This window comes from Seonamhaeicola marinus (genome assembly GCF_008085455.1).
The window spans coordinates 230,893-288,429 of sequence record NZ_VSDQ01000409.1 but is presented as its reverse complement, the minus strand read 5'-3'; the positions used below and the strand labels follow the sequence as shown (position 1 = coordinate 288,429).

Genomic DNA, 57,537 nt, shown 5'->3' with positions numbered 1-57,537 from the left:
ATCAATCATCAATCATCAATCATCAATCATCAATCATCAATTGTCACTACCTAGGAATTTCTACCGTTTCAATAATTTGTTTTATAATTTGCTTACTTGTAATACCTTCCATTTCGCGTTCTGGTGTTACAATTACTCTATGGTGTAAAACAGGAACAGCGGCACGTTTAATATCTTCGGGCGTTACAAAATCTCTACCAGACATAGCAGCAAAAGCTTTACTTGCTTTTAATATTGAAATAGACGCTCTTGGCGAAGCGCCTAAGTATAAAAAGCGATTGCTTCTTGTTGAAACAATAATTTCGGCTATGTATTTCAGTAAGTGTTTTTCAACAATTATCTGATTTACTAAATTTTGATATTTAGCTATTTGAGATGCTGTTAAAAACGATGTAATTTGATCAACTTTTTTGGCATCTTTAAGATTATGTTCACGCTCTAAGATTTCAATTTCTTCTTCAAGATTAGGATAATCTACATCTATTTTAAATAAGAAACGGTCTAATTGCGCTTCTGGTAAGCGGTAGGTGCCTTCTTGTTCTACAGGGTTTTGGGTAGCTAATACCATAAATGGTATGTCTAGTTTAAACTTATTGCCATCAATAGTAATTTGTTTTTCTTCCATTACTTCAAACAAGGCTGCTTGCGTTTTTGCAGGAGACCTGTTAATCTCATCAATAAGAATCATATTAGAGAAAATAGGCCCTTTTTTAAATTCAAACTCAGAATTTTTTAGGTTAAAAACTGAGGTCCCCAAAATATCACTTGGCATTAAATCTGGCGTAAACTGAATTCGGCTAAACCCAACACTTAACGATTTGGATAATAATTTGGCGGTTACCGTTTTGGCAACTCCAGGAACACCTTCTATTAAAGAATGTCCTTGCGCTAATAAAGATGCAATTAGCATATCTACCATGTCCTTTTGCCCAACAATTACCTTACCAATTTCTTGCTTTATTTTGTTAACACTGTCCTGAAGTTCAGATAAGTCTAAACGGTTTTCAAATTGTAGATCTTTATCTTCTTTTAAAGCACTATCATCTATGGTTTCAACAACACTTGGCTTAGGTGTTAAATCCTCTTGTTCTGGAGTTTCTGCGTTATCCTTCATAATTTATTTAGGCGTAAAAGTTTTCAATATATTTATTTAGCTTCACTAAATTGTCTTCGTAATACTCTCGTTTAGATTGTATGAGTTTAATGTAATTTATTAGCGTTTTAACATCTTCCTTTTTCTTACCAGCCTTAGCTGCAAGTTTGGTAATGAATTCTTCGTTAAGTTCTTCGGTATCTAAATTATAGTCACTTCTTACTTTTTCGAAGAAATATGTTATTTTTTTGTCTATTAGGTTTTTATAGTCTTTGGTTTCAAAATACAAATTAGAGATGGTCTTAACAAAAGCAACACTTGTATTTTGTAAAGGTGTAATTATTTTAATAATGCGTTGCCTTCTTTTAGCATTAAAAATCATAAAAAGAATTCCGAAAATAACGGCAGTATACCAAGCCCACCTAAAGGCTAATTGATCTAGAAACCAACTTAAGTCCGATTCTTGCTCTACATCTCCATCGTAACTATTTTGGTATTTGCTATATGAATCAAAATAAATGTTGTCATCTGGTAAATACGATATTAAACTTTCTACATATTTATACCTATCTCCCTTTAATAAATTATAATTGGTAAATACTTTTGGTTGAAGGTGAAGGTAAATTGAACCATTTTTAAACGGAACATGAATAAAATTCACCCGCTTTTCATCGGTTTTAGAATGTCCTAGAATGCTGTGGTTTATAGAGTCGAACTTACTAAAATAATTATCGCCTGAATTTTTATCTATTTTAGTGTAGTTGAGTGATTTGTTAGTGAATGATAACTCTGAAATACTGTCTTTTTTAGGGTTGTATTCAAACTTTATCTCAATACCAAGGGTGTCTTCTAGCTTTTCATGAAAATAATAGTCTGAGATAAACAGCGTATTTCCGTTACTAACAAAATTCAAAACTTCATCAACGGAGTATTCGGTAAGGTAATCGGAATTTCCAACCTTAATATAACTTCCTTGGGCAACATGATCTCCCCAACCATCTTCAGAATTAGCAGCCAAATAGCTTGACGGTTGGTGGTAAACGGTTCTTATCTTTTTATCCCTAAATAATTTAGGAAGTTCTTTATAAAATATATTAATGCCATAAGGTTTGGAGCTTTTTTCATTAAAAGATTCCTCCCAATCAATGGTTCTAGTTCTTTTGATTTTAATTGTAAAAGCACCAACAATTACCAAGGCTACAATAACTAATATAACAGGAAGCGACTTTTTCATTATTCTACCTGTTTTAAAAGGGTTGCAAAATTATTTTTAGCTTTTTGGTACTGATTATTGCTGATCATAAATTTTCCGTACCATATATAGCTGTAAAGGTAAGATACGTACTGAAACGCCTTACTAAACGGTTGGCCTTCAAGTTCGTTTAAGTATTCGGCATTGGTTTTATCGTCTTCAAACTTAATATGATTTTTTAAGGTAAGTGTTTTTAAAACAAGTAAGTAATAATATCTAATAGCTAGTCTAAAGTTGCCTTCTTCTTCGGCAGCTTTTATTAAAGTTTTAATGTCGGCATTTTCGATATTTTCAGACGTTATATCTTCAATAGAATCTAACTTTTTATTTCGATTAGATTGAAACAAACCAGTACTACCTTCATTAAGCAGAACGTAAACGAGGTAAACTACCGCAAGCGCTAATGCTACATAAAATATCCAGTTAATTCCGCCGCCAATAGAGAAAAAATCATCATTGTGTTCTTCTTCTATTTCTGGTGTTTTAGAATGTTTCTCTTCATAATCTTTATATTCTCCTGACCCACCAGATGATGCACGGGTTACTTTATTGCCGCCTTCGTAATCATATCTAGATGAGTTGTAACGCTCTTTAAAATCCTCATCAAAATGTCTAAATTCTTGAGGTGTTTGAAAAGGTATACTTGCCCATAGGTTTTGGCTAAAACTTATCAGGAAAAATAAAGATAAAACTATATATGGTTTTTTAAGAATCAAGAATATACGGTACTTAAGAGAGATGGTTGTGTTATTTTTTTCTGAATTCTGTAAGGATAAATTAAGTAGTAATAGCTTATTAAACCTAAAGTTGATAAAATGATACCAACAGAAAGCCAATTGGGCATAATGTTGGAATACCTAGTAACAAAACCCTCTAAAAACCCAGCTGAAAACGTGAAAGGAAAAGTGCTTATTAAAATCTTAACGCCCGTTTTAGCACCTAGTTTAAATGAGGTATACCTAGAATGGGTGCCTGGGAATAATATGCTTGCTCCTAAAATTAAGCCAGCTGCTGCTTCAATTACTATGGCAAATATTTCCATAGAACCATGAATCCATATACCACGAACACTTTCCCAAAATACTTTCATATCATAAAAGAAATATTGAAAAGAGCCCAACATTATACAGTTTTTAAAAAGTATCCATAAGGTACCAATACCTAAAAAAACACCAAGAACAAAAGCAATAATACCAACTCTTAAATTGTTTATGGTTATACCAATAAAACTCCCCCAGTTACTGCCACTTTTATATACCGCAACAGGATCTCCTTTTTCAATATTTTCTAAAGACATGTCTACATAAGCATCACCTAAGACTGATCTAACAAATTCTCCGTCATTAGCTGCAGAAATAACCCCAATTGATGTAAACGCAAAGAATATAATAAAGGCTACGTAAATGAATTTTCTATACTGATAGCAAATTAGTGGTACTTCAGTTTTCCAGAAACTAATAATTCTATTAGTGTCATGACGTTTAGTTTTATAAATTTTTTGAAAAGCCTTTGCTGCAAGCTGGTTTAAATACGTTATAACATGGCTTTTGGGATAGTAGGTTTGTGCATAAGATAAGTCGTTAATAAGGTGAATGTATTGCGATGCTAATTCATCTGCATCCTTAAAATCATCATTGAAAACAGCTTTTTCAAAACTTAACCATTTTTCCTTATTTTGCTTAATGAAGGCTACTTCTCTCATGTAGAATCAAAGCTACATAAATTTTTATTAAAAGTACTTCTTGTCTTACAAGAATTTACAATAGATTTGTGAAAAGAAATGAACCAGAATAATGTCTGAATTACAAATTAATACCACCCAGAATGTTAAGATAAATTTTACCGCTGCGGGAATAGGTGAACGCGTTTTAGCGTTTATACTGGATTGGGCTATTAAAATTGGATATATGTTAGTGCTAAGTTGGACTGTTGGGGCTTATGACAATATGGATGATTGGTCTCAAATAGCCATAAATACAGTGTTAAGCTTTCCCGTAATGTTTTATACACTTGCACTAGAATCTTTTTTAAACGGACAAACCATTGGTAAAAAAGCACTAAAAATTCGCGTTGTAAAAATTGATGGTTTTCAAGCTTCCTTATCTGATTATGTGGTACGATGGTTTTTTAGAATTGCGGATATTTACCTGTTCTTTTTAGGCTTTTTTGTAATTATATTCAGTAAAAAGTCCCAAAGAATTGGAGATATGGCTGCCGGAACAGGTGTTATTAACTTAAAAGATAGTATTACAATTAAACATACCATTCTTGAGAATTTAGTTGAAGACTACAAACCTAGTTATCCCAACGTTATTAAGTTGTCTGATAATGATGCTCGAATTATTAAGGATACCTTTATATCTGCAAAAGCTGCTAAGGATTATCCAACACTCATAAAATTAAGGAATAAATTGGTTGAAGTAGTTGGAATAAAGGATATTAAGCAAAAGACCGATATTGAGTTTATTGATGTTATATTAAAAGATTATAATTACTACACACAAAATATGTAAGTAGAGAACCTCTTTTTTATTAAAAAAGAAGTGTGTGAATCACTTATCTCGAACTTGTTTCGAGACTTTTTATTGTGTTTAATCTAAGCTGTACTTACTCTGGTCGGAGTCGAAGAGGCTCTTGTATAAAAGTTCAACATCTAAAGCTATAATTGATGTTTATCTTTGTATTCGGAAATACATAACCACAGAAAAAACAAATATTTTGTAAAAGATGTTCTATACCATTGACATATTAGGAACCATTGCATTTGCCATTTCAGGTGTGCTTGTGGCGTTTGACAAAAGAATGGATTTGTTTGGTGTGTTAATTATAGCATTTGTAACAGCGGTAGGAGGAGGAACTTTACGAGATCTACTTATTGGTAATACACCTGTTAGCTGGATGAAAGACATAACATACACCTATGTTATAATTGCTTCTGCATTTTTTGCAATATTCTTTAGAAGTAAGATTAATTATTTAAGAACTTCATTGTTTTTGTTTGACACCATTGGTATAGGTTTGTATACTGTTATAGGCGTACAAAAGGGCTTGCAAGCAGAATTACATCCTATAATTTGTGTAGCCTTAGGAACAATGACAGCTAGTTTTGGTGGTGTTATTAGAGATATTTTATGTAATGAAATACCAGTAATTTTTAGAAAGGAGATTTATGCAACAGCTTGTATTCTTGGAGGACTTTCCTATTTCTTGTTGGTTAGATTACCTATTGAAAATGACGTAGCGCTTCTAATTTCGGGAGTTATTGTTATCGTAGTAAGACTATTAGCTGTAAAGTTCAAAATTGCTTTACCCAATATTTATCGAGAAAAAATTAGAAATTAGCAGTTTGTATTCAATTAATCAATAATCTCCACTTTTCTAATATAAATATTCTTCATAGGCCATTCACCATCATCGGCGTCTTGATTCGCAATTTTATCAACTACATTCATACCTTTAATAACTCTTCCGAATACTGTGTAAGCTCCGTCTAAATGGTGAGCGCCACCTTTTTGCTGAACAATAAAAAACTCATAAGGTGAGGCTAATTTATAAGGGTTTGTAATTTCACTACTAGGCATAGAAATGACACCTCTATCATGTTTAAACCCTTTTTTAGTATCTGGCGGTAAGAGGTATCTGCCAATATAACCGCGTTTTTTTGAGGTTTGTTTATCATCGCCATTACCACCTTGAATTATAAAATTAGGTACAATGCGATAAAATTGAGTGCCATCAAAGTATTTTTGTTTAGTAAGCCATATAAAATTAGAGCGGTGGAATTTAGTCTCATTAAACAGTAAAATATCAATATTTCCAAAGTCTGTAAAGATGCGGACTTTATTTTCTTTATGCGCCTTATCATATTCAAGGAAAAACTCCATAGCACTTTTGGAATTTAACTTTGGAAATTCCCGTCCATCCTCAACAATTGAGGCTTTTGCAACTTCTTTTTTTGCTACCGATGGTGCAGTAACGGTATTGGACGCTTTTTTCGTTTTACTTTGTTTATCTTCACAATTGAAAAAAAGCAAAACAAGACTAAAAAACAATATATAGCGCATAGGTGTATGAATTACGACGATTTCTTAAAATCAATTTCAAAAATAGAAAATATACCACTTCCAGCCGAAGCTTCTCAATTTAAAATGGTACCACCTTTTCGTAGGGAACTAATTAAAAAGCAGCAAGACGCTATGAAAAATGCTAAAGAAGCTGGTGTTTTAGCGCTATTTTATCCAGATATTCATAACCAAACAAAATTTGTTTTAATACTAAGAAAAACATACAAAGGTGTGCATTCTGCACAGGTAGGTTTTCCTGGAGGAAAATTAGAAGAAAGTGATAATAGTTCTTTAAAAAATGCCGCTATTCGTGAAACTTTTGAAGAAGTTGGCGTGCCAACTCAAAGTATTGAAGTCATAAAAGATCTTACACAAGTGTACATACCTCCAAGTAATTTTAAGGTGCAACCCTACATAGCTATAACAAGAGAAACACCAACTTTTGTTAAAGAAGAGAAAGAGGTAGAGCATATCATTGAGGTAGATTTACCGCATTTGTTAGATGACGAAATAGTAATAACTAAAACTGTTAAAACTTCTTATGGTGTTGAAGTTGAGGTGCCTGCGTTTAAATTAAATGGTTATGTTGTTTGGGGAGCAACAGCAATGATGCTTAGCGAAATTAAAGATATTTTAAAGGCACTAACGTAATTGCTTAGTTTTATTACTTTTGCAAAAGCTAACCAACCAGAAATTTGATTACATGGGATTATTTAAAAGAAATCCTTTCGGACATATACTTTTTTTAAAAAAATGGCTCATAAGAATTATGGGAGCCATGTCTCATAGGCGATTTAGAGGGTTCAATGAACTACAGATAGAAGGTTCAGAAATCATAAAAAACCTTCCCGAAAATAATGTGCTTTTCATTTCAAATCATCAAACATACTTTGCAGATGTTGTGGCTATGTTTCATGTGTTTAACGCTAGTTTAAGTGGAAGGGGAGACTCCATAAAGAATGTGGGATACTTATGGAATCCTAAACTTAATATTTACTATGTGGCGGCAAAAGAAACCATGAAATCTGGTTTGTTACCTAAAATATTGGCTTATGCTGGGTCTGTAAGTATTGAACGTACTTGGAGGGCTGCAGGTCAGGATGTAAACAGACAAGTGCGTATGAGTGATATCACCAATATTGGCACTGCACTTAATGATGGTTGGGTGATTACATTTCCTCAAGGTACAACAACACCCTTTAAACCAATTAGAAAAGGTACAGCGCATATTATAAAACGATACAAGCCTATTGTGGTACCTATTGTTATTGATGGTTTTAGACGTTCTTTTGATAAAAAGGGACTGCGTATAAAGAAGAAAAATATACTCCAATCAATGGAAATTAAGGAACCTTTAGTTATTGATTATGATAATGAATCCACTGAAGACATCGTTAAAAAAATTGAATTCGCTATAGAGCAGCACCCATCCTTCCTAAAAGTGCTTACTCCTCAACAAATAAAGGAACAAGAAGAGCTGAATAAGCTTAGAGAGTGGTAATTCGTAAAAAGTAATAATTAGTTTACTTTATTATCCAAAATAGAATACCTTTAGGTTTTAATAAAATAACCAAAACTATTTACCATGAAAAAATTAATCTCAACTTTAGCACTACTTTTAGTTGTGTCATTCTCAACATTCGCGCAATCTGATGAGGCTTATAAAAAAGTTTTAACCGAAATGTTTGAATTATCAGGAACAGAAGAAACTTATCAGGTAGCTATTAAACAGATGTTTGGTATGTACAAACAACAGTACTCCTCGGTAAGTAATGATATGTGGGATGAATTAGAGGCAGAATTTAATAAAGCTTCTATGCAAGATTTGGTTGATTTGTTGGTTCCCGTTTACAAAAAGCATTTATCTATTGATGACATAAAGGCTATTATAGAATTTTATAAATCAGATGCAGGGAAACGTTTTGCCACTAAAACGCCATTAATTATGCAAGAATCCATGCAGGTTGGTCAACAATGGGGAATGAAGATAGGGCAGGATTTTGCTAAAAAAATGCAAGAGAAAGGTTATTAAGAAATGCGCCAACTAAAACTCATTTGGGATTTTAAAGGTCCAGATGCTTTTAAAATTGCAGAACATCATGTTATTCACCTAAAAGAATACATTAATTTAGAAGGGTTAGAACTGAATATAACTGGAGTGGAACGCATTAGCGATTTTCACACCATTGCGTTTTTGGTGGTGCCCGAAAATGAAATGCCTAAAGTTAGAGATGCACTTAAACCTCATAGAGGGCAAGTTTATACCCAGGGCTAAGATTAACCAGTTAATAACTCCTAATAATTCAGCTTTAAAAAAGAATACAATTTTCATATTTTGCACTTCCCATTAAATTCAATGTAAGTGAAAGTTTGTATTGCTGAAAAGCCAAGTGTAGCTAGAGAAATTGCCGCAGTGTTAGGTGCTAAAACCAAACATGATGGTTATTTTGAAGGGAATGGTTATGCCGTAACATATACTTTTGGTCACTTATGTACACTTAAAGAACCCGTTGATTATAAACCATATTGGAAAAGTTGGGACTTGAATAATCTCCCCATGCTTCCAGAAAAGTTTGAAGTTAAGGTTGTTTCTAACTCGGGTATTCAAAAGCAGTTTAATATTGTAAAGCGATTGTTTGAGAAAGCAGATGTGGTTATAAACTGTGGGGATGCTGGCCAAGAAGGAGAACTTATTCAGCGTTGGGTAATGAACGAAGCCAATTATAAAGGACAAGTGCAACGCCTTTGGATTTCTTCTCTTACCACTGAAGCTATAAAGGAAGGTTTTGAAAATCTAAAACCTGCAACAGATTATGATAACTTATACTATGCAGGATTTTCAAGAGCCATTGGAGACTGGTTGTTAGGTATCAATGCAACAAGGCTTTATACCGTGAAACATGGTGGGTATAAACAAGTACTTTCTGTTGGGAGGGTGCAAACACCAACTTTAGCTATGGTAGTTAATAGGTTTAGAGAAATAGAAAACTTTAAACCTGTCCCTTACTGGGAACTTCAAACTAAGTATAGGGAAACACTTTTTAGTTATGAGGATGGTCGGTTTTTTAAAAAAGAAGACGGACAAGTTCTTGCTGATAAGGTAAAAGAAAGCGATTTTGAAATAGTTTCTATTACAAAAAAGAAAGGGAAAGAATATGCCCCTAAGTTATTTGATTTAACAGGCTTACAGGTATATTGTAATACCAAATTTGGTTTTTCTGCAGACGAAACACTTAAAATAGTTCAAAATTTATATGAACAGAAAGTAGTTACCTATCCAAGGGTAGATACTACGTTTTTACCCAATGATATTTATCCGAAAGTAGAAGGTATTTTAAAACGATTAACTCAATATGCTAATTTGGTTCAACCGCTTTTGGGTAAAAAGATAAAAAAGTCTACTAAAGTTTTTAATGATAAAAAGGTAACAGATCACCATGCTATTATTCCAACAGGTGTTCAAAATCAGTTGTCTGTTTCGCATCAACAAGTTTATGATATTATTGTAAGACGCTTTATTGCTGTGTTTTATGATGATTGCCAGGTGTCTAATACCAATGTCATTGGGAAAGCTGCTGAGGTGTCTTTTAAAACCACTGGAAAAGAAATATTAGATAAAGGTTGGCGCGTTGTTTTTGAAAATTCAAACGCAAAAGAAAAAGAAACTGGTGTTTTACCAACATTTGAAAAAGGTGAGAAAGGGCCTCATGAGCCAACGTTTTTGGAAAAGGAAACAAAACCTCCTAATCAATATACAGAAGCTTCCTTACTTAGAGCTATGGAAACAGCTGGTAAACAAGTAGATGATGAGGAAATGAGAGACCTAATGAAGGAAAACGGTATTGGGCGTCCTTCAACACGAGCCAATATTATTGAAACCCTTTTTAAACGGAAATACATAAAACGAAATAAAAAACAAGTTTTACCAACCGAAACAGGAATTCAGCTAATTGATACCATTCAAAATAGTTTATTAAAGTCTGCTGAATTAACCGGGCGCTGGGAAAAGCAGTTGAAAGATATTGAAAAGGGAGATTTTAGTGCTGGTGCCTTTATTAAGAACATGAAACGTATGGTTGATGCTCTTGTATATGAGGTTAGAAGTGAAACCAAACGGGCTAATATCTCTTATGAAGCCAATGCTAAAAAAGCAAAAGCTAGTAAGGCGTCCACAAAAAAAGGAGGAATTACATCCGAGAGTTGCCCTAAATGCAAGCAAGGAACTGTTTTAAAAGGTAAATCAGCTTACGGATGTAGTAATTATAAGTCTGGTTGTGATTTCAAACTACCTTTTAAAGTCTATGATAAAAAGATATCCGAAAAACAATTCATAAGGTTACTTCAAAAGGGAAGTACAGTAAATTTAAAAGGGTTTAAAACCGAATCAGGTACTATTGAAGGCTTGATACGATTTGATGATAATTTTCACTTAAAACTTGAACCTAAAAAGACTTCAGTAAGTACAGAGGCAGATGAAAATAGATGTCCTAAATGTAAAAAGGGTACAATAATTAAAGGTAAAACGGCTTATGGTTGTAGTAATTATAAGTCTGGTTGTGATTTCAAGGTTTCTTTTAATTTGGTAAAAGAAAAGATTGATGGAAAAGTAGTAACCAAAGAACTAGTTTATAATATTTTAGTCGATAATTTTTGATATTGGAGCCTTGAACTTAATAACTTGGTTTTTTCAACCCCTAAAAAAATGTTATGGCTGGTGATTTTATTTTAAATTTTACCCCGACTGGTATGATACCTACTAAGGAGATGACTTCACATGTTCCAATTAGTGTTTCAGAAATTGTCGAAGATGTTCATAAAGCAACGGAAATAGGCATCACAATGGTGCATCTACATGCTAGAGAAGAAGATACAGGAGAACCAACATACAAGAACGCGATTTATGGAAAAATAGTAGAGGGCATCAGAAAGTATGCGCCAGAATTAGTGTTGTGCTTATCCTTAAGTGGGAGAAATTTTGGGGAGCTAGAAAAGCGAAGCGAACCTTTGATGTTAGAAGGTATTTTAAAACCAGATATGGGCAGTTTAACACTGAGTTCCTTAAACTTTAATAAAACCGCAAGTATAAATGCTCCAGATATGGTTCAAAGTTTAGCTAGGATAATGAAAGAAAAAGGTATTGTTCCAGAGTTAGAAGCATTTGATATTGGTATGATAAATTATGCTAAATACTTGCATAAGAAGGGGTTGTTAGATCCACCATACTACTTTAATTTATTGTTTGGTAATATAGCTTGCTCGCAAGCAAATTTATTGCATTCTGGAGTTATGATTAATGATTTACCTGACAATTCGCTTTGGAGTTTAGCTGGTATTGGTAATGTGCAGTTACAGATGAATTCCTTAGCACTAGCATGTGGAGGAGGTGTAAGAGTAGGGTTAGAAGATAATATTTGGTTTGATTCAGAAAGAACTAAATTAGCCACTAATTCCGAATTGTTAGAACGGACGCATATTATTGCGAATGCTAATGAGAGAAATGTAATGAGTTCAAAAGACTTTAGAAAATTAATGCACTTGAAACCAGGCAATGGTGAATACGGAAGAATTTCAAAATAATAGATATTTGAGAAATGGAGGATAATAAAGCACTACATGTTTTAGGTTGTGTGCCTATGGGATTAAATATTTTGTTTGAAATTGCAGAGGCGGCTAAAGGTATTAATTCGTTTAAGGTTTATAAAAACATGCCAACTTCAGATATTTATGAAGCTTTTAAGCCGCAAGAAAATTGGAAAGTAGAAATTTATGACCAAGGAATTGAAGATTTAGTGTTTACAAAACAAGCATTTTTGGCATTTTCTGTAGTAGGTGTTAAGTCTAAAGAAAAGGTCTATAAATGGTTTAAGAAGCAAACCAATATTGAAAAAAGCCAATTTGTTAATTTAATTCACCCTATGTCATATGTGTCAAAATCAGTCCAATTAAACGATGGCTTACAAATTGAACCTCAATGTACTATAGCAGCTTGTGCTAAAATCGGTTTTGGTGTAAATATTAAACGTAATTCTAGTATTGGACATCATTGCCAAATAGATGATTTTGTTACTATAAATCCTGGAGTTACAATTAGTAGTTATGTGAAAATAGGAAGTAATACCATGATTGGCTCTGGTGTAACAATAAAAAATAATACCACTATTGGAAACAACTGTATTATAGGTGTTGGTAGTGTAGTTGTAAAAGATATACCAAGTAATAGCATTGCTTATGGTAATCCTTGTAAGGTGCACAAACAGAATGCTTAATTCTTAATGATAAAAACTGTGAATAACTATGTGATCTACAAACCCTACGGTTACTTAAGTCAGTTTAAGAGTAACGATTCCAAACAACAAAAAAAGAAGTTTTTAGGCGAATTATATGATTTTCCGGAGGGCATCATGGCTATTGGTAGATTAGATGAAAAGTCTGAAGGTTTGTTGTTACTTACCACAGATGGAAAGATGAGTGACTATATTAATAGCCAGAAAGTAGATAAAGAGTATTACGCTTTAGTTGATGGAGATATTACTCCCAACGCTCTAGAAAAACTAAAATCTGGTGTTCAAATTGGTTTTGAGGGTAAAAAGTATACAACAAAACCATGTAAAGTTTCTAAACTTAGTGAAATTCCTAGTTTACCCGAACGCTCAAAAAAAATTAGAGATGATAGACATGGTCCAACTAGTTGGATAACCATAACTCTAAATGAGGGAAAGTTTAGGCAGGTTAGAAAGATGACTTCCGCAGTTGGATTTCCAACCTTACGATTAGTGCGTGTAAGAGTTGGTAGTATTCAACTTAATGCTATGCACGTTGGGGATGTAATTGAGGTTAATGAATTTTTTTAAGCTTCTAATTTCTTTAATTCCCTGTAGTTTTTATTTAGACGTTTAATTAGTAACCCATAAATAAGTTTGTAAAAGAGCCATATTAAAATAATAATAACTCCTACAACGACTAAGCTAAATAGAATAAAAACAAACCAACCTTTATCTTGTACTGCTAAAGATACATTGGGGTCATTATTTATAGAATAAAATATTCCTATTAAACTGGAAACCCCAACCATAACTAAGTTATATAAAACATAGTACTTAATGATTTTTCTTGTGTTAATAATACTCTTCATTAGAGTTTTTAAATTATCAGTAACTGAAATAGATTTGTAAGACCTATACAAAAGAAAAATAAAAGCGAATATCACTATATAACTTAAAAAACTAAGTCCAATTATTACCATATTAGAACCTATAGTGTCTATACGTTCTTTATATGCCTCTGAAAAAAAGTAAGGTAAGAAGTTTACAAGCGTCCAAAAAATAAGCTCTCCAACACTTATATAAAACAGTGTTTTAACTATTGAGGATGACTTTTTATGTAACATTGGCAAAATATCTTTGGCGGATAACTTGCTTTGTGTCTTTTGTGTATTCCAGTCCTTTTTTAATAAATCTAATCCATCCATAGGTTACGGATTTAAAATGGTTCTTAGTTTGTTCTTAATTCTGTTCATTTTCACGCGGGCATTTACTTCACTAATCCCCATAGTTTCGCTAATTTCTCTATAATCTTTGTCTTCTAAATACAAGAAAACAAGCGCTTTTTCAATGTCGTTTAATTGATGTACAGCTTTATAAAGCACTTTTAACTGTTCTTCTTCTGTATCATCATAATCTTCAGATTTCATCTTAAAAGCTACACCGTCATAATCTTGGGTGTTAATAGTTCTTTTAGACTTTCGGTATAGTGTAATGGCTGTGTTTAAGCCAACCCTATACATCCAAGTACTAAATTTAGAATCGCCACGAAACTTCGGATAGGCTTTCCAAAGTTGAATGGTGATTTCTTGGAACAAATCATTATGAGCATCATAGTTGTTTGTATACAACCTACATACTTTATGTATGATGTTTTGATGCTGTTCAAGCAGTTCCACAAAATTTTGTTCTAATTCGTTTTTCAATTTGATGGTTAGGTTATACCTATTGGTAGCTTAAATCTAATTAATGTTACAAAAAAGATGAAAATACTATTAAAATTTCAATTCATCCTTAAGTTTTTACAGTTCGGTTATTTAAAGTTTAAAAACGTTTTGTTCTGATTCAAATTTGCACTGTCAATCAATACAAACGAACAGTACAACTAATAATCATGAAACAATTAATCGTAATTTTAATCGCATTACTAAGTTTTCAAATTCAAGGGCAAACCACTATTAATGGTAAAGTCGTTAATTCTAAAAACCAACCTATTGTAGGTGCTAATATTTATTTAGAAGGCACATATGATGGAAGCACATCAAATGCAAATGGTGAATTTTCATTTACTTCTTCCGAAACAGGAACGCAAACGTTGATAGTCTCCTATTTAGCTTACGAAACCTTTACAATGGTTGGAGACTTGTCTTACTTTAAAGACTTAACAATAAAGCTAAAAGAAGATGTTAGTACATTAGATGCCGTTGTATTATCGGCAGGAACTTTTTCCGCTGGGGATAATAGTAAAGTGAGTGTTTTAAAGCCACTAGATGTCGTAACTACAGCTAGCGCCTTAGGCGATTTTGTAGGAGCATTGCAAACACTTCCAGGTACATCAACAGTATCTGAAGACGGACGTTTATTTGTTCGCGGTGGAGATGCAAACGAAACTCAAATTTTTATTGATGGTATTAGAGTGTTCACGCCCTACACACCAACAACTAACAATACACCAACAAGGGGCCGTTATTCTCCATTTTTATTTGATGGTATTACATTTTCAACTGGAGGTTATTCAGCAGAGTACGGTCAAGCTTTATCTAGTGTTTTATTATTAAACACTATAGATGAACCAGATCAAGAAAAAACAGATATTGGGATTATGAGTGTAGGTGCCAGTCTTGGAAACACACAAAAATGGGGAGATAATTCTTTAAGCGTAAATGCGTCATACGTAAATTTAGCACCTTACATTGCTTTATTACCAGATAGGAATGATTGGGAAAAACCATTTGAAACGTTTGCGGGAGAAGCAGTTTACAGACATAAAACAGATTCAGGTTTATTTAAGTTCTACGGTGCTTTTGATACTAGTAATTTTGAACTAACTCAAGAACATATTGATTTTTCTGAGGGAGCAAATTTTAAACTGAATAATAAAAATTTATACATGAATGGATCATATAGCGGTATTTTAACAGATACTTGGTCTATGTTTGGAGGATTAAGTTTTACTAGAGCAAATAATAAATTGGGAATTCTTACGAGTGATGTAAACAACACAGAAAACTCCTTTCATGCAAAATTGAAGTTTAAAAATCGTTTCAGTAATAGATTCAAATTGTATTATGGAGCGGAATATTTTGCTACAAATTATGATGAGACTTTTGAAGATGAAACTAGTGATGAAGTGGATTATGGATACAATAATAATATTGCTGCAGCATTTGCCGAAGCAGATATATTTATTTCTAAAAAATTAGCATTTAAAACTGGAATTAGAGCTGAATATAGCCAACTATTTAAAGATTTTAATGTGGCTCCTAGATTGTCTTTAGCCTATAAGACGTCAAATAAAAGTCAGTTGTCATTAGCTTATGGTAATTTTTATCAAAACCCAGCTAGCGATATTTTAAAATTTGAACAAGATTTGAAGGCTGAAAATACTACGCACTATATAATGAACTATCAGTATAATGCAGACGGACGCATTTTTAGAGCAGAAACGTATTATAAGAAATATAGTAACCTTGTGAAATTTGATACTGATTTTACAAGATTCGATAGCAATTTTAGCAGCAATGGAAGTGGTTATGCAAAAGGACTAGATTTATTTTGGAGAGATAGTAAGGCTATTAAAAACTTTGATTATTGGTTAAGCTATTCCTATTTAGATACCAAAAGAGATTATAGAAATTACCCTATGGAAGCACAACCAAATTTTGCCAACAAACACAATGTATCGGTAGTTGGTAAATATTTCGTTACAAAGTGGCGTAGTCAGGTTGGATTTAGCTATGGTTTAGCATCAGGAAGAACCTATACCAATCCTAATGAACCAGGATTTTTAAATGAAAAAACAAAAACATTTAACAATCTAAGTTTAAACTGGGCGTATTTAATTTCTCCGCAAAAGATATTATACGCTTCGGTTAACAATGTTTTAGGTTATAAAAACATAAATGGTTATCAATATTCAAGTACGCCAGATTTGAATGGACAATTTAATAGGCGTGCTTTAAGGCCTGCTGCAGATCAGTTCTTTTTTGTGGGATTCTTTTGGACAATTAGTGAGGATAAAAAGAGCAACCAGTTGGATAATTTATAGAATGTAACTCTAATTCTTCCTTGTATTCCACTTTTTTAAGATGTCTTTTTCTCGTCTCATAAAAGAACGTTCGGCAGTTAGGATATTATCTCGTCTAGCTTGAGAAACGGCATTAGAGTACCACCAAGTTTTTGTGGCCTTAACTGTATCTGATAAGGTTCGGTATGTTAATCCAGAAGCAATGGCTTTGGTGGTATCCGTTTTAGACATTCCTGCGTATTCTGGTAACTGAATTACCCAAGGTTGAATTCCGATGATCCGATTTTCTTTTAAGAAATCAAGGTCATCAATTTGAATAAAGTTTATTGAAGAGTTGTAGTGTTTGCAGATTTCCTTAACAAAAACATTAGTTGTCATTTCAAAACCAGGCCCAGAGCCGTTATAGGTCCCAGTAGATTTGTTTTCAACTAGCCTAATCATCCATTCTGCTAAATCTCTAACATCAATATACTGCACTACTTCATTTTTACCACCTGGAATTATTAAATCGCCGCCTTTTTCAATTCGAGCCAACCAATAAGGAAAACGATCTGTCGGATCTCCAGGTCCAACAATGAGGTGTGGTCTTATTATAAAAGCTCTATCTAATCCGAAAGCGTCTATTGCAGCTAATTCGGAATTAGCTTTCATTATACCATAATCGTACGTTGGCTTTTGATCTTCTGTGGCATCATTTGGCATGACGGTAACTACTTTTCTACTTTCGGAAAAGTCATTTCCAAAATAAGGATAATAGACACTAACCGATGACGTATACATATAATATCCAACATTATCCTTTAAAAGGTTGGCTGTGTTTTTTGTCCATTCAACTTTTCTTCCAGAATTGTCTATTACCACATCCCAGGTTCTGTTTTTTAGTGCTTCTAAATTGTTTTCACGATCTCCGATTAAATGTTCAACTTTCGAGAAAAGTTCCGTATGAATTTTAGGTTTAGTTTTCCCTCTTGTGAATATGGAAACCTCGTGTCCGCGTTCTAAGGCGTAAGCAATTTGATGAGGTCCTAAAAAACTAGTGCCCCCGAGTATTAGTATTTTTAATTTCTTGTTAGTTTTTTCTATTGGGATTAGTTTTAGTGGACTTGCTTGTATAACTGAAGAAATGCCAAGCATCATACTTATTCCTAAAAATTCACGTCTACTTTTTTTCATTTGTGCGAGATTGAAGTGTTTCCTAAGTTACTTAAAACGCAGCACAAAATCAATTTGTTAACAGTACTTTATAAATTGTCTTAAAATTGGTTAACCAATTTTAAGGAATTGATTATCTTGCAGAAAATTAGGTTTTACTTTAAAATATTATGGGACAAATTATAACTTTTGGTGAGGTTTTAATGCGTATTTCGCCTTGGGGCAATAAAAAATTCATTCAGTCTAACGTAGCTGAATTTTTCTTTGGAGGTACAGAGCTTAATGTTGGTATTTCTATTGCCAGATTTGGTAGTAAAGTAAAACATATTAGTGCAGTTTCGGATGATTTTATTGGAGAAACAGCTATTTCTTATATTAATAAGTTTGGTGTAGATACGTCTTCAATTGTTAGGACTAAGCGTCCTCTTGGCGTTTATTTTTTAGAAGTAGGCGCTGTAATGAGACCAAGTACCATTTCTTATAATAGGTCTCATTCGTCATTTTCAGAAATAAAACCTAGAATGGTAGATTGGGAAAAAGCTTTAAAAGAAGGGGAGTGGTTGCATTGGACAGGTATTACACCTGCTTTATCTCCAGATGCATTTCATATATTAAAAGAAGGTTTAACGCTGGCTAGAGAAAAAGGAATGGCGGTTTCTGCAGATCCAACCTATAGGCGTGGTTTATGGAAATACGGTAAAGAGCCTAAAGAAGCTCTTACAGAACTATTAGAACTTTCTACAATATTTATTGGAGGTATAAATGAAATTAATGAGGTTTTAGGAACGAATTATTCTTATTCAAATGAAGATTTTATTGAAGCGTCTAAGGCTTTAATTGAAGCTTTTCCTTCAATTGAAAAGGTATTTGATAAAATACGCACCTCTTTAAATTCTTCATGGCACAAAATAAGAGCTAGAATGTGGAATGGTAAGGAATTCAAAGAAACTGAAGACCTTGATATTACCCATATTGTGGACCGCATTGGTACCGGAGATGCGTTTGCAGCAGGATTGGTTCATGGATTGCAACGTTATGATGACTGTAAGGCCATGAAATTTGCAAGTGCAGCTTGTGCTTTAAAACACACATACGAAGGTGATGTAAACCTAGCCACTGTTGATGAGGTTACAGCTATTTTAGAAGGTAACACTTCTGGTAGGCTAAATAGGTAGTTAGGTTTTTCTGTAAATAGCTCTTGGGTAATCCGATATTCTAACACCTTCTTTTTGAAGCTCTTTTAGAGCGTCTTTCGCTATCCATTGGGCAGAAGAACTTTCGTAGGTCAAAATCTCTTTGGAAATTTTAATGGCAGTTTTATTTAAATCTTTGTTCCGCTTTCCAATACTTCTAAGTGCCCAATTTACAGCCTTTTTTACATAAAGTCTCTCGTCATTGGCTTCACTCTTTATTATTGGAAAGAACTGTTCAAAAAGATCATTACTAGATGTTTTATCTGCCATACAATAAGAAGCCATAATTGCAAAACCAGCCCTTTTCTCAAATTCAGCAGTTCTTTTGGTCCAATCCAATATTTTAGCTAATGCAAGTTCACTTTTAGAAAAAACACCCATGGAAAAACTGTCACATATTTCCCAGTTTTCAAAGGTTTTTACCCATTTTTCCATGAGATCTTCAGTAACATTTTTCGGCCTAAATATTTTGCTACATAAAAGTCTAGCTTCATAAATACCTGTATCAAAAAGCTCAATAGCAAGTTTATTGTTAAACCCTATATCTTTGGCAATAATCTTTAAATCCTTGTGATAAATACCCAATGAATTTGTAGCTATGATGCCATATTTTTTTTCTTTAAATATAATCTTCTCATCATCTGCCAGATAATGAAGTTTTTCTAATACAGCATCACAAGTCATATTTTATTAGTGTTTACACTACCGGAATATAAAAGTCTACAATAGCTTTCTTTTCTGGGTGTTCGTTAAAATTGTTATGATAAACTTCAAAAGGCTCTCTATCTGCTTTTTTGTATCCATTCTCATTCATCCAAACAAATAGACCTGTCCAAGATTTTTCAAATTCATGAACGCCAATTTCAAAACTTCCAATAATACATTTTCCACCTTCAATGGTTGTGAAACCTATTTCGCCTTCACCCTCTACTGTATCATTTAACAAAATGCAGGCATGCATTCTAACCTTATGTGGAGGTGTTACTTTAAAACTATCGTAATAAATAGTTGCCATTTTAGTCTCATCGTGCATCAAACCTTTAGGAATAGCCCATTGCATAAGATTTTGAAAAGCCTGTCCTAAGTTTTGAGACCCTATGCATGAGATATAAGCTACTTCAATTTTATCTATGTCCTTAACTTCAATATTTGCATTCATTTGTATCCAGTTTTTTAGATTATTAATGTTGCAAATGTATTTTTCAATATCCAAAGGCTGTTGTTTATTCTTGCTCTCAAGTTGTCTAATCTTGCTAAATCTATTGGGGTTTTGAGTTTTAAAATGAGTTGGACTAACATCATAAAATCGTTTAAAGGCTTTTGAAAACGAAGCTGTATCACTAAAACCATATTTTAGGGCTATATCCTTAGTCGATTGCGTTTTTAATAGAAGGTCTAAAGCTGCTTTTTCAAGCCTTTGTCTTGTAATGTATTCGTTTAACGTTTCATTTGTAATAAGCTTAAAAACTCTATGAAAATGAAAAGGGGAGAAGTGGGCTATTTGAGCAACGGTTTCTAAAGATAGTTTTGCATCCAAATTGCTATGAATGTAATTAAAGACTTTATTTAGCCTGCTTTTGTAATCTATTATAATTTCTGAATCCATTTGTTGTAGCTATTAATCTACTAGCTGTAAAAGTCCAAACATGGTTGGTTGATGTACATCTTTTGTTGCAATATTCTCCACAGGGAAAATTGTTGTAGTAGAACGTTTTTCACCATCAATTGTGTTTCTGTCTTGTCTAATAGCCAAAAACATATATTGGGCACCACTTTTTACGGGATAAGCCCTATCTAAGCCCCAAAGTACATTAAAAGGTATTTTAAATTCCATTGTCCAGCCGTTGTCTTTATCAGAATTGTCGTTTACTGTGCCATCAATTGTAACACCAACGTCATAATTAGGATTATACCATTTAGCAACAATATTTTTGTCTTTTTCAAAATCGTTTATAAACAGCACATCATTTTTAGCTTTATTTAAATTTACTTCAAGTGCAATATGTGTATTTAAAGCCTTTGGCGCCGGAATTAAAAATAGTTCTGCACAATCATCAAAAAATGGTTTTCCGTCCCTTTGAGTTTCTCTTGCGGTTATAAATTCATCCTCACATTCAAAAAATAAATAGAGATGCTCATCATCCCATTGCATTCTATATATTGTTTTTTGGTGTGTGTTATTGGTTTCACCTTTATAAAAATAATCTAAAGAACGTGCTTCGGTATGCTGCCAACTAACTTCTTCCATTTTTCCGTCTACCACAATGGAATCTTTTGTTTTAATAACCTTATATACTGGTCTTTCGTTCGTAGTTGGTTTTTGCTGTTCCTTTTGGCTGTGTTTATCACAATTAAATAGAAGACTTATTGTTACAAATAATAAAAGTAGTTGAATGCCTTTCATTGGTTTAAATTTTAGTTGAACTAATGTACAGTTTTTAGTTTATATGTTGGTGTTCTATATATGATTTTGGTCATAGTTTTTTGTGGTGTTAAGTCATACATTTAATGTATAAAATCTTAGAGTCATGAAACCAAAAAAGAATCCAAAATTAGAAATTGGGCGCAATAGCAGCTTATATTTTGCTATTGGTCTTAATTTGATGTTACTTCTTTCGTGGCGAATGTTAGAATTCAAAACCTACGAAAGAGACGTAGTGTCTATTGACGTATTAGACGTTGAAAGTGAAGTGGAAGAGGAAATTCCTATTGTAGATCAAATAGCGCCTCCGCCTCCACCGCCACCTCCTGTAGCTATTCAAGAAAATGTTCAGATTGTTGAAGATACAGATGAGGTTGAAGAAACCATTATTGAAAGTACTGAAGCAACGCAAGATGATGCAATTGCCGAAGTTGTTGAAGTAGATGATATTGAAGTTGAAGAGGTAGAAGAAGATGTAGAAGTTGCTTTTGCAGTTATTGAAGATGTGCCAATTTTTCCTGGTTGTGAAGGTATGTCCAAAGCTAAAACAAAAGCTTGTTTTCAAAAGAAAATGCAAGAACATGTTGTAAAACATTTTACATATCCTCAGGCTGCTTTAGATCTTGGTATTCAAGGAAGAGTATCTGTTATTTTTACTATAGATTCTAAAGGATATGTTTCTGGTATACGTTCCAGAGGTCCTGATAAAATATTAGAAAAAGAAGCTGAACGTATAATTGGTTTAGTGCCAAAAATGAAACCAGGGAAACAAAGAGGTAAACCTGTTAAAGTATCTTACGCAGTGCCTATTTTCTTTAAATATCAAGAAGGTTAAGGTCTGTAAAAAGTTCTTTATATCAATGTGGGGAAACCAAGAGTTAATTGTTTAGCTCTTGGTTTTTTCATGTATTAAAACCTCTTATTCTATTTGTTTTTTTGTTGGAAAAGCTATGTTATTATCTCTTTTTTGGACTTACGTTTTCCCACTTCTCTGGTTATTCTACAGTTCATCATATAAAAATTACAATTCGGTAAGTCACTTTTTAAAAACACTCATTCCTGTTTGATATTTGTACCATAATTATTCTGAAAATCAATTCAGCGCAAGAAAACGAACAGTTATGAACTACTTTATTACAATTATTTTCTCAGTTATTCTAAGCACAACCTCAAGTGCGTTTGCTCAAAGTTCAACAGGTAATGATTTAACCATTAAAGTGTCCGGAATCGATAGTAATGATGGCAAAATATTTATTGGTTTATACAACTCCGAAGACAGTTTTTTGAACAAAACATTTAAAAGGGCTGTATCAAAAATTGAAAATAATCAGTGTGCAGTTGTCTTGAAAGATATTCCAGAAGGTGTTTATGCCATTTCTGTTTTTCATGATGAAAATGATAATAATAAAATGGATAAGGGCATGTTTGGAATTCCAAAAGAAGATTATGGTTGTTCCAATGATGCAACTGGATTTATGGGGCCTCCAAAATGGGAAGATGCCAAATTTGAAATAAAAGGAAAATCAATTAGTCAACATATTAAACTTTAAAATCAATTAAAAAATGAAAAATGTAATCATCATCGTAGCCCTATTAATTTCTGGATTAGCAAGCTCACAAACAAATTATGAAAAAGGTATGCAAAAGGCCTTTGATCTTTGGTCAGCAGGAGAACATGTAGAAGCGGCAAATTTATTTGAACGCATTGCAAACGCAGAACAAGATAATTGGTTGCCACCATATTATGCAGCTCAAATAAATGTGCTCTATAGTTTTGGAATTAAAGACAAAGAAAAACTAACTGCCCAACTAAAAAAAGCACAAGACTTAATTAATGATGCAACAGCAATATCTAAAGACAACGCAGAAATTTTAGTATTACAGGCGTTATTACACACGGCTTGGGTAGCTTATGATGGTGCAACCTATGGAATGACATTATCTCCAAAAGTTGTAGAATTATATACTAAAGCAGAAGCATTAGATCCGGAAAATCCAAGAGTAGTATATTGTCATGCGGAATGGAATATTGGTGGCGCCAAATTTTTTGGTCAAGACACCACACCGTTTTGTAAAGATTTAGAAAGAGCCTTAGAACTTTTTGCTAAATTTAAACCTGAAACACCTTTTTATCCTAATTGGGGGCAAGATAGAGTAGAAATGTTATTGAAATCTTGCGAAAAATAAGGGTAGCTAACACTATATAATACAAGAAATACAATGAAAAATCTTCCAAAAAATATAATCACCTTGTTCGTAATAGGCGTGTTTGTCTTCTTAATAGGGAGTTATATGTCTAACGGATTTAACTTTAAATCCACGGAAGATTTTCTTGTAATCTTTGTGATATATCAACTTTACGGTTTTCTAATTGGGTTTTCTAATATGTTCTTTTTCGATTATATGGAAAAGCGAACATGGAAACGTAAAGATAGAATTAAGCGCTTTATTCTTGGTATTTTAGGTGCAACGGTTATCACACTCATTTGCTTATTTCTTTTAAATATGCTTGTTGCCGTTACCCTTAATGGAAAAACGCTAGATGAGTTTTTAGCTAGCCAAACATTCGGCCATTATAGCTTTGGATTATGGGTTACTTTAACAATAGTAACAGTTTTTCATATCATTTATTTCTATAATAAGTACCAACAAAATAAGATTAAAGAGCAAAAAGTTATTGCAGGTACGGCAAGTGCTAAGTTCGATGCTTTAAAAAATCAACTAGATCCTCATTTTTTATTCAATAGTTTAAACGTACTAACTAGTTTAATTGATGAGAATCCAGATAAAGCACAAGATTTTACAACCTCATTATCTAAAGTGTACCGCTATGTTTTAGAGCAAAAAAATAAGGAGTTAGTATCTGTAGACGAGGAGTTAAAATTCGCAAAAACGTACATGTCTTTAATAAAAATGAGATTTGAAGACAGTATTGTGTTTACCATGCCAGATAAAGCATCTAACCCAGAAAGTAAAGTAGTGCCACTGTCATTACAATTGTTACTAGAAAATGCTGTAAAGCATAATATGGTAACTACAAACAAACCTTTACATATTAGGATTTATGAAGACAGTGGGTACTTGGTAGTTGAGAATAATCTTCAGCCAAAGCAAATAGTAAAAAAGAGTAGTGGTGTAGGGCTAAGTAATATACAACAACGTTATAACCTGCTAACTACCAAAAAAGTAGACATTAATAAAACATCAACTAAGTTTTGGGTAGCCATCCCAACACTTACAAAACAAATATCAGTCATGAGACCAAAATCATCAAACGAAATAGACGACAGTTATTTACGTGCTAGAAATCACGTAGAAGAGCTTAAAGGCTTTTACTATAGCCTAGTATCATACATTTTTGTAATTCCTTTTTTAGCCTTTGTAAACTATAAAACCTCTTGGAACTTTCAGTGGTTCTGGTTTCCAATGTTTGGTTGGGGATTAGGATTAGTAATTCAAGGTTTTAGAGTATTTGTAAGCGATAAAGCTTTTGGACGCGGTTGGGAAAAGCGCAAAATTCAGGAGTTTATGAAACAAGAAGAGGAGGACGCCAGATGGAACTAATCACAGGAGCTATGAGAGACTATAGTAAAGAAGAAAATTACATTAAAGCTAAAAAGCGTGTTGACGATATCAAAGGGTTTTTTATCCACCTGTTAGTATATGTTATTGTTAATATAGGTATATCAACAGCTAAAGTGGTTTATAATCTAAAAAGAGGAGAAACTTTTAATGAAGCGTTTTTTGATTTTTCAACCTTTGCCCTTTGGATGGCTTGGGGTATAGGTATTGCTTTTCATGGATTTGCCGTAATCACAGAAAGCACAATATCTTTTAAAAAATGGAAAAGCAAAAAACTACAACAATATGTTGAAGAAGAAGTAGAGGAGTTTAAAAGAAGCAATAATCAGATAAAGTTAGAGACCATAGAAGATTTTACTAAAAAGGAGGCCTACTTTAGAGCTAAAAAACGATTAGATAATCTTTCTGGGTTTTACTGGCATGCCGTAGTGTATTTAGTTGTAAATGTATTTATATTTTCTATACTATTTTTTGTTGCAGATATCTCATTCAGAGCTTGGTATACTTATGCTACAGCTATTTTTTGGGGCATAGGTTTAGCAATACATGCTATTAGTCTATTTACCAAAAATATAATATTTAGTAAAAATTGGGAGCAACGAAAAATTGAAGAATATATGCGTAATGACCAACAAGAACGTTGGGATTAAAACTATTGTTATGAGAAGACTAGAAGAATCATCGGGTTATAGTAAGTTTGAAAAAGAGGATGCTTATTTTAGAGCAAAACAAAGAGTTAAAGAACTAAAAGGATTTTATGGTCATGCATTTTGGTATGTCTTAGTAAACATCTTTATTATCGTAATGATAGGAGTAAATTCTAATTGGAACATTTGGCATTTTGGCACCTTGGCAACACCCTTGTTTTGGGGTATAGGATTAGCATTTCATGCTATTGGGGTGTTTGGTAAGCACCTGTTTTTTAGTAAGTCTTGGGAAGAACGCAAGATTAGACAGTTTATGGATCAAGAAGAGGATTAAACTAATAATAATGGAGTCTGATAAGAATTATAGTAAAAAGTACTTAAAAGCTAAGGAAAAAGTTAGGCGCGTTAAATGGTTTTACTTTCATTTGGTAGGTTATATTATTGTTGTGGTGCTTCTTCTATATAACATTTACATTTTAGGAGAAAATAACCCTTATGCCAATTTCTTTTTATGGTTTAATTCTTTGATGATTTTGTTTTGGACTATTTTTATCATTTTACATGGACGATGGGCGCTTAGAAATAAAACCTTTTTTAGTAAAAAATGGGAGTCTAAGAAAGCAGAGGAATTTTTAGAAAAAGAAAACAATACAGAAACCACAATGTGGGAATAAAAATAAAATAAATAGATGAAACCGACATGTTAAAAATAATTATTAACCCCAGAACAATGATTATTTTTAGCATTAAAGGTCACATCTGACCTCTAAAAAAAAATACACAGATGAAAGTAATAATTATAGAAGACGAAAAACCTTCAGCAAGAAGATTACAGCGTATGTTGGCTAATTTAGGTATTGAAGCCGATACCATGCTACATTCTGTTGAAGAGTCTATTGAATGGTTTCAAAATAATGCACATCCAGATTTAATATTCTTGGATATTCAACTAAGTGATGGGTTGTCTTTTGAAATTTTTGAAACAATTAAGATAAAATCGGCTATAATTTTTACAACGGCTTATGATGAGTATGCACTTCAGGCATTTAAATTAAATAGTATAGATTATCTATTAAAGCCTATAGATTCAGACGAACTAGAAACAGCAGTTAATAAATACAAAGCTAATGCACCAGAAAAGCAAGTCGTAACTCTTGATTTTTCGGATATTAAAAAGCTTTTAGTAAATCCTTTAGATAGAGAATATAAAAAACGTTTTTCTGTAAAAGTAGGGCAACATTTAAAATTAATTAATGTAGATGACATTGAATGCTTTTATTCCGAAAATAAGGGAACATACCTGCATACCAACGAAGGAAGAAATTATCTTTTAGATAAAACTTTAGATCAATTAGAAGATGAACTAGAGCCACATACCTTTTTTAGGATAAATAGAAAGTTCTTTGTGAATATTAATGCTATAAAGGATATGGTGAGTTACACCAATTCCCGCTTACAGATAAAATTAAACTCATATAATGAACAAGATGTTATCGTGGCCAGAGAACGTGTTAAAGATTTTAAGGGTTGGCTAGAGTAACCGCTAGTTTAATTTTTTTATACGATAAGCTTTATTGGCGCTGTCTATATAAACAATACAGTCTTTAAAAAAGTTATTGCCAATTCTTAGTTGACTAGACGTGTTAATAGTTAATTTAGAATCTTTAAAGGCTATTTGTCCAATGGATACTTCAGGAACAATGCCAATCTTTTCGGTAATCTGTTGTAAACCTCCAACAGTATACCGATCTCTTTTATTGGTTTTTAAGTCTATTGTTTTTTCAAAAACTTTAGCCAATTCATGATTTTTAGGTACGTTTAGTGTAGAAGAAGAACCAAGATCTATAATGGTTTTGTATTGCTTGCCGTTAATGGTTAAAAAGGTATATGGAGCCCCTGTTTTGGTAAACTCCATTGGTAACTTATAAAAGGACTTATCTACTAAGTTTTTATTAGAAATTTCAAGAAGCTTTTCGGGGTAATTTATGAGCCAATTGGCTTTGTCTATAATTGGTCTGCCAATAACACCGCCAAAGTTTGGTATTTGTTCTTTAAGACCAACCAAGTTCGAATTATTCGCAAAGGTATTTGTGAAATTTACCGTCCCTATTTTAAAGTCCTTAATAGTCTCGCTACCACTTTCGGTAGTTCTGTTGGTAGCGCCTCTAACTACAAACCGCTTACCAAAAATAGAGTCTCTTTGAATTACAGTTAATTGCGCACCAGTATCAAAGAGGAAGTTTTTGGTGCTACCATTCATATTGCAGGGCAACACAATAACTGTTTTAAGCGTAGTAAAAGTTGTTTTAAAATGAAAGTCTTTTGGTATTACTTTACCCTGTGTTGCATAATTGGTAGAAGCACAATTAAGTAGAATTATAGATAGTAAAAGAAATACAAGTTTTTTCATTAGTTTTTATTTTGAAGATAATAAAAAAACAGGATTGTACAGACGAGGTTTGAAAGATTTTAATGCTAGTGTAATGATACCTCTTTAGAGTTCTCTTTGTGTTTGTTTCTATACATTGTCATTGCTGCAAACAATGAGGTAGCACCAAAAGCTAACATCAAAAAGGCTTCGCCAAAATTAGAAGTCGTTGTTGTTACAAAGTAAATTCCCATTAAAATGACAATAATAGCGCCTATGGATAAGGTTATAGATAAGACCTTAGATAAGGTTTTATTTCTCCAATAGAGTTGGCCGACTAAGCAAATTAATAAAGGTGAAATTAGCAATATCAATGCTAGGTCCCAACCATCAATAGCCCTTTGAGTTAAATTAAATTTTGTTACTTTAAATAATAAAGAACCAATTGAAATGATGAATAAAATCTCTTGCCAAGGAGGCGCCCATATCTTAAAATATTTCGATGTCATTTAAATTATTTTAAATCACTTTTTAATTTTTCAAACGCCTGCCAACCCTTTCCATATGTTCTAAAGCTAATGTCAATTCTTTTAAAATCATAATCTGTTTCTTCACTCCAATCTAATTTTACTCCATATTCATTATCTGCGTGGGTCACCATTTCATAATTAAGGCTATTTTCCAAAACTTTATGGATATACTGAATAACAAGTTGAACTTTTTCATCACTAATTTCAAAGGCTTTTTTTGAGACTATTTTGTCACGGTTTTTATATCCGTTTTGGCCACAGGTAGTTTCAAAAATGGTTAATACTCCTATTAGCTGTCTATCATTTCGTTTAATTTCAATTTTTTCTTCATGTCCACCAAATTCTCCACAGTCCGTTAAATATGCGCTTAGGGTTAAAACATATTTGTTCTCTACACCTCCCAAAGCATGTTTTTGTAAATAATCAAAATAAATTTCGTTTTTCTGGCTAAATAGAAGGCATGGTATTCCTAATAACAAAATGAAAATTATATTCTGTCTCATGTGTAACCTAATTAAATGCATTTATTGAAATAACTTTAAATTTTATACCTATAATGCCCAATAATTTTAAAGTCGAATAAGCAATCTTCTAAAACTTGTCCGCTTCCAATATTATGGACAATTAAATTGCGTTTTCCGTCTTTTGATTTTTTATTAACCACAATACCAATATGGGTTATTGCCCCTCCAAGATTCCAGCAAACAACGTCACCGGGTTTATAATCTAAGGCTATTTTTGTTATAGGTTGTTCAGCTCCTTTACGTTTAAAAAACGTCATTAAATTTGGAACCCTTCTATGATCTATGTTTTTGTCTGTAGATTTAAGTCCCCAAATATTGGGATAAAGCTTAAAATTAGCTTTCATGTCTTCATGAACCTCTTTTTGTAAATCGATACCAATTGTTCTATATGCCCTAATTACAACATCTGTACAAACGCCTTTGTCACTTGGCACATCGCCATTAGGGTAGGCTATAGAAAAATAGCTTGGATCGTAGGTAACTTTTTGTTTTGTTAATTCAAGAGCACTTTGAGACAAATTAATTTCCGTATCTATTGTTTGCGGAAAGCAAAATTTAAAGCCTAGATAGAATATTACAAAAAGTACTTTTTTCATAGTATTAAGGTTTTATTGTAAATGAAGCCGTTAAACCCACACTAAAATTTCTTGGGAGTTTTTCAACTCCAAAAATAGCTCTAGAATGTTTCCCTTTGTCCCCAAGTACATTTACAAATAACTCTGAGGCGCCATTCACTACAATAGGAGAATCATCCCAATGGTCTCCCGATTGAAAATAGGCGTCTATGTGATTTAATCCTATAATGTTTTTAAACTCTATTTTATTGTCTACTTGGGCCAAAACATTTAATGCGCAAAGCTCCATGGCTTTAAATCCCTCTTCGGTAGAAATTTCATTCCCCAAGCGCCCCTGGTATTTAAATTCTTCATTCAAAATAGGAAATTGAATAGCAATGTAGGCAATGTCTTTTCTGATATTTACAGATTCATAACTACCACCAGGTGTTGAGGTGTTTGGGAGTTGCAGTCCAAGTTGCTCTAAATTCTCTTTTGGGGTCATTTATTTGTAAATTAGATCTAAAGTGGTTTTAATAAATTCGGTTTTTCCTAAAACATAAGCACCTCTATCATTCCTGAATTTTTTCGCCAATTCAATTTTTAAATCTTCGTATGCTTTTGCCCTTGTAGGATTAGCATTTAAAAAATCACGAAAGTCGATTTGTTTCCACATTACGTTATCTTTTGGACACATATGAATATGAAAAATTTGTTCGGTTTTACCATCAAGATTGTAGCCCTTACCAAATGTTGAATACGCTTCAATATCCTCTCGAGCAGGTACTTTAAAGTGTGAGTACCCCAGTTCGGTAAATTGATCAATTAAGTCTTGATCAAATAATAATTCTTTTGGAATTTCAATCATCAAATCTATATAAGGTTTAGATTTAATAGTAGGAATTGAAGAACTGCCAAAGTGCTCAATTCGCAATAGTTTATCCGTGCCAACCTTTTTCAAGATACGCTCCTTTTCGTGTTTGTAAATGGTTTTCCATTCGGGGTTGTGATTTACCAGAGTAATAGGGAACAACGTATTCCAGTCCTCTTTAGTTAGGTCGTATAAGGTTTTTTTCATTTTCTTTAATAAGAAGTGTTAATCTTTAAAGAGGTTTATAAGGTGTTCAGATAATGAGGCACACTCGGGAACATATATTTTTGATACAAACGCTTCATTTTCATTTTTATATGTTTTGTACATTTTGGAACCCTTATTTTTTGAATGTGTAACATTAGCAATTCTATCACAAAACTTTATAAACGATGCGTTTTTAGTTTCTCTAATGCCTCTGTAGTATTTGTCATTTGCTCGTTCTGCTCGGGTACGTCCTTTTTCATTTGTTAAGGCATATGCAAGTTCAGCAATCGTTGTGTTCGTTACGTTTTTAACATCATTATAGGTTTCACGCGCATCTTCAATAACATCATGAACCCAACAAGCTGCTAAGACATTTTCTCGTTCTTCAGGAGCTATTATATGTATAAATTTCTGGGCGGTCTCATACACCATATTTAAATGGAAGTCATAATCATAATCACCATATTTTTGGTTTACATCCTTGTGTTTTTTTATGGCGTAGTCTTTTGTTTTTTCTAAGATTGTCATCGTGTTAAGCGCTTATATTGGGATTTAGAGCCGGGGGTGTTTAGTTGATTTTTTTCGATTGATTTTAAAACAGGATAAATCTAATAAAATTCTTGTGACTAAAATAAGACGATGCATTTAAAAACTATTGAAAACAAGAGTTATTACATAGCTTTTTTTATCAATGTTTCTTTGTAAGCAATAATGTCTTTGTCCAACACATTAATTTTAGATAAAAAATCATTTGCCCATAATTTAGAAACAGGATATGATGTTGCTAGTATTCTTAGTGCTAGGGCTAACTCAATTTTACTATTTTCACTTTTATGCCTACCCGCCACAAATTTCTCAACCGTTCCTCTACATAGCCCCTCTTCAAATCTATGGTAATCGCTTTCACTAAGCTTTGATTTAGCAAGGTTTAAGCAGGTTTCATTATATCTCTTTTTTTCTAAATTACTTGAAATTATACTTATAGCCCTATAAAACCAATCATTAGAGAAATTGTACCATTGTTCATCTAATGGCGAATAGTGCTTGTTATAGTGTTCCACTTTAGAGAATAGCGAATCCCAAATGTCTGTACTATGATGATTTTCTTTAAAAGTCTTGCATAACAAAGCTATGTCTTGGTTAAGTTTGTTCTTATCTGCAAAAACGGAGTCGATTTTTGTTAAATCACGTATTAACACGTTTTTTATTTCAAGGTTAGAAAGGTTGGTATGAGATTCGCCATACACCGTTCTTGGTGACTTCAATGCAAATGACATGAGTCCATTAATAAATTTATCTATCCTTTCATTACCATATATTTCTGAATACGTTTTTCTATTGACAATAACAAACTGAGGCAGAGTAGCAAAGATAGAATGCGAGTGTATCTCAATTAAGTGAAAGTATTGTGGCGTATACCATTTACTTTTTGGAATATCCTGAAAATAATCCAATAAGAAGGCGTCTTTTTCTAACGGACTTAGATATGCAACAAAGGAACTAAATTCAATGATACTTTCTATGCCTGCGTTATAGTCGGATAAGGCGGTGGGAATGGTATTGTTTGATGAGTTTGCGTTAGTATGGCCTAATTCCAAGAACGCCTGAGGTCCTTTGTAACCAATATGCTTAAGTTTTATATCTGGTTCGGGAGATAAAAATAATAAGGTTGGGAAAACACTAACCTTATATTTGTTTGCCATAGTGATACCTTCTCCTTTTTCAGCATCGTATTTAAGACATATAAAGTTTTTGTTATAGAAGTCACCAATTACAGAGTCTGTAAAAACAAAGCTATCCATTTGCCTACATGGTCCGCACCAAGATGTTGAAAAATCTATAAAAATGCTCTTGTTTTGTGCTTTGGCTGCTTTAATAGCTTTTTCAAAAGACCCTGAAAAAAATTCAATTCCAGAGTCAACTTGCGCATAAAGATGTAGTGCAACAATGCAACATAGAATGGTTAATAGGGAGCTTTTCATGGCATATCGGTAATGTTTTTTAGGACATTAAATTAGAAATTATGTAAGTATTTACAAAGTACATGTTGCTAGACGCTATTCATAGTCGTTTTTGTGAAACGTTTTTTTTGATTCCAAGTACATGAACCTTTGAGATGCCATTTTTGTGTATATAATTGCAGAATCACCTATAAAGCTTACAGTCTTTTTATTTTCTATTGATTTTCCGATAGGGTCAAACGAAAAGAAATGTCTTTTCCTAAGTTTATTTTCTTGATTCAATACATCAACAATTACAGAATCTTTTCTAATTCGTTTAATGTTCCATGTATATTCAGAGCTTACGCTACTATGTGTTTGTCTTATTTTATGAATTATAGCAGTATTGAATATTTCTTTAGCTTTTTTGATAGAAAGCGTGTCAAGGTTATGTTTAAATTCTCTAACCACAACATAACTGGAATCGCAATTCCAATTAGCATTCCATTTAACTAGAGCGTGGATAGATTGGCAATCGTTTAAAGTAACTTCATAATCTATTATGGTGTCATGCTTCTGTATTTTAAATAGATACTCTTGAAACGCTTGCAAATCCTTTAAGTTATTTTCTGTGTAGTTCAATTCCATGTTAAAAAAGGCGTCTTCTAGTTTTTCTACTCTCCCACTAAATCCGAAGCTAAATTTAGACCCTGGTTCGTCATTTGGAACATAACATCCAATCATAAAAATTAGTAATATGTAACATGTTATTTGTTTCATTGAGAATTTGCGCAAAACGGTTTAAAGTATGACTTGAAACACCAAAAAGGGACGTTGTTACCGAAAGATAGTGAATTAGAATGTAATTGAATTTGGAATTCATTCAAAATGGGTAACACAAGTTCTTATCTATTATATTTATTGGATTTCCAATAATTTACTTCTTCAAAACTGTATTTCCCTATTCGTACTAAAATTAAAACAAGAGCCATACCAGATGAAAACCAGGCTGTATTGTAAACACCATAATAAAAGCCTTTAATCGGAATTATTTCAGAAAACTGGGCTCCAAGGATAATACAAACCAAAAATATTTGAATCAGTGTTTTAATCAAACTTGGGCTAGTTGTCATTTCATAAAATCCAATAACGAGAACAAATAGAAATAAGAAGTCGTAAGTAACATGTAAGTCTATTAATTCATAAAGTTCGGGGTTTTCAGTTTTTAATTTTTCCATAGCTTGCATATGGTTAAAATGAGCCAATATAGATAGGCATAACTGAATAAGAATAACAACTATTGAAAAAAGAGGTTTGTAGAATTTCATTGATGTTTTTATTCCATTACTTCTTTTACTTGTTTTTCCAAATCGTCTATCCCATTAAACTTTTTAAAGTTTAAATCTTTTTCCATTGATTTTAATTCAGACGTCAATTCTAAAATCAAATCCAATGGCTCAACTTCGTGTCCAAAGAGGTTTTGGTCAAATTGAGTCCCAATTAAAAGTCCGTCATTTTCCATTCCAACACACCAGTTTTCCATAAAATCAGATAGAGGTATTTCCTCTACTTTATATTTTTTCCATCCGTCATTTATACACGACTTAGCTCGAGCTTTTTCCGCCCAAAAACAAATCATTCCAACAGGGTCACCATTTTCGTCTTCATAGTGAACTGAACTTGAAGTTACATATCCTTTTTTGTTTTTCAGTCCGTAAACTACTTCAGTTTCGCATACTGTTTTTATGAACTTCTTGTGTCGGTTTTTAACTGTTATATGATTTTGAAACATAGTTTTTTTGCTTGGGCGATCTTGGCTTTGAGCGTTTGTGTTAGAGGTACTTTACTTTACAAGTACACATTAAATTTAAAACCTGTGAGGGCTTTCAGAATTAGGCGAGAACAAGCAATTGCTTATAGCCATTGTTGGCAACTGGCTTTATTTCCAGAATTCCCACCATTTTAATTTTGTTTCTTTATTGTTCTGCTCAATTATCGGTTTATTATTCATTGAATTTTCATTAGAGTCGGGTTCTGAAATATGTCCATCTTGTTCACTTACCCTAACTAATTTATCTCCTTTTTTGAACAGAATTTGAAGTCCATGTTCTTGTTCCCACTCACATTCACATGCTAAATTGATATAAATGATTTCATGTAGGTCATGACTCCTTGTTACAAGTAAACTTCGAGGTTCAACAAAATTCCAAATTTCTTTTTTGTCATTAATATCCCTGAGTGATTGGTCGGCTTCATCAAATTGAACGGCATTTAAAAATTCCATACAATTTTTATAAACAAGACCTGATGCTAAAAATCTGTCATCTTCTGTCTTTTTTAGGAAGGTTTTTAAAGCCTCATCTGCTTCTTTTATAAATTCAGTGTCAATTTCTGGTTCACAATTCATAAAAGTTATTTTCATTTTCTCTCCGCTAAAAAAAGGAATTTGAATCGGTTCACTTTCCCACCAATCTTCAAAATGTTCGTCTTGTTTTAAATCTCCAATTATTTCGCTTTTTATTGTTTTCATTTTTCGGTTTGTTGCCAACGGTCGCGGCTATGAGTAGTTGCGTGGGTTAGTACTTAATTTAGCAAGTGTACACCAAACTGAAAATCCGCTAGGATTTTCTGAAGTAGACGAGAACAAGTAATTGCTTATAGCCATTGTTCGTTATAGTATTTTTAATTTCCGAAAGGAATTTCATCGTTCTTAAAGGGGCTTTCAAAAGTTGTCCAGTCAGTAGTTTTTAATGATTTTCCGTCAGTATTCATTGGTGTGAACCTAACTTTATATTTTCCTTCATTTTTATAGGTAAACGCTCCTGCACACATACCATGTCCAACATTCAGCTTACCATTCCATTCTTTAATATAAAATACTTTTTTATTGTTAGTGGTTAAGTCTATAACCTCAGTCTTATACCAGATTTCTGATTTCGATCTATTTTTAATATTGAAAATTGCATTTACAGATGGTCCACAACCATAATGTATAACTTCAGTTTTTTCAAATTCAATATTCAGATTAGAATTCAGAGTTTCAAGCTCTTTTTTATTTGTTGTTTTCCAATAAACTTTTTCTCTCACTTTTTTTCCTCTGTTGTATTGTTTCATTTCTCTTTCTTCATTTTCAGTTTGGTCAGAGTATTTAAGGAAGTATTTTGTGTTAGGTTTCAATTCTGATGTCGGACAGAAAATAGCTTGAGTTAATTGCATCTGTCCTATATAGAATTCTTCAAGATTCAGCTCAATCAATTCTCCACTTCCACTTTCCAGATAAACTTCCCTGTTTTTGAAACTATTTATTGTCTTTTGGCTATAGGCGTATCCTTGAATGATGAATTTGGAATTCAAACTAATTTCTTTTGTTGCTGGAAAGAAATGCATTGCACTCATTCCACAATCAGCAAATGCTGTTTTAGTAACGAGTGTTAGTAATAAAAAAAGTGTGATTTTTTTCATAATGTAAGTTTCTTAAATGACCTCAAATTTCATTCCGTTCATATTATGGCTAACGGCCTCAATCGTCAGTTATGGGTTAAATAAGCGATTATTTTCGGATTAAACACTAACCTAAGCAATTCCGAGTGGATTCGGACGCAGTCGAATCCGCCGTAATTGCGGTTATATATTGTTGGCATTAGTTTTTTCTTTAGCATTTTTCATGTCCTTTTCAATTTTTTCTTTGAAAACGTCTATAAAATCGCTCCAAAAAATAATCACAGACATAAGAAAGTTTGAGAAGTCAGATAGAGTTTTTACGCTAATCGGTTTGTCTATTAAATTCAAATTCTCAAAATATATTTCAAAGTTTTCGTCATAATGTGCTCCAGCTTTGTTTCTAAATGTTGCTATTATTTTGTCGTACTTATGCTCTTTTTTTAAATTCTTTAAATTTTGTGTGATTACTTTATATTTTTCTTCCAATTCTGGAAAATCAGACATAATTAAATTCCGTATTTCTTTTTGATGTTTTCCGAACGTTTTTGCAGATTCGTAGATGACTACAAATCCGTTTTTCAAATAGAATTTTCTTTCCCAATTAGTTTCGCAGTCAACAAGTCCTCTTAATGAAGAAGCAATATCAAGAAAACAGGAAGTAAAAAAACAAACGAATTTAATATGTTTTATAATTTGTTCGATGCTCGATTCAGCAACTTGAGTATTTCCTTTTATTATTCCGCTTTCTAAAACTCCAAGTAGTTGATAAGATTCGTTCAGTTCTTTTTCATAATGTTTGATGTGAAAAAGAATGTCTTCGTTGGTATACAATTTGAGTTCGGTGTTTTTTCAAAATTAATGGCAACGGTCTTGTGTATGAAACGTAGCGTGCAAAAAGACACTAACTTTTCGGATTAACACAGAGCCGAATTTTTATATTTTGTTTTTAATTTATCACTTTTTAAAAGCCAAATTAAAAATTTGGCGGACTTTATAAATATACACAAACCTTGCGATTAAGTACTTGTTAGCTATGTTTTATACACCGTGTTGTGCGTAGCTCTTTTTGGTTATAAACTCGCATTCGGTTGACTCCAGCCATAATATTTCAGTTCTTCAATTTGTTTATCATTAATCATGTCTATTATATATTGTGGATCAGAATTTGATTTTTGAGAAATCTTTAATGCATCGTAAAACTTGTCTGAATTCATCAGTTTAATAGGAAGAGTTTTGAGTTTAAATTGCTCCGCTGCCTTAATTGCACCAGGTTGATAATCAGATGTCGTTACAAAGATTCCATTGTTATAACCATTTAATAATAGTGCTCCTGCAAATGCTCTAATTTGTTCGACTTTTATTTTATTCTTATACCTCTTAACCTGTACACCAACAAAATTTTGTGAAGAATTTCCAAGGACTACATCAATTCCTCCGTCATTACTATATCCTGTAACATGAACATTATAGCCTATATCTTTAAATACATTTCCAACAACATCCTCAAATAACTTTGGATTAATGGAGAATCTATCGTCATATCTTGCTATTAAATATTTAGTAGCTTCTTCAATTGGAATGTTTATGTCAGTTATATCAAGATTTTTTAATGTTCCGCTACATCCAAAAAACATTGTCCAAAGTTGATGTATTTCTGCACTCACTAAAAATTGTCTAATAACTCTCCACCATCCACAAGTATTACAATATTCTAACCAAGTTTCAAATTCTTTCGAGTTTAAATCTAAATTGTAATGTTCTTCTTCGATACCTGTTTCATTGATAAATTCCCATTTTTTAGAATTATGTGAAGTTTCAATTATTTCATCAGTAATATCCCAAGGGTCTTCCTTTAATTCCAATATCTGTAATTTCTCATTACAGTAGATACATTGCCCTTGATTTGGGTCATCAAATACGTCATTAGGGTGGCAATTGTCTTTATGTTCAAAAATCATATAACGATAAATGATTACTATTGAAAGTGATACGGTTAAAGTTACGCACAACGGTCTCGGCTATGATTTCGTTGTGGAATCATCCGCAGGATTATTCCGCCGAAATCCAACCGTTTGATTAATACTTTTATTTTGGTGTGGCACAAAACCACAATGAATTATAGCCATTGTTAGCTGCTGGCTTTTTTTAGTTTTCTTATTTCCGCAATCAATTTTGGAATATCTTGTTTTGCATGCGCAATGAAATCTTGATTACTGTCAAAAAGTGGATTCAGAATGTAAATATCTTCTCCACCAGTCATTATGAAGCTATCTCCGCTTGTATGGTCTCTTCCTTCTATCATAGACTTCCAAGGTCCTTTGGTCGCATTATTACATCTGTCTTCTATTTCTTGTAATTCCTTTTCAGTCATTTATTTCAGCGTTATTTCTATTGTTTTTTCCTCAATGTCAATTTCAATCCAATCCATATCAGAATCCAATTCCGGGATACATTCGGTCAATTCTTTTCCTTTTGAGTAATTACTCAATGATTTTTTACCAAAATGGATTGTCGCTTGATAAACGTCTTGTCCGCTTTTTCCAATCCAAGCTTTTGTTATGATTTTCCGTATGTCGTTCACATGCTTTTTAGTCAACTGATTGTCCGTTGGAAACCACGAAACTCCGTCACACCAAAACCCTTTTAATTTAGCATCATCGGATTCGGAAAACTCCCGACAAAGTCTGAATTCTAATCGAGTACAAAATTCTTCGTTAAATGGTGTTTCTATATTTCCTATGGTTTTTGTCATTTCAGCTTGCAGCCAACTTGTTTATATGCGCAGCTTTCTTCCGAATATCTTCCAAACAAGTAAGGATACACAGAACTTTTGCAAAAAAACTAATGCGCATATTAATCTAAGTAAATGTAAAGAATATTTCTTACAAATAGAAGGAAGGTGTCTAAAATTGGCTGCTATAAATGTCCAAAATAATTTCAGAAGCATGTTTTGCTGATGCTCCAGTAATAAGTGGAGGTCTATTGGTGTTAATAGCTTCTACAAAATCGTTAATAATAAACTCATGATTAGTAGTGTCTTCAACCAAAGCATTGGCTGCTCCTGTATGTGTGTTAAGGTTGCTGTTTTGGGTGGTAGGGTTCTCTAAGCCCTCAATGTCCCAATGGGTAATGACGTCGTTTTCTAAAATTACGTAGCCTTTACTGGTATAAATTTCTAGCTTAGCTGGAAACCCTGGTTTGGTAGCAGTAGAAGCGGTTATGGTGCCAATCATTCCAGAGTCGTGAAAGCAGATGGCAACGCCATGATCTTCAACTTCAATATCATGAATAAAGGTATTCAGCTTACTTGAAATTTTAGAAGGCTTACCAAAATACCAATAGTACAAGTCTATATAATGAGACGCCTGTTGTACAAATGGACCACCACCATCAATAGCTTTGGTACCACGGTAAGGAGCTGAGTTATAATAACTATCATCCCTGTAATTTTTAACCGATAAATCTACAGAGAAAATTGTGCCTAACATGTCGTTATCTATAAGTTGTTTTACTACAGGATTGTCCGAGCTATAACGGCGCTGATAGGCTACGGCTAAATGAACCTTATGTGCCTTACAAGTCGCAATCATGTTATTCATAGCTTCTAAAGTAACATCTAAGGGCTTTTCGCAAAGCACATGTTTACCTAAACTGGCAGCTTCAATAGCACTGGTATGGTGTAACCCAGGAGGCGTACAAATAATAACAGCATCAAAATCTAAGTTTACGGCTTTTAAAGAAGCGAAAGCGGGTAAATCTTTTTGTTTGCTCGGAGATGCTAAACGTTTTGAAACCACAGCTACAATTTCAGCATGTGGCATGTTTTCAATTGCAGATATATAGGTGTTGGCAATATTGCCAGCTCCAATAATTACAAATTTTATAGGATTGTTTTTCACAGTATAAATATATGTAATTACGGGTATTAAAAGTGTAATTTTAAGTATTTACCGAATTGTTTAATTCATCAATATAGTGAAGAACATCATCCTTACCAATACTTTTTGATGAAGAGGTAATGAAGTAATTGGGCATATCCTCCCAAGTCTCTAAAAGAATGGTTTTGTAATCTTCAACATGTTTTTCAATAGCCATTGGTTTTAGCTTATCTGCCTTGGTAAAAATAATACAGAAAGGTATACCGTTTTCGCCTAACCATTGCATAAAATCTAGATCAATGTTTTGAGGTTTATGTCTAATATCTACCAAAACAAAAGCACAAACCATTTGCAGGCGTTTGCTGAAATATTCGGTTATAAATTTTTGAAAGGTCTTTTTAGCAGTCTTAGAAACACGCGCATAACCGTAACCAGGTAAATCAACAAGATGCCAGTTTTTATTGATTAAAAAGTGGTTAATAAGCTGTGTTTTTCCTGGTTTTCCTGAGGTTTTTGCTAAACTCTTTCTGCCTGTTAGCATGTTTATAAGAGACGACTTGCCAACATTACTTCTACCAATAAAGGCATATTCTGGTAGCCCGCTTTTGGGACATTTTGCAACATCAGAATTGCTTACAACAAATTCGGCAGAGGTAATTTTCATTGTATTATTATCTTCTTTTTGAGACTCAGCAGCGTGTAAGAGCTCTTAAAAGTTTCTTTCGGTTAACCATTGGTCCATGATGCGGTTAAATTCATCAGGATGTTCCATCATGGCAGCATGTCCGCACTTGTCAATCCAATATAAATCAGAATCTGGTAAAAGCTCATGAAATTCTTCAGCTACTTCAGGCGGTGTTACGTTATCGTTTTTACCCCAAATAATGCAGGTAGGCGTATTCATGTTTGGTAAATCTTTAGCCATATTATGTCGTATAGCACTTTTTGCAATAGCCAAAGTTTTAACCAATTTATTTCTGTCGTTTACCGTGGCATAAACTTCGTCTACAATTTCTTTAGTAGCAACTGCAGGATCGTAAAATACATCTTGAGATTTCTTTTTAATAACCTCATAATCGCTACGCTTGGTATAACCACCACCCATGGCGCTTTCATATAATCCGGAGCTGCCAGTGATAATTAAAGCTTTAACTTTTTCAGCAAACAACTTGGTATGGTAAAGTCCAATATGACCTCCTAATGAATTACCTAATAAGATTACTTTATCAAACCCTTTAAATTCAATAAAATCATATAAGTACTTGGCAAAACTTTTAACATTAGTCTTTAAAAGAGACATGGTGTAAATAGGTAGTTCTGGTAATATAACCTTATAGCCCTTATCGCTAAAAAATTGCGTAACAGAATCAAAATTACTCAACCCTCCCATCAGTCCGTGAAGCACTATAATTGGCGTGCCTTCGCCAACTTCCATATAGCTGTAATTACCTTCTTTCTTTAAACTATGTGTCATTAATTAGTTAGTCTATTGTCAAAAACAAATATAGTTATTTCATTCATATTACAAGTATCATAATGCGTTCTGGTAAAGAATTCAGTTAAAACATAATGTTGATAATATTTTGGGACGCAATTATCAAATTATAACCGTTTGATTACTAGTTGTTATGCGGAATTTAAGAGGTGTTTTTGTCTGTGAGTGTCATTTGGTGGTAAAATTTATTAACAAAGTGGTATAAAGTGGTAAAATGTGGTAAATTTTTCGATATATTTGAATTTTGAAAGGAGTAACTAATAAAATCTGTATTGAGCTTTTTAACAGGAACATACGAATGCAAAGTAGATGCAAAGGGAAGATTAATGATGCCCGCGCCTCTAAAAAAGCAGATGTCAGCTGTGTTAGCAGAAGGCTTTGTGTTACGTAGATCTGTGTTTCAAAAATGTTTGGAGTTGTATCCAATGGCAGAGTGGCAGGTGTTAATGCAGAAAATGAATAAGCTTAACAGGTTCAAAAAAAAGAACAATGATTTTATTAGAAGGTTTACTGCAGGCGTTAAAATGGTAGAGGTAGATGTGAATGGGCGTTTGTTAATTCCAAAAGACCTTACAGTGTTTGCTAATATTTCAAAAAATATTGTAGTGGCTTCAGCTATCAATATCATTGAAATATGGGATAAAGATCTTTACGAGCAAGCAATTGATGATGCTGCGCTTGATTTTGCAGATTTAGCTGAAGAAGTAATGGGACAAGACGATGACGACAATGGAATATCATAATCCAGTTTTATTAAATGAAACCGTTGATGGTTTAAACATAAATCCTAATGGTGTTTATGTGGATGTTACGTTTGGTGGCGGCGGACATAGTAAAGAGATATTAAGCAGGTTGGGTGAAAACGGAAAGCTGTTTGCTTTCGATCAAGATGAGGATGCTCTTGCTAATGCTATAGATGATTCTCGGTTTACACTTATAAACGAAAACTTTAGATATGTAAAACGGTTTTTAAGGCTGCATGGGATAAGACAGGTTGATGGGGTGTTGGCTGATTTTGGTGTATCCTCTCATCAGTTTGATGTGCCAGAACGTGGTTTTTCCACACGTTTTGAAGCGAATTTAGATATGCGTATGAATCAGCAAAGTGATTTATCTGCCTATCATGTGGTTAATGAGTATGAGGAGGAGCAATTAAGACAGGTGTTTGCGCAATACGGTGAGTTACGTCCTGCACCAGCAATGGCAAGGTTAATTGTAGCGCATAGAGAAAATGAACCTATTGTAACGAGTGAACAATTAAAAGCGGTACTAAGAAAGTTTTTGCCGCCACGTCATGAAAATAAAGTATTAGCTCAGATATATCAGGCTATACGAATAGAGGTGAATCAGGAGATTGAAGTGTTAAAAGAGTTTTTGTTACAAATGCCGGAGATTTTGGTTCAGGGTGGGCGGTTGAGCTTTATCTCATACCATTCTTTAGAAGATAGATTGGTTAAGCGTTTTATTAGAAATGGCATGTTTGAAGGAGAGCCAGAACGCGATGTATTTGGGAATTTTGAAGTGCCTCTTAAAAAAGTTAATGGGCTTATAGTGCCAACACAAGAAGAAATAAAAAGTAATAATAGAGCTAGAAGTGCAAAACTTCGAATAGCAGAAAAATTATAAAAGATGTAATTCTTCCCCAAAGGGAAGATGTCTCGCAGAGATAGATAGGAATGAAAAATAAGATCTATAACATATTAAAAGGAACCTTTTTGATTAGTGACGATTCTTTTAAGAATTGGAAGTATATCATGTTCTTTTCTGCGTTGGCCATTTTTATGATAGCAAGCTCTCATAGTGCCGATAAAAAGGTGTATGAGATTGCACGATTAAAAAACGAAGTAAAAGAAATTAGAGCAACATTTTTAGAAGGACGTACAAAATTAATGCGTTTAAAAATGGAGTCTAATGTTATAAGTAAAATGAAAGAAAAAGGAATTGCGCCATCTGTAATTCCACCAAAGAAAATAAAAGTAAAATCAACAAATAAATAACCATTGGCAGTTAACGAAAAAAACATATTAAACCGTTTGTACTTTATTGCAGGCTGTATGTTTGTCTTCGGACTTGCAGTGGTTTTTAAGCTATTTAGTATTCAGTTTTTGCAAGGCGATAAATATAAAGCCTTGGCAGAAAAACGTGTTGTTAAAGATGTTGTTATTCCTGCTAATAGGGGTAATGTATATTCGGCTAATGGCAATTTGTTGGCAACCTCAATAACAAAATATGATATAAGATTAGATGCTGTAACATCATCATCGAAGAATTTCGAAAAATATTTGAAACCTCTCTCCGATTCTCTCTCAAAATTCAATGGAAAGTCGTCGAGCTATTATCAACGTGAATTGACCAAAGCTAGAGTAAATAAGAACCGGTATTTTTTGCTGGCTAAAAGCATTGGGTACTCTGATTATATAAGAATCAGAAACTTTCCATTGTTGAAATTGGGTGCTTTTAAGGGTGGTTTGATTGTGGAACAATCAACCAAACGTGAGCATCCAATGGGGGGAATTGCGCAACGTACCATTGGGTATGAGCGTATAGATGAGAAGGGGAATGTAACGCGCCCTGGAATTGATGGCGCTTTTGGGATTAAGTATTTACGAGGTGTTGACGGGCAACGTAAAAAACAACGTATTGGAAAAGGGCAATGGAAGCCTTTAAACGATGCGAACGAAATAGAACCTAAGGATGGGTATGATGTTTATACAACTATAGATGTAAATATCCAAGATATAGCCCATCATGCGCTTTTAAATCAACTGGAAAAATATAAAGCGGATCATGGCTGCGTGGTGGTAATGGAGACCAAAACAGGCGAAGTGCGTGCTATCTCTAATTTAGGAAGAAGCAAAACGGGGTATTACTACGAAAAAAGAAATTACGCCGTTTGGGAGTCTCACGAACCTGGGTCTACATTTAAGTTAATGGCTGTTGCGGCGGCGCTTGAAGATAAAGTGATTGATACCAGTGATGTAGTAGATACTGAAAAAGGAATTTTAACCTATTATGGAAAGAAGGTTAGAGATTCTAAATGGGGTGGTTATGGTAAGATTTCAGTGTCTGAGGCTTTCGAGGTGTCGTCTAACACAGGAATCGTAAAGGCAATCTACAATGCTTATAAAGACAAACCTTCAAAGTTTGTTGATAGATTGTATGACATGAATCTTAATGATACACTAGCAATTCCAATTATTGGAGAAGGGAAACCGATAATTCCAGATCCTAGAATAAAAAACGGACGATGGAGTGGTATAGCCCTGCAGTGGATGGCTTATGGTTATGGTGTGTCTTTTACCCCTTTACAAACCCTAACCTTTTACAATGCTATTGCTAATAATGGTGAAATGGTAAAACCTCGTTTTTTACGAGAGGTCAAGGAATGGGATAATGTTATTGTGCCTTTTGAAAAGGAAATCATTAATAAAAAAGTGTGTTCTCAACAAACCGTTGATAAAGTGCAGCAGTTACTCAAGAATGTAGTCGAAAAAAAGCATGGTACAGGAAATGGTTTGTATTCAAAAAACTTTTCAATGGCTGGTAAAACAGGGACCTGTCAAAAAGATTATAGGGACAAAGAAAAACTGAATTATATCTCCTCTTTTGCAGGGTATTTTCCTGCGGAAAATCCTAAATATTCGTGTATAGTTGTAATACATGAGCCAGATAAAAGTGTTGGGTATTATGGCGCAGATGTGTCGGGGCCAGTATTCAAAAGAATTGCGCAAAAAATTTATACAGATACACCTTTGGTAGATGAAGTTGGAACCTTAAATGTTAAGAAAGCTTCAGTAGAAAAAGAGTTTGAGAACTATTACGACTTGGCGCAAACTTATAAAACCATAATGCCAAATGTAGTTGGGCTTCCTGCAATGGATGCGTTAGCGCTTTTAGAAAACATGGATGTAAAACTAAAAGTAAGGCTTAAGGGGAGTGGAACGGTAAAAAAACAATCGGTTAATAAAAATATCAAGCTTAAAAATAATCAAACTATCATTTTAACAGCATCTTGAACATCTTAAAAGACATATTATACAAAGTGGCAATTAATGCAGTTGTAGGAGATACAAGTGTGTCAGTTAATGCGATTCATTTTGATTCAAGGCAAGTTGAAAAAGATGATGTGTTTGTTGCTGTTACAGGTACATTGGTAGATGGGCACGATTATATTGAGAAGGCTACCGAGAAAGGTGCTACTGTTGTTGTTTGTGAAGTGATGCCTGAAATTTTAATTGAAGGGATTACCTATGTTGAAGTTGATAGTTCTAATAAGGCCTTAGCTATTTTGGCTTCTAACTATTATGGAGCACCTTCAGAGAATTTAAGATTGGTTGGGGTAACGGGTACCAATGGTAAAACAACAGTTGCTAGTTTATTATATCAGCTATTTAAAAATGCAGGTTATAAAGTGGGCTTGTTGTCTACAGTTAAAATACTAGTTGATAATAAGGAATATAAAGCCACACATACAACACCAGATTCTTTAACGATAAATAAATATCTAAAAGAGATGAATGATGCCGGTGTTGAGTTTTGTTTTATGGAGGTGAGTTCTCATGGTATTCATCAGTCTAGAACAGAAGGACTGACTTTTGAAGGTGGCATATTTACCAACTTGTCTCATGATCATCTGGATTATCATAATTCGTTTGCTGAATACAGAGATGTGAAAAAGCAATTTTTTGACGGGCTTTCAAAAAAGGCTTTTGCTTTAGTGAATGCAGATGATAAAAATGGTATGGTAATGCTTCAAAATACTAAGGCAAGAAAGCATACCTACGCTTTAAAAAGTTATGCAGATTATAAAGCACAAATTTTAGAAAATCAGTTAAGCGGTTTGCTGCTAAAGCTCAATGATAATGATGTTTGGACCAAGCTAATCGGGAATTTTAATGCTTATAATATACTCGCTATCTATGCTACCGCGGAATTGTTAGGACTTGAGAAGTTTGAGATTTTAAGATTGATTTCAGAGCTGGAGAGTGTTAGCGGGCGTTTTCAATATTTAATTTCGGATGAAAAGATAACGGCAATTGTGGATTATGCGCATACCCCTGATGCCTTAAAAAACGTATTGGAAACCATTAATAGTATTAGAACTAAAAATGAAGAGCTAATTACGGTTGTTGGTTGTGGAGGTGATAGAGATAAAACTAAGCGTCCAAAAATGGGGCATATTGCTACCGAGTTAAGTACTAAAGTGATTTTTACAAGTGATAATCCGAGAAGTGAGGACCCTGAAGATATTTTAAGGGATATAGAAGCTGGTGTTGCGCCACAAAATTTCAAGAAATCATTAACCATTTCAGATAGAGCACAGGCTATTAAAACAGCATGCCAATTAGCGCAACCAAATGATATCATTTTAATTGCTGGTAAAGGTCATGAGACCTATCAGGAAATTAAAGGAGAGCGTTTTGATTTTGATGATTATAAAACGGTTCAAGAATATTTAAAACAATTGCAAAAATAAAACTGTCATTCAGACGCTGAGCGAAGTCGAAGTGGAAGAATCTCAAGAAAGATAAAATGTTATACTACCTATTCGAATATTTAGAAAAACAATTTCAGCTTACAGGAGCTACGCTTTTTGGGTTTTTAACCTTTAGGGCGGCTTTGGCAATGATTCTCTCTTTGTTGATTTCTACAATTTATGGTAAGAGGATTATACGCTTTCTGCAAAAGAAACAGATGGGTGAAACCATTAGAGACTTAGGTTTGGCAGGGCAAGCGGAAAAAGCTGGTACACCAACCATGGGTGGGATTATTATAATCCTTGCAACGCTTATTCCTGTGTTTCTGCTTGCAAAACTAGAAAACGTCTATATAATTCTATTAATTATAACCACCTTGTGGATGGGCGTCATTGGTTTTATAGATGACTACATCAAAAAATTTAAGAATAACAAAGAAGGTTTAAAAGGGCGTTTTAAGGTAATTGGTCAAGTTGGTTTAGGATTAATTGTTGGGTTAACCATGTATTTTCATCAAGATGTGGTGATTAAAGAGAAATTACCATTGGAACAGCAACAAGAAATAAGAGCAGAAAATCCAAATGCTACAGAATCGGCATTTTTCAAAGCCGAAGCTAAATCTACCAAAACTACCATTCCATTTGTAAAGAAAAATGAATTTGATTATTCAGATTTAATCACTTGGATTCATCCGGATTTAGCAAACTATACGTGGGTGATTTTCATAATCGCAGCCATTTTTATAATCACAGCAGTGTCAAACGGTGCTAATTTAACCGATGGTATTGATGGTTTGGCCGCAGGTACTTCCGCAATTATAGTACTTACACTAGGCATTTTTGCTTGGGTATCTGGTAATATTATTTTCTCAGATTATCTCAACATTATGTACATACCTAAGGTTGAAGAAATAACAATTTACATAGCGGCTTTTGTAGGGGCGCTTATTGGGTTCTTATGGTATAATACCTATCCTGCACAAGTGTTTATGGGAGATACGGGAAGTTTAACTATTGGTGGAATTATAGCGGTTATTGCAATTGCAGTGCGTAAGGAATGGTTAATTCCGGTGCTATGCGGCATCTTTTTAGCTGAAAATTTATCTGTAGTAATGCAGGTAAGTTGGTTTAAGTATACCAAGAAAAAATATGGTGAGGGCAGACGAATTTTTAAAATGTCGCCCTTGCATCATCACTATCAAAAATTAGGATATCACGAAAGTAAAATATCAACACGCTTTTGGATTGTCGGAATACTGTTGGCAATATTATCTATTGTGACGCTTAAGATTAGATAGCAATTTGTCATTTCCACTAAGATGGAGATTAGTAAAGAAGCCTGATTAACAATTTTAGAGATACGATTGATGAAAGGATGTAAAACATATAAAAGCAGAGTGGTAAGTCCTTACCCTTTGGGGAAGGATTTAGGATGGGGTTTTTAGTAGTGCTAGGAGGAGGAGAAAGTGGTGTAGGTACAGCACTTTTAGCTAAGGCAAAAGGATTTAAAGTTTTTGTTTCCGATAAGGGAATAATTAAAAATAAGTACAAAGAGGTTCTTATACATAATGAGATTGAATGGGAAGATGGAATGCATTCAGAAGATAAAATTCTAAATGCTGATGTTGTGATGAAAAGCCCTGGGATTCCTGATAAAGTAGCGTTGATAAAGGAAATTAGAATAAAAGGGATTCCTGTAGTTTCAGAAATAGAATTCGCAGCACAGTTTACAGATGCTACCATAGTAGGAATTACAGGTAGTAATGGAAAAACAACTACAGCGAGTTTAACACATCACATCTTAAAGCAAGAATTAAATGTGGGACTTGCAGGTAATATTGGAGACAGTTTTGCAAAGCAACTATTGGAAGAAGATTATCAGAATTACGTGCTAGAGATTAGTAGTTTTCAATTAGATGATATAGCCAGTTTTAAACCGCATATAGCTGTTATTACTAACATTACCCCAGATCATTTAGATAGATATGATTATCAATTTGAAAATTATATCAAATCAAAATTCAGAATTGCAGAAAACCAAACGGAAGCCGATTATTTGATTTATGATGCTGATGATGAAGTTATTGTTAATCACCTTAAAAACAACCCGGTTCAATCTACATTATTGCCATTTTCATTAGAAAAGGTAATTGAAAATGGAGCCTATTTAGAAGAAGATAATATAAAACTAACTATTGATAATAAAGAATTGATTATGCCGACAACAAGTTTAACATTAGAGGGAAAACACAATGTAAAGAATGCAATGGCAGCTACAACAGTAGCACATTTGCTTAAAATACGAAAACAAACTATTAGAGAGAGTTTAGAAAACTTTCAAGGTGTAGAACACCGTTTAGAAAATGTGCTGAAAATAAACAAGGTGCAGTATATAAACGATTCTAAGGCTACCAATGTAAATGCAACATATTATGCCTTAGAAAGTATGGATGCGCCAACAGTTTGGATTGTTGGTGGCGTAGATAAAGGAAATAATTACGAAGAGTTGTTTCCGTTTATTAATGAAAAAGTAAAGGCTATTATCTGTTTAGGTGTTAATAATGAGAAGTTAGTGAATACGTTTGGAGGTATGGTAGATGTTATCGTAGAAACACAGTTCATGACAGAGGCTGTGAAAATAGCTTATAAAGTAGCAGATTCTGGCGATAACGTATTGTTGTCTCCTGCCTGTGCAAGTTTCGATTTGTTCGAAAATTATGAAGATAGAGGACGTCAATTTAAAAACGCAGTACGTAATTTATAATAATTTGTCATCAGAAGGAGGGACGACTGAAGAATCTCTAGTCAATAAAGTATAAAGATTCTTCCACTTCGACTTCGCTCAGCGTCTGAATGACATAGAAAAAGAGAAGGTTTATTTTAAGTGCAAACACTATTTAAAAACATAAAAGGAGATCGTTTAATTTGGGCAATAGTGGCGTTGTTGGCTATACTTTCATTTTTGCCTGTATATAGTGCTGCCAGTAATTTGGCCTACAAAGGCGGAGGGAGTAATACCTTTGGCTATTTTGTGAAGCATTTTATGCATTTGTTTTTAGGGTTTGCTATTATGTACGGTGTACATAAAATTCCATATAGATATTTTAGAGGATTGTCACTTGTTATGATTCCAGTGGTTTTGGTGTTGTTGGGTGTTACTATGATGCAGGGAACAGTAATTGGTGGTGCAAGTGCGAGTAGGTGGTTTAGAGTGCCTTTTGTAGGTATGAAGTTTCAAACATCAACTTTGGCTTCGGTTGTATTAATGGTTTATGTAGCAAGATACATGTCGAAGATTAAAGATAAAAAAATAACATTCAAGGAATCCGTTTTACCACTCTGGCTGCCTGTATTCTTAGTATTGGGTTTAATATTACCTTCTAATTTTTCGACAGCTGCAATTATATTTTCAATGGTTTTGGTCATTGCCTTTTTAGGAGGGTATCCTGTGAGGTATATGCTCACAATACTGGGGGTTGGTTTGGTTGGTTTGGTTATGTTTGTTTTGGTCGCAAAAATGACAACAGGTCCTTTAGCGGTTAAAGTGGAAACATGGGAAAATAGGATTAAGAATTTTTCAAACACAGAAGTTACTGAAGCAGATTATCAAATAGAAAAAGCAAAAGTAGCTATAGCTTCTGGTGAAATTTGGGGGCTAGGTCCTGGTAAGAGTAGGCAAAAGAACTTTTTACCACAGTCATCATCAGATTTCATTTTCGCCATTATTATTGAAGAATATGGACTCCTAGGAGGAATGTTAATTATGGTGCTTTACATGTGGTTATTGTTTAGGATAGTAATTGCAGCACAAAAGTCTGATACTATTTTTGGTAAATTATTGGTGTTGGGAGTTGGTTTGCCCATAGTGTTTCAAGCCTTAATTAATATGGCCGTAGCAGTAGAGTTGTTTCCTGTAACAGGGCAAACCTTACCGCTAATAAGTAGTGGTGGTACATCAATTTGGATGACCTGTTTAGCTATAGGTATCATATTAAGTGTAAGTGCCAAAAGAGAAGAATTAAAAGAACAAGAAACTATAGAAGAAAATCCCTTAGAAATTTTATCTGAGACTATTTAATGAGTAACTATAAAATCATATTATCTGGAGGAGGAACAGGAGGACATATCTATCCTGCAGTAGCTATTGCTAATGAGTTAAAAATGCGTTTTCCTGATGCCGAATTCTTATTTGTTGGAGCAAAAGATAGAATGGAAATGGAAAAAGTGCCGCAAGCGGGCTATGAGATTAAAGGGCTTTGGATTTCTGGCATTCAGCGTAAGCTAACTTTAAAAAATTTGTCCTTTCCGTTTAAGGTTTTAAGTAGTATTCTAAAATCAAGAAAAATTATAAAAGCGTTTCAGCCAGATATTGCTATCGGAACAGGTGGCTTTGCTAGTGGTCCCTTATTGCAAGTAGCAAATTCTAAAGGAATACCAACGCTAATTCAAGAGCAAAACTCCTATCCTGGAATCACAAACAAATTGTTAGCCAAAAAGGCTAAGAAAATATGTGTTGCTTACGATAATTTAGAACGATTTTTCCCAAAAGATAAAATCATAAAAACAGGAAATCCTGTGCGTCAGGATTTATTAGATGTTGATTCTAAAACTGTTAATGCTAAAAATGAATTCAATCTAAAACACGGTAAGTATACTTTATTGGTGTTAGGAGGTAGTTTAGGTGCAAGAAGAATTAATGAGCTCATTGAAAAAGAATTGGATTTTTTCGATACTCAAAATATTCAAATCATTTGGCAGTGTGGTAAGTTGTATTACCAGCAATATAAAATCTATAATAATACTAAAAACGTTCAGGTTTATGAGTTCTTAAATGATATGGCAAGTGCATACGCAGCTGCCGATATTGTTATTTCAAGAGCTGGAGCTAGTTCGGTTTCGGAGTTGTGTATTGTGGGTAAACCAGTGATATTTATTCCATCGCCCAATGTTGCAGAAGATCATCAAACTAAAAATGCCATGGCAATTGTTGAAAATGATGCGGCTATGATGATTAAAGAAGAAGATTTAAGTGCAGATTTTGAGAATAAATTTTCACAATTGGTAGCATCACCCGAAAAGCAAAAGTCGCTTGGGGAAAATATAAAGAAATTGGCATTAGTAAATGCCACAAAGGATATCGCGGACGAAGTTGAAAAACTATTGAAAAAAGCATGAATTTAAACAACATACATAACATCTATTTTATTGGCATAGGCGGAATTGGTATGAGTGCTTTGGCTAGGTATTTTAAGGCAAATAAAAAGGAGGTTGTAGGTTACGATAAAACAGCAACTGAAATTACTGACGCCTTAATAGATTTAGGGATAGAGGTTCATTTTGAGGATGCTATTGAGCGTATTCCTAAAGCTTTTTTAAGTCCTGAAAATACATTGGTTGTGTACACGCCTGCAATTCCTAAAACTCATAAGGAATTAAACTATTTTAAGGACAATCAATTTAAAGTTTTAAAGCGCTCACAAGTCCTTGGTTTAATTACCGAGAATACCTTTTGTTTAGCCGTGGCTGGAACTCATGGTAAAACTACAACATCTAGTATTTTGGGGCATTTACTTCATGAGTGTGATGTTGATGTTACTGCCTTTTTAGGAGGCGTTACCGAAAACTACAATTCAAATTTAATTTTGAAAGGAACCGATGTATCGGTTGTTGAAGCAGATGAGTTTGATAGATCATTTTTAACACTATCACCAAATTTGGCATGTATAACCTCTATGGATGCCGATCATTTAGATATCTACGGAGAAGCGGAAGCGTTAAAGGCATCCTTTGTAGATTTTACAAAACGTATTAAGCCAAATGGGAAGTTGTTTGTAAAGAATGGGTTACCGATAGATGGTATAACTTATGGGATTGAAGACAACTCAGATTACGTTGCACAAAACATTAAAATAGAACATGGGAGTTACGTTTTTGATGTTAAAACACCAAAAACCGTAATAGAAAACATAAAATTTGACCTACCTGGTAGACATAATTTGTCGAATGCATTAATAGCCTTGGCGATGGCTGTGGAGTATGGTTGCCCTCACCAGCAGCTCGCCAAAGCTTTAGCATCTTTTAAAGGAGTTAAAAGAAGATTTACGTATCAGATAAAAACCGAAGAGTTCGTTTTTATTGATGATTACGCGCATCACCCAGAAGAGATTAATGCTGTACATCAAGCGGTAAGAGAAATGTATCCAAACAAAGACGTTTTGGCAATCTTTCAACCGCATTTATTCAGTAGGACAAAAGACTTTGCTGATGAATTTGCTAAGAGTTTAGCTCAATTTAATGAAGTGTTATTGTTGGATATTTATCCAGCAAGAGAATTGCCAATTGAAGGGGTGACCTCCTCATGGCTTTTAGATAAAATCTCTAACAACAATAAAGCACTTGTTAGTAAGGAGGCTTTACTTGAAAAAATACAAGAAAGTAATGCTCAGGTAGTATTAACTATAGGGGCAGGAGATATAGGAGAAGAAGTAAAACAAATAAAAGAAGGATTAAGCATTGCGAATTAACTGGTACTACATAAAAATGTTGGGTTTATTGGGGCTTGTAGTCTTCCTATACGCTTTTGCCTCACATAAAAACGGAATTAGAAAAATTTCTAGCCCAAACGTAGAATTTATTGGTGAAAGTAGCCCGTTTATAACTAGGGACAATGTTAGTAAATTGTTAATACAAAATTACGAAGGTGCTGAAAACGTGTTAAAAGAAGCTTTAGATTTGAATGAATTAGAACGCGCTCTGAAATCTAATCCAATGATTAAGTCTGCGGAGGTGTATGTTGCTGTAAATGGTACACTTAATGCCAAGGTAAATCAAAAAACACCTATTGCAAGAGTAAGTACAAATGCTTCGTATTACATTGATGATGAAGGCAAGTTTATGCCTTTGTCTCGCAATTACTCAGCTAGGGTACCATTGGTTACAGGGTATGTAGAGAAAAATAATTTGAAAAACATCTCTACTATTGCTAAAAAAGTTCAAACTGATGAATTCTTAAAAAAACATGTTATAGAAATTCATCAAAATAGTGATAAAGTTTTGAGTTTAAAACTTAGGCAATGTAAGTTTTTGGTGCAATTAGGAGATACAAAATCATTAGATAAAAAAATAAATAATCTTAAGGCGTTTTACGTAAAAAGTTTAAAAGAAAATACGCTTAATGATTACACTAAGGTGAATTTGCAATTTGATAACCAAGTGGTGTGTAGTAAATAGTAAAGTTGAATAAGGATTGAAAAGTTAAAATCTCATAAGCGAGTAAACAAAGAACTATGGAACATAATTTAGCAGTAGGATTGGACATAGGAACTACAAAAATTGTAGCCATGATTGGTCGTAAAAACGATTATGGAAAACTTGAGATTTTAGGCATTGGTAAATCTAAAAGTTTAGGTGTACACCGTGGTGTTGTAAATAATATTACACAAACCATTCAATCTATTCAACAAGCAGTTCAAGAAGCAGAAGCAGAGGCAGATATAAAAATAGAAGATGTAACTGTTGGTATTGCCGGACAACACATTAGAAGTCTTCAGCATAGTGATTACATTACAAGACCAACATCAGATAGCGTTATTGATGATGATGATATTGATAGGTTAATTAACCAAGTTCATAAGTTGGTCATGCTTCCTGGAGAAGAAATTATTCATGTCTTACCACAGGAATACAAAGTAGACGGGCAAGCTGAAATCAAAGAGCCTATCGGAATGTATGGCGGACGATTAGAGGCTAATTTTCATGTAGTAGTTGGGCAAGTATCGTCTATTAGAAATATTGGTAGATGTGTTCAAAGTTCTGGCTTAAACCTTGAAGGAATTACACTAGAACCTTTGGCGTCTGCAAATGCCGTATTGAGTCAAGAGGAAAAGGAAGCTGGTGTTGCATTAATAGATATAGGAGGTGGTACAACAGATTTGGCCATTTTTAGAGATGGAATCATTCGTCATACAGCGGTAATTCCATTTGGAGGAAACGTCATTACTGAAGATATTAAAGAAGGTTGCTCTATAATTGAAAAACAAGCAGAACTTCTAAAAATTAAATTCGGTTCTGCATGGCCAGGAGAAAACAAGGATAACGAAATAGTTTCTATTCCTGGGTTACGCGGAAGAGAACCAAAGGAAATCACATTAAAAAACCTGTCTAAAATAATTCATGCTCGTGTAGTTGAAATAATTGAACAGGTATATGTTGAAATTCAGAATTACGGGCACGAAGAACAAAAGAAGAAGCTAATTGCAGGTATCGTTTTAACAGGTGGAGGTAGTCAGTTAAAGCATCTTAAACAGTTAGTGGAATATATTACGGGTATGGATACCAGAATTGGATATCCCAATGAGCATTTGGCAGGAGACAGCGATGAAGATGTAACAAGCCCATTGTTTGCCACAGCAGTAGGTTTGGTATTAGATGGTTTACAAAGGCAAGACCGTAAGAAAGTTGAAGAGACCGTTGTTGAGCAGGTAGAAGAAACAGATACACCTGTTGAAGAACAAGTAATAGAAGAACCAAAAAAAGAACGCAAATCGTTTCTAGATAAATTAACCGAACGTGTTAAGGATTTTCTAGATAACGCAGAGTAGTTACATTCATTGATAAAAAATTATAAGTACAAAACCCCAGAAAAAAAGAATTTATGAGCGGCAACAAAGAATTCGAAAGTATTGCATTTGATTTACCCAAAAATCAATCAAATGTCATTAAAGTTATCGGAGTTGGTGGCGGTGGTAGTAATGCAATAAACCACATGTTCCAGCAAGGTATAAAAGGTGTAGACTTTTATATCTGTAATACCGATGCACAGGCATTACAAAACAGTGGTGTCCCTAATAAAATTCAGTTAGGAATTAACCTAACAGAAGGATTAGGAGCAGGAGCTAATCCAGATATTGGAGAGCAGGCTGCAATTGAGAGTTTTGAAGAGATATCTAGAATGCTAGATACAAATACTAAAATGGTGTTCATTACTGCAGGAATGGGGGGAGGAACCGGTACGGGTGCAGCACCAATAATAGCTAAAATGGCTAAAGATTTAGACATTTTAACTGTAGGTATTGTAACTATGCCATTTCAGTTTGAAGGACGCATGCGTTTAGAGCAATCTCAAAAGGGTATTGAGAAAATAAGAGATGTTGTAGATTCTTTAATTGTAATTAATAACAATAAGCTTCGTGAGGTTTACGGAAATCTTGGGTTTAAAGCAGGTTTCTCTAAAGCTGATGAAGTATTATCTACTGCCGCACGTGGTATAGCCGAAGTAATTACACATCACTACACTCAAAATATTGATTTACGTGACGCTAAAACTGTATTAAGTAATAGTGGAACTGCTATTATGGGATCTGCAATTGCCGCTGGTCAAAATAGAGCTAATGATGCCATTAGAAAGGCTTTAGATTCGCCATTATTAAACGATAACAAAATTACAGGTGCTAAAAATGTACTGTTGTTAATCGTATCTGGTAGTCATGAAATTACAATTGATGAGATAGGTGAAATTAATGATCATATTCAAGATGAAGCAGGTCATGGTGCTAATATCATTATGGGTGTTGGTGAAGATGAGTCTTTAGAGGAGTCTATTGCTGTAACTATTATTGCTACTGGGTTTAATAGCGAACAACAAGATGAAATAACAAATACAGAAGCTAAAAAAGTAGTTCACTCTTTAACTTCAGAAGAACAAGATTTAAGTACCGAAGAAAAAGAACCTGTAATTATAGCTCCGGTTATTGAATTAGAGAAGAAAGAAGAGCCAACTGTAGTGCGCCATACTTTAGATTTTGATACTGAGGAAGAAGAAGTGATGAAACCGAAAAAAGAGGTTAAAGAAGAAGAAACTTTAGATTTAATTCCAACATCAGAACTTATCAAAAATTTAAATGTAATTTATGATGAGGTTCAGCCAAATAATGAAGAGGAAGAGGACTTCATTATTAAGCCTGTAACAAAAATGATGGACGATGTTAAAGAAATTAATGATATAGAGGTGACTCCTGAACCTGTTGAAGAAGAACAACAAATTACTTTAACATTTGATTTACCTATTACGAACAGTATAGAGGATGAAAAAGAGGCGAAGAAAGACGAAGTGATCTCTTATGATTTAAACGAAGACGAGATTAAAGAAATTCCGGTTAACGATTATACTGAGTTAATAACGGTAACTGAAACAAATGAAAAAGAAGAAGACATCCGTTATACTTTAGAGGATTATACAGAAGTGGAATCTTCAATGAATAAAAAACAGTCTTCTGAAGTGTTAGAAGAGGTTGAAAATGATGTTGTTTTTGAAAGGAAAACGGTTCACGAAAATGTTGTTGAAGAAGAAACAGCAGCGGAAATAGATCCAATGAATACGCCAATTTCTGAAATGCTTAAAGAAAGAGCTGAAGAAAGAAGACGTAAAATGAAAGACTTTAACTATAAATTCAATAACGCTAAAATTGATGATATAGAAAAAGTTCCTGCGTATAAGCGTAAAGGTGTTGATTTAAGTGATGAAAGACCTTCTGAGAATGATATATCAAGAACAAGTATTGGT

General features: G+C 33.5%; 64 protein-coding genes (1 of these 64 only partly in view). 33 read left to right on the top strand and 31 right to left on the bottom strand.

The genetic code is table 11. The features are described 5' to 3' along the window. Nucleotides 1-46: 46 nt before the first annotated feature. From FUA24_RS06415 to FUA24_RS06400, 4 genes are read right to left on the bottom strand one after another with little or no spacing between them, the layout of a single operon-like run. Nucleotides 47-1,114, bottom strand: a complete 1,068-nt coding sequence (locus tag FUA24_RS06415; protein WP_148540720.1) for an AAA family ATPase — start codon at nt 1,112-1,114, stop codon at nt 47-49. 7 nt (nt 1,115-1,121) lie between these two features. Further along, on the bottom strand, nt 1,122-2,327 hold the full coding sequence (locus FUA24_RS06410; protein ID WP_148540718.1) for a DUF4350 domain-containing protein: 1,206 nt from the start codon (nt 2,325-2,327) through the stop codon (nt 1,122-1,124). After that, nucleotides 2,327-3,061, bottom strand: coding sequence for a hypothetical protein (locus FUA24_RS06405; RefSeq protein ID WP_148540716.1), 735 nt, complete (start codon nt 3,059-3,061; stop codon nt 2,327-2,329). Before FUA24_RS06405 ends, FUA24_RS06410 begins: the two co-directional genes overlap by 1 nt. After that, a complete protein-coding gene (locus FUA24_RS06400) occupies nt 3,058-4,047 on the bottom strand; it encodes a stage II sporulation protein M (RefSeq protein ID WP_148540714.1) in 990 nt (329 codons plus the stop codon). The genes FUA24_RS06405 and FUA24_RS06400 overlap by 4 nt, the downstream gene beginning before the upstream one ends. Nucleotides 4,048-4,138: 91 nt before the next feature. Here FUA24_RS06400 and FUA24_RS06395 point away from each other — a divergent pair, with 91 nt between their 5' ends. Continuing rightward, nucleotides 4,139-4,858, top strand: a complete 720-nt coding sequence (locus FUA24_RS06395) for an RDD family protein (RefSeq protein ID WP_148540712.1) — start codon at nt 4,139-4,141, stop codon at nt 4,856-4,858. Between the two features lie 214 nt (nt 4,859-5,072). Next, entirely contained in the window at nt 5,073-5,687 is a 615-nt protein-coding gene (locus FUA24_RS06390; RefSeq protein WP_148540710.1) for a trimeric intracellular cation channel family protein, read from the top strand. 14 nt (nt 5,688-5,701) lie between these two features. On the opposite strand, the gene FUA24_RS06385 is transcribed toward FUA24_RS06390, so the two are convergent. Then, nucleotides 5,702-6,409 (bottom strand): peptidylprolyl isomerase, encoded by a 708-nt coding sequence (locus FUA24_RS06385; protein ID WP_148540708.1) that lies wholly within the window; start codon nt 6,407-6,409, stop codon nt 5,702-5,704. A 6-nt stretch (nt 6,410-6,415) separates the two neighbouring features. Between FUA24_RS06385 and FUA24_RS06380 the strand changes: the two genes are divergently transcribed. The 8 genes from FUA24_RS06380 (at nt 6,416) to FUA24_RS06345 (ending at nt 13,260) form a co-directional block, all read left to right on the top strand. Beyond that, nucleotides 6,416-7,060 carry an NUDIX hydrolase gene (locus FUA24_RS06380; protein ID WP_148540706.1) on the top strand — a complete coding sequence of 215 codons (645 nt, stop codon included), beginning with the start codon at nt 6,416-6,418 and terminating at the stop codon, nt 7,058-7,060. A gap of 52 nt (nt 7,061-7,112) precedes the next feature. Continuing rightward, nucleotides 7,113-7,910: a lysophospholipid acyltransferase family protein gene (locus tag FUA24_RS06375; RefSeq protein ID WP_148540704.1), complete on the top strand. Its 798-nt coding sequence runs from the start codon at nt 7,113-7,115 to the stop codon at nt 7,908-7,910. An 84-nt stretch (nt 7,911-7,994) separates the two neighbouring features. After that, on the top strand, nt 7,995-8,441 hold the full coding sequence (locus FUA24_RS06370) for a DUF2059 domain-containing protein (RefSeq protein WP_148540702.1): 447 nt from the start codon (nt 7,995-7,997) through the stop codon (nt 8,439-8,441). Between the two features lie 3 nt (nt 8,442-8,444). Further along, nucleotides 8,445-8,684: a hypothetical protein gene (locus tag FUA24_RS06365; protein ID WP_148540700.1), complete on the top strand. Its 240-nt coding sequence runs from the start codon at nt 8,445-8,447 to the stop codon at nt 8,682-8,684. 87 nt (nt 8,685-8,771) lie between these two features. Next, nucleotides 8,772-11,063: a type IA DNA topoisomerase gene (locus tag FUA24_RS06360; RefSeq protein WP_148540698.1), complete on the top strand. Its 2,292-nt coding sequence runs from the start codon at nt 8,772-8,774 to the stop codon at nt 11,061-11,063. A gap of 53 nt (nt 11,064-11,116) precedes the next feature. Continuing rightward, on the top strand, nt 11,117-11,986 hold the full coding sequence (locus FUA24_RS06355) for a BKACE family enzyme (RefSeq protein WP_148540696.1): 870 nt from the start codon (nt 11,117-11,119) through the stop codon (nt 11,984-11,986). A gap of 14 nt (nt 11,987-12,000) precedes the next feature. Continuing rightward, nucleotides 12,001-12,675 (top strand): acetyltransferase, encoded by a 675-nt coding sequence (locus tag FUA24_RS06350; RefSeq protein ID WP_148540694.1) that lies wholly within the window; start codon nt 12,001-12,003, stop codon nt 12,673-12,675. Between the two features lie 6 nt (nt 12,676-12,681). After that, nucleotides 12,682-13,260, top strand: a complete 579-nt coding sequence (locus FUA24_RS06345) for a pseudouridine synthase (protein WP_148540692.1) — start codon at nt 12,682-12,684, stop codon at nt 13,258-13,260. Here FUA24_RS06345 and FUA24_RS06340 read toward each other — a convergent pair. Then, nucleotides 13,257-13,877: a hypothetical protein gene (locus FUA24_RS06340; RefSeq protein WP_148540690.1), complete on the bottom strand. Its 621-nt coding sequence runs from the start codon at nt 13,875-13,877 to the stop codon at nt 13,257-13,259. The genes FUA24_RS06345 and FUA24_RS06340 overlap by 4 nt on opposite strands. 3 nt (nt 13,878-13,880) lie before the next feature. Continuing rightward, the gene (locus FUA24_RS06335; protein ID WP_148540688.1) at nt 13,881-14,375 is read right to left on the bottom strand and encodes an RNA polymerase sigma factor; all 495 of its coding nucleotides are present in this window, start codon (nt 14,373-14,375) and stop codon (nt 13,881-13,883) included. Between the two features lie 188 nt (nt 14,376-14,563). Here FUA24_RS06335 and FUA24_RS06330 point away from each other — a divergent pair, with 188 nt between their 5' ends. Continuing rightward, a complete protein-coding gene (locus tag FUA24_RS06330) occupies nt 14,564-16,717 on the top strand; it encodes a TonB-dependent receptor (protein ID WP_148540686.1) in 2,154 nt (717 codons plus the stop codon). Between the two features lie 9 nt (nt 16,718-16,726). Here FUA24_RS06330 and FUA24_RS06325 read toward each other — a convergent pair whose 3' ends face one another. Continuing rightward, nucleotides 16,727-17,869: an NAD-dependent epimerase/dehydratase family protein gene (locus tag FUA24_RS06325; protein WP_148540684.1), complete on the bottom strand. Its 1,143-nt coding sequence runs from the start codon at nt 17,867-17,869 to the stop codon at nt 16,727-16,729. Between the two features lie 149 nt (nt 17,870-18,018). On the opposite strand from FUA24_RS06325, the gene FUA24_RS06320 reads away from it, so the two are divergent. After that, nucleotides 18,019-19,023 (top strand): sugar kinase, encoded by a 1,005-nt coding sequence (locus tag FUA24_RS06320; RefSeq protein WP_148540682.1) that lies wholly within the window; start codon nt 18,019-18,021, stop codon nt 19,021-19,023. Here the strand turns inward: FUA24_RS06320 and FUA24_RS06315 are convergent, their stop codons facing one another. The 3 genes from FUA24_RS06315 to FUA24_RS06305 are packed head-to-tail and all read right to left on the bottom strand — an operon-like array spanning nt 19,024 to nt 21,445. Beyond that, the gene (locus FUA24_RS06315; RefSeq protein ID WP_148540679.1) at nt 19,024-19,725 is read right to left on the bottom strand and encodes a DNA alkylation repair protein; all 702 of its coding nucleotides are present in this window, start codon (nt 19,723-19,725) and stop codon (nt 19,024-19,026) included. Between the two features lie 13 nt (nt 19,726-19,738). Continuing rightward, nucleotides 19,739-20,647 (bottom strand): AraC family transcriptional regulator, encoded by a 909-nt coding sequence (locus FUA24_RS06310; RefSeq protein ID WP_148540677.1) that lies wholly within the window; start codon nt 20,645-20,647, stop codon nt 19,739-19,741. 12 nt (nt 20,648-20,659) lie between these two features. Beyond that, nucleotides 20,660-21,445, bottom strand: a complete 786-nt coding sequence (locus FUA24_RS06305; protein WP_148540675.1) for a carbohydrate-binding family 9-like protein — start codon at nt 21,443-21,445, stop codon at nt 20,660-20,662. 124 nt (nt 21,446-21,569) lie between these two features. Between FUA24_RS06305 and FUA24_RS06300 the strand changes: the two genes are divergently transcribed. From FUA24_RS06300 to FUA24_RS06265, 8 genes are all read left to right on the top strand, one after another. Next, nucleotides 21,570-22,298, top strand: a complete 729-nt coding sequence (locus FUA24_RS06300) for an energy transducer TonB (protein ID WP_148540673.1) — start codon at nt 21,570-21,572, stop codon at nt 22,296-22,298. Nucleotides 22,299-22,584: 286 nt separating this feature from the next. Then, nucleotides 22,585-23,013 (top strand): DUF2141 domain-containing protein, encoded by a 429-nt coding sequence (locus FUA24_RS06295; RefSeq protein ID WP_148540671.1) that lies wholly within the window; start codon nt 22,585-22,587, stop codon nt 23,011-23,013. Nucleotides 23,014-23,026: 13 nt separating this feature from the next. Then, nucleotides 23,027-23,650, top strand: a complete 624-nt coding sequence (locus FUA24_RS06290; RefSeq protein ID WP_148540670.1) for a hypothetical protein — start codon at nt 23,027-23,029, stop codon at nt 23,648-23,650. A 33-nt stretch (nt 23,651-23,683) separates the two neighbouring features. Next, on the top strand, nt 23,684-25,027 hold the full coding sequence (locus tag FUA24_RS06285; RefSeq protein ID WP_148540668.1) for a histidine kinase: 1,344 nt from the start codon (nt 23,684-23,686) through the stop codon (nt 25,025-25,027). Continuing rightward, the gene (locus FUA24_RS06280; protein ID WP_246146966.1) at nt 25,018-25,695 is read left to right on the top strand and encodes a 2TM domain-containing protein; all 678 of its coding nucleotides are present in this window, start codon (nt 25,018-25,020) and stop codon (nt 25,693-25,695) included. The genes FUA24_RS06285 and FUA24_RS06280 overlap by 10 nt, the downstream gene beginning before the upstream one ends. 10 nt (nt 25,696-25,705) lie before the next feature. Next, nucleotides 25,706-26,026, top strand: a complete 321-nt coding sequence (locus tag FUA24_RS06275; RefSeq protein ID WP_148541102.1) for a 2TM domain-containing protein — start codon at nt 25,706-25,708, stop codon at nt 26,024-26,026. 10 nt (nt 26,027-26,036) lie between these two features. After that, nucleotides 26,037-26,366, top strand: a complete 330-nt coding sequence (locus FUA24_RS06270; RefSeq protein WP_187388190.1) for a 2TM domain-containing protein — start codon at nt 26,037-26,039, stop codon at nt 26,364-26,366. Nucleotides 26,367-26,476: 110 nt separating this feature from the next. Further along, nucleotides 26,477-27,232, top strand: coding sequence for a LytR/AlgR family response regulator transcription factor (locus FUA24_RS06265; RefSeq protein ID WP_148540664.1), 756 nt, complete (start codon nt 26,477-26,479; stop codon nt 27,230-27,232). Between the two features lie 3 nt (nt 27,233-27,235). Here the strand turns inward: FUA24_RS06265 and FUA24_RS06260 are convergent, their stop codons facing one another. From FUA24_RS06260 to FUA24_RS06165, 20 genes are all read right to left on the bottom strand, one after another. Next, nucleotides 27,236-28,102, bottom strand: a complete 867-nt coding sequence (locus FUA24_RS06260) for a pepsin/retropepsin-like aspartic protease family protein (protein WP_148540662.1) — start codon at nt 28,100-28,102, stop codon at nt 27,236-27,238. Nucleotides 28,103-28,167: 65 nt separating this feature from the next. Then, the gene (locus tag FUA24_RS06255) at nt 28,168-28,569 is read right to left on the bottom strand and encodes a hypothetical protein (protein ID WP_148540660.1); all 402 of its coding nucleotides are present in this window, start codon (nt 28,567-28,569) and stop codon (nt 28,168-28,170) included. Between the two features lie 5 nt (nt 28,570-28,574). Beyond that, the gene (locus tag FUA24_RS06250) at nt 28,575-29,093 is read right to left on the bottom strand and encodes a hypothetical protein (RefSeq protein ID WP_148540658.1); all 519 of its coding nucleotides are present in this window, start codon (nt 29,091-29,093) and stop codon (nt 28,575-28,577) included. Nucleotides 29,094-29,128: 35 nt separating this feature from the next. Continuing rightward, nucleotides 29,129-29,710, bottom strand: coding sequence for a DUF1287 domain-containing protein (locus FUA24_RS06245; RefSeq protein WP_148540656.1), 582 nt, complete (start codon nt 29,708-29,710; stop codon nt 29,129-29,131). A 4-nt stretch (nt 29,711-29,714) separates the two neighbouring features. Further along, nucleotides 29,715-30,173 (bottom strand): RidA family protein, encoded by a 459-nt coding sequence (locus FUA24_RS06240; RefSeq protein WP_148540654.1) that lies wholly within the window; start codon nt 30,171-30,173, stop codon nt 29,715-29,717. Next, nucleotides 30,174-30,746 carry a GrpB family protein gene (locus tag FUA24_RS06235; protein WP_148540652.1) on the bottom strand — a complete coding sequence of 191 codons (573 nt, stop codon included), beginning with the start codon at nt 30,744-30,746 and terminating at the stop codon, nt 30,174-30,176. An 18-nt stretch (nt 30,747-30,764) separates the two neighbouring features. Continuing rightward, nucleotides 30,765-31,274 carry a phosphohydrolase gene (locus tag FUA24_RS06230; protein ID WP_222861325.1) on the bottom strand — a complete coding sequence of 170 codons (510 nt, stop codon included), beginning with the start codon at nt 31,272-31,274 and terminating at the stop codon, nt 30,765-30,767. Between the two features lie 143 nt (nt 31,275-31,417). Continuing rightward, nucleotides 31,418-32,728 carry a thioredoxin family protein gene (locus FUA24_RS06225; RefSeq protein ID WP_148540650.1) on the bottom strand — a complete coding sequence of 437 codons (1,311 nt, stop codon included), beginning with the start codon at nt 32,726-32,728 and terminating at the stop codon, nt 31,418-31,420. A 75-nt stretch (nt 32,729-32,803) separates the two neighbouring features. Then, complete coding sequence (locus FUA24_RS06220; RefSeq protein WP_148540648.1) at nt 32,804-33,466, bottom strand: hypothetical protein; 663 nt, start codon at nt 33,464-33,466, stop codon at nt 32,804-32,806. Between the two features lie 125 nt (nt 33,467-33,591). Next, on the bottom strand, nt 33,592-34,014 hold the full coding sequence (locus tag FUA24_RS06215; protein WP_148540646.1) for a hypothetical protein: 423 nt from the start codon (nt 34,012-34,014) through the stop codon (nt 33,592-33,594). 8 nt (nt 34,015-34,022) lie between these two features. Continuing rightward, a complete protein-coding gene (locus tag FUA24_RS06210; protein ID WP_148540644.1) occupies nt 34,023-34,478 on the bottom strand; it encodes a DUF2750 domain-containing protein in 456 nt (151 codons plus the stop codon). 147 nt (nt 34,479-34,625) lie between these two features. After that, nucleotides 34,626-35,216, bottom strand: coding sequence for a DUF6985 domain-containing protein (locus FUA24_RS06205; RefSeq protein WP_187388189.1), 591 nt, complete (start codon nt 35,214-35,216; stop codon nt 34,626-34,628). A gap of 152 nt (nt 35,217-35,368) precedes the next feature. Beyond that, nucleotides 35,369-36,148, bottom strand: a complete 780-nt coding sequence (locus tag FUA24_RS06200; protein ID WP_148540642.1) for a hypothetical protein — start codon at nt 36,146-36,148, stop codon at nt 35,369-35,371. Nucleotides 36,149-36,310: 162 nt separating this feature from the next. Continuing rightward, the gene (locus FUA24_RS06195) at nt 36,311-36,958 is read right to left on the bottom strand and encodes a hypothetical protein (protein WP_148540640.1); all 648 of its coding nucleotides are present in this window, start codon (nt 36,956-36,958) and stop codon (nt 36,311-36,313) included. Between the two features lie 239 nt (nt 36,959-37,197). Beyond that, nucleotides 37,198-37,989 (bottom strand): restriction endonuclease, encoded by a 792-nt coding sequence (locus FUA24_RS06190; RefSeq protein WP_222861324.1) that lies wholly within the window; start codon nt 37,987-37,989, stop codon nt 37,198-37,200. Nucleotides 37,990-38,255: 266 nt separating this feature from the next. Further along, on the bottom strand, nt 38,256-38,498 hold the full coding sequence (locus tag FUA24_RS06185; RefSeq protein WP_148540636.1) for a hypothetical protein: 243 nt from the start codon (nt 38,496-38,498) through the stop codon (nt 38,256-38,258). After that, nucleotides 38,499-38,879, bottom strand: a complete 381-nt coding sequence (locus FUA24_RS06180; protein WP_148540634.1) for a hypothetical protein — start codon at nt 38,877-38,879, stop codon at nt 38,499-38,501. Between the two features lie 151 nt (nt 38,880-39,030). Next, nucleotides 39,031-40,026: a Gfo/Idh/MocA family protein gene (locus FUA24_RS06175; protein ID WP_148540632.1), complete on the bottom strand. Its 996-nt coding sequence runs from the start codon at nt 40,024-40,026 to the stop codon at nt 39,031-39,033. A gap of 40 nt (nt 40,027-40,066) precedes the next feature. Continuing rightward, nucleotides 40,067-40,669, bottom strand: coding sequence for a ribosome biogenesis GTP-binding protein YihA/YsxC (gene yihA, locus FUA24_RS06170; protein WP_148540631.1), 603 nt, complete (start codon nt 40,667-40,669; stop codon nt 40,067-40,069). A 45-nt stretch (nt 40,670-40,714) separates the two neighbouring features. Beyond that, on the bottom strand, nt 40,715-41,479 hold the full coding sequence (locus FUA24_RS06165; protein ID WP_148540629.1) for an alpha/beta fold hydrolase: 765 nt from the start codon (nt 41,477-41,479) through the stop codon (nt 40,715-40,717). A 293-nt stretch (nt 41,480-41,772) separates the two neighbouring features. Between FUA24_RS06165 and mraZ the strand changes: the two genes are divergently transcribed. From mraZ to ftsZ, 13 genes are all read left to right on the top strand, one after another. Then, nucleotides 41,773-42,243, top strand: coding sequence for a division/cell wall cluster transcriptional repressor MraZ (gene mraZ, locus FUA24_RS06160; protein WP_148540627.1), 471 nt, complete (start codon nt 41,773-41,775; stop codon nt 42,241-42,243). Further along, complete coding sequence (rsmH, locus tag FUA24_RS06155) at nt 42,230-43,126, top strand: 16S rRNA (cytosine(1402)-N(4))-methyltransferase RsmH (protein ID WP_148540625.1); 897 nt, start codon at nt 42,230-42,232, stop codon at nt 43,124-43,126. Before mraZ ends, rsmH begins: the two co-directional genes overlap by 14 nt. 50 nt (nt 43,127-43,176) lie before the next feature. After that, a complete protein-coding gene (locus tag FUA24_RS06150; protein ID WP_148540624.1) occupies nt 43,177-43,497 on the top strand; it encodes an FtsL-like putative cell division protein in 321 nt (106 codons plus the stop codon). Between the two features lie 57 nt (nt 43,498-43,554). Next, nucleotides 43,555-45,516 (top strand): penicillin-binding protein, encoded by a 1,962-nt coding sequence (locus FUA24_RS06145; protein ID WP_148541098.1) that lies wholly within the window; start codon nt 43,555-43,557, stop codon nt 45,514-45,516. Then, nucleotides 45,513-46,976 (top strand): UDP-N-acetylmuramoyl-L-alanyl-D-glutamate--2,6-diaminopimelate ligase, encoded by a 1,464-nt coding sequence (locus FUA24_RS06140; protein WP_148540622.1) that lies wholly within the window; start codon nt 45,513-45,515, stop codon nt 46,974-46,976. Before FUA24_RS06145 ends, FUA24_RS06140 begins: the two co-directional genes overlap by 4 nt. A 56-nt stretch (nt 46,977-47,032) precedes the next feature. After that, on the top strand, nt 47,033-48,274 hold the full coding sequence (gene mraY, locus FUA24_RS06135; protein WP_148540620.1) for a phospho-N-acetylmuramoyl-pentapeptide-transferase: 1,242 nt from the start codon (nt 47,033-47,035) through the stop codon (nt 48,272-48,274). A gap of 134 nt (nt 48,275-48,408) precedes the next feature. After that, nucleotides 48,409-49,740 (top strand): UDP-N-acetylmuramoyl-L-alanine--D-glutamate ligase, encoded by a 1,332-nt coding sequence (murD, locus tag FUA24_RS06130; protein ID WP_148540618.1) that lies wholly within the window; start codon nt 48,409-48,411, stop codon nt 49,738-49,740. A 120-nt stretch (nt 49,741-49,860) separates the two neighbouring features. Then, nucleotides 49,861-51,054, top strand: a complete 1,194-nt coding sequence (locus FUA24_RS06125) for an FtsW/RodA/SpoVE family cell cycle protein (protein ID WP_148540616.1) — start codon at nt 49,861-49,863, stop codon at nt 51,052-51,054. After that, nucleotides 51,054-52,151 (top strand): undecaprenyldiphospho-muramoylpentapeptide beta-N-acetylglucosaminyltransferase, encoded by a 1,098-nt coding sequence (murG, locus tag FUA24_RS06120; RefSeq protein WP_148540614.1) that lies wholly within the window; start codon nt 51,054-51,056, stop codon nt 52,149-52,151. Before FUA24_RS06125 ends, murG begins: the two co-directional genes overlap by 1 nt. Then, nucleotides 52,148-53,500 carry a UDP-N-acetylmuramate--L-alanine ligase gene (gene murC / locus FUA24_RS06115; protein WP_148540612.1) on the top strand — a complete coding sequence of 451 codons (1,353 nt, stop codon included), beginning with the start codon at nt 52,148-52,150 and terminating at the stop codon, nt 53,498-53,500. The genes murG and murC overlap by 4 nt, the downstream gene beginning before the upstream one ends. 28 nt (nt 53,501-53,528) lie before the next feature. Then, on the top strand, nt 53,529-54,206 hold the full coding sequence (locus FUA24_RS06110; protein ID WP_317131943.1) for a cell division protein FtsQ/DivIB: 678 nt from the start codon (nt 53,529-53,531) through the stop codon (nt 54,204-54,206). Between the two features lie 56 nt (nt 54,207-54,262). Further along, nucleotides 54,263-55,576, top strand: a complete 1,314-nt coding sequence (ftsA, locus tag FUA24_RS06105) for a cell division protein FtsA (RefSeq protein ID WP_148540608.1) — start codon at nt 54,263-54,265, stop codon at nt 55,574-55,576. A 53-nt stretch (nt 55,577-55,629) separates the two neighbouring features. Then, nucleotides 55,630-57,537 carry the 5' portion of a cell division protein FtsZ gene (gene ftsZ / locus FUA24_RS06100; RefSeq protein ID WP_148540606.1) on the top strand. It continues 66 nt past the right edge of the window, so 1,908 of the gene's 1,974 nt are visible here — the first part of the coding sequence; its start codon is at nt 55,630-55,632; the stop codon falls past the right edge of the window.

Bases quoted from the DNA above. Each gene is read 5' to 3' on its own strand.
- FUA24_RS06350 (WP_148540694.1), top strand. From the start codon at position 12,001: ATGGAGGATAATAAAGCACTACATGTTTTAGGTTGTGTGCCTATGGGA.
- FUA24_RS06145 (WP_148541098.1), top strand. From the start codon at position 43,555: ATGTTTGTCTTCGGACTTGCAGTGGTTTTTAAGCTATTTAGTATTCAG.
- FUA24_RS06265 (WP_148540664.1), top strand. From the start codon at position 26,477: ATGAAAGTAATAATTATAGAAGACGAAAAACCTTCAGCAAGAAGATTA.
- FUA24_RS06215 (WP_148540646.1), bottom strand. From the start codon at position 34,014: ATGAAATTCTACAAACCTCTTTTTTCAATAGTTGTTATTCTTATTCAG.
- FUA24_RS06370 (WP_148540702.1), top strand. From the start codon at position 7,995: ATGAAAAAATTAATCTCAACTTTAGCACTACTTTTAGTTGTGTCATTC.
- FUA24_RS06300 (WP_148540673.1), top strand. From the start codon at position 21,570: ATGAAACCAAAAAAGAATCCAAAATTAGAAATTGGGCGCAATAGCAGC.
- rsmH (WP_148540625.1), top strand. From the start codon at position 42,230: ATGGAATATCATAATCCAGTTTTATTAAATGAAACCGTTGATGGTTTA.
- FUA24_RS06245 (WP_148540656.1), bottom strand. From the start codon at position 29,710: ATGAAAAAAGTACTTTTTGTAATATTCTATCTAGGCTTTAAATTTTGC.
- FUA24_RS06275 (WP_148541102.1), top strand. From the start codon at position 25,706: ATGAGAAGACTAGAAGAATCATCGGGTTATAGTAAGTTTGAAAAAGAG.
- FUA24_RS06305 (WP_148540675.1), bottom strand. From the start codon at position 21,445: ATGAAAGGCATTCAACTACTTTTATTATTTGTAACAATAAGTCTTCTA.
- FUA24_RS06210 (WP_148540644.1), bottom strand. From the start codon at position 34,478: ATGTTTCAAAATCATATAACAGTTAAAAACCGACACAAGAAGTTCATA.
- mraY (WP_148540620.1), top strand. From the start codon at position 47,033: ATGTTATACTACCTATTCGAATATTTAGAAAAACAATTTCAGCTTACA.
- FUA24_RS06205 (WP_187388189.1), bottom strand. From the start codon at position 35,216: ATGAAAACAATAAAAAGCGAAATAATTGGAGATTTAAAACAAGACGAA.
- FUA24_RS06240 (WP_148540654.1), bottom strand. From the start codon at position 30,173: ATGACCCCAAAAGAGAATTTAGAGCAACTTGGACTGCAACTCCCAAAC.
- FUA24_RS06200 (WP_148540642.1), bottom strand. From the start codon at position 36,148: ATGAAAAAAATCACACTTTTTTTATTACTAACACTCGTTACTAAAACA.
- FUA24_RS06340 (WP_148540690.1), bottom strand. From the start codon at position 13,877: ATGGATGGATTAGATTTATTAAAAAAGGACTGGAATACACAAAAGACA.
- murG (WP_148540614.1), top strand. From the start codon at position 51,054: ATGAGTAACTATAAAATCATATTATCTGGAGGAGGAACAGGAGGACAT.
- yihA (WP_148540631.1), bottom strand. From the start codon at position 40,669: ATGAAAATTACCTCTGCCGAATTTGTTGTAAGCAATTCTGATGTTGCA.
- FUA24_RS06180 (WP_148540634.1), bottom strand. From the start codon at position 38,879: ATGACAAAAACCATAGGAAATATAGAAACACCATTTAACGAAGAATTT.
- FUA24_RS06250 (WP_148540658.1), bottom strand. From the start codon at position 29,093: ATGAGACAGAATATAATTTTCATTTTGTTATTAGGAATACCATGCCTT.
- FUA24_RS06270 (WP_187388190.1), top strand. From the start codon at position 26,037: ATGGAGTCTGATAAGAATTATAGTAAAAAGTACTTAAAAGCTAAGGAA.
- FUA24_RS06290 (WP_148540670.1), top strand. From the start codon at position 23,027: ATGAAAAATGTAATCATCATCGTAGCCCTATTAATTTCTGGATTAGCA.
- FUA24_RS06280 (WP_246146966.1), top strand. From the start codon at position 25,018: ATGGAACTAATCACAGGAGCTATGAGAGACTATAGTAAAGAAGAAAAT.
- FUA24_RS06255 (WP_148540660.1), bottom strand. From the start codon at position 28,569: ATGACATCGAAATATTTTAAGATATGGGCGCCTCCTTGGCAAGAGATT.
- FUA24_RS06375 (WP_148540704.1), top strand. From the start codon at position 7,113: ATGGGATTATTTAAAAGAAATCCTTTCGGACATATACTTTTTTTAAAA.
- ftsA (WP_148540608.1), top strand. From the start codon at position 54,263: ATGGAACATAATTTAGCAGTAGGATTGGACATAGGAACTACAAAAATT.
- FUA24_RS06410 (WP_148540718.1), bottom strand. From the start codon at position 2,327: ATGAAAAAGTCGCTTCCTGTTATATTAGTTATTGTAGCCTTGGTAATT.
- FUA24_RS06165 (WP_148540629.1), bottom strand. From the start codon at position 41,479: ATGACACATAGTTTAAAGAAAGAAGGTAATTACAGCTATATGGAAGTT.
- murD (WP_148540618.1), top strand. From the start codon at position 48,409: ATGGGGTTTTTAGTAGTGCTAGGAGGAGGAGAAAGTGGTGTAGGTACA.
- FUA24_RS06220 (WP_148540648.1), bottom strand. From the start codon at position 33,466: ATGAAACAAATAACATGTTACATATTACTAATTTTTATGATTGGATGT.
- FUA24_RS06385 (WP_148540708.1), bottom strand. From the start codon at position 6,409: ATGCGCTATATATTGTTTTTTAGTCTTGTTTTGCTTTTTTTCAATTGT.
- FUA24_RS06395 (WP_148540712.1), top strand. From the start codon at position 4,139: ATGTCTGAATTACAAATTAATACCACCCAGAATGTTAAGATAAATTTT.
- FUA24_RS06185 (WP_148540636.1), bottom strand. From the start codon at position 38,498: ATGACTGAAAAGGAATTACAAGAAATAGAAGACAGATGTAATAATGCG.
- FUA24_RS06295 (WP_148540671.1), top strand. From the start codon at position 22,585: ATGAACTACTTTATTACAATTATTTTCTCAGTTATTCTAAGCACAACC.
- FUA24_RS06225 (WP_148540650.1), bottom strand. From the start codon at position 32,728: ATGAAAAGCTCCCTATTAACCATTCTATGTTGCATTGTTGCACTACAT.
- FUA24_RS06345 (WP_148540692.1), top strand. From the start codon at position 12,682: ATGATAAAAACTGTGAATAACTATGTGATCTACAAACCCTACGGTTAC.
- FUA24_RS06325 (WP_148540684.1), bottom strand. From the start codon at position 17,869: ATGAAAAAAAGTAGACGTGAATTTTTAGGAATAAGTATGATGCTTGGC.
- FUA24_RS06260 (WP_148540662.1), bottom strand. From the start codon at position 28,102: ATGAAAAAACTTGTATTTCTTTTACTATCTATAATTCTACTTAATTGT.
- FUA24_RS06365 (WP_148540700.1), top strand. From the start codon at position 8,445: ATGCGCCAACTAAAACTCATTTGGGATTTTAAAGGTCCAGATGCTTTT.
- FUA24_RS06310 (WP_148540677.1), bottom strand. From the start codon at position 20,647: ATGGATTCAGAAATTATAATAGATTACAAAAGCAGGCTAAATAAAGTC.
- FUA24_RS06150 (WP_148540624.1), top strand. From the start codon at position 43,177: ATGAAAAATAAGATCTATAACATATTAAAAGGAACCTTTTTGATTAGT.
- FUA24_RS06315 (WP_148540679.1), bottom strand. From the start codon at position 19,725: ATGACTTGTGATGCTGTATTAGAAAAACTTCATTATCTGGCAGATGAT.
- FUA24_RS06400 (WP_148540714.1), bottom strand. From the start codon at position 4,047: ATGAGAGAAGTAGCCTTCATTAAGCAAAATAAGGAAAAATGGTTAAGT.
- FUA24_RS06330 (WP_148540686.1), top strand. From the start codon at position 14,564: ATGAAACAATTAATCGTAATTTTAATCGCATTACTAAGTTTTCAAATT.
- murC (WP_148540612.1), top strand. From the start codon at position 52,148: ATGAATTTAAACAACATACATAACATCTATTTTATTGGCATAGGCGGA.
- FUA24_RS06230 (WP_222861325.1), bottom strand. From the start codon at position 31,274: ATGACAATCTTAGAAAAAACAAAAGACTACGCCATAAAAAAACACAAG.
- FUA24_RS06390 (WP_148540710.1), top strand. From the start codon at position 5,073: ATGTTCTATACCATTGACATATTAGGAACCATTGCATTTGCCATTTCA.
- FUA24_RS06235 (WP_148540652.1), bottom strand. From the start codon at position 30,746: ATGAAAAAAACCTTATACGACCTAACTAAAGAGGACTGGAATACGTTG.
- FUA24_RS06355 (WP_148540696.1), top strand. From the start codon at position 11,117: ATGGCTGGTGATTTTATTTTAAATTTTACCCCGACTGGTATGATACCT.
- FUA24_RS06415 (WP_148540720.1), bottom strand. From the start codon at position 1,114: ATGAAGGATAACGCAGAAACTCCAGAACAAGAGGATTTAACACCTAAG.
- FUA24_RS06380 (WP_148540706.1), top strand. From the start codon at position 6,416: ATGAATTACGACGATTTCTTAAAATCAATTTCAAAAATAGAAAATATA.
- FUA24_RS06320 (WP_148540682.1), top strand. From the start codon at position 18,019: ATGGGACAAATTATAACTTTTGGTGAGGTTTTAATGCGTATTTCGCCT.
- FUA24_RS06285 (WP_148540668.1), top strand. From the start codon at position 23,684: ATGAAAAATCTTCCAAAAAATATAATCACCTTGTTCGTAATAGGCGTG.